The sequence below is a fragment of the Flavobacterium erciyesense genome (assembly GCF_018069925.1).
In the GTDB taxonomy this organism is placed as follows: Bacteria; Bacteroidota; Bacteroidia; order Flavobacteriales; family Flavobacteriaceae; genus Flavobacterium; species Flavobacterium erciyesense.
Window position 1 is genome coordinate 1 of the sequence record NZ_JAGPXB010000008.1, and the last position, 57,671, is coordinate 57,671.

45 protein-coding genes and 1 tRNA gene (1 of these 46 running past the window's edge) are annotated in these 57,671 nt (G+C 34.4%); 38 read left to right on the forward strand and 8 right to left on the reverse strand.

Features of this window, described 5'->3' with window-relative positions; translation table 11 throughout:
• Nucleotides 1-105: 105 nt before the first annotated feature.
• Nucleotides 106-912 carry a DUF3822 family protein gene (locus KBJ98_RS09645; protein WP_210790059.1) on the forward strand — a complete coding sequence of 269 codons (807 nt, stop codon included), beginning with the start codon at nucleotides 106-108 and terminating at the stop codon, nucleotides 910-912.
• On the forward strand, nucleotides 909-1,511 hold the full coding sequence (locus KBJ98_RS09650; protein WP_210790062.1) for an RsmD family RNA methyltransferase: 603 nt from the start codon (nucleotides 909-911) through the stop codon (nucleotides 1,509-1,511). The genes KBJ98_RS09645 and KBJ98_RS09650 overlap by 4 nt, the downstream gene beginning before the upstream one ends.
• 47 nt (nucleotides 1,512-1,558) lie before the next feature.
• Here the strand turns inward: KBJ98_RS09650 and KBJ98_RS09655 are convergent, their stop codons facing one another.
• Complete coding sequence (locus tag KBJ98_RS09655) at nucleotides 1,559-2,116, reverse strand: hypothetical protein (protein WP_210790066.1); 558 nt, start codon at nucleotides 2,114-2,116, stop codon at nucleotides 1,559-1,561.
• An 87-nt stretch (nucleotides 2,117-2,203) separates the two neighbouring features.
• Nucleotides 2,204-3,133, reverse strand: a complete 930-nt coding sequence (locus tag KBJ98_RS09660; protein ID WP_210790067.1) for a ketopantoate reductase family protein — start codon at nucleotides 3,131-3,133, stop codon at nucleotides 2,204-2,206.
• Nucleotides 3,134-3,319: 186 nt separating this feature from the next.
• On the opposite strand from KBJ98_RS09660, the gene KBJ98_RS09665 reads away from it, so the two are divergent.
• From KBJ98_RS09665 to KBJ98_RS09745, 17 genes are all read left to right on the forward strand, one after another.
• The gene (locus KBJ98_RS09665) at nucleotides 3,320-4,069 is read left to right on the forward strand and encodes a LytR/AlgR family response regulator transcription factor (RefSeq protein ID WP_210790070.1); all 750 of its coding nucleotides are present in this window, start codon (nucleotides 3,320-3,322) and stop codon (nucleotides 4,067-4,069) included.
• Entirely contained in the window at nucleotides 4,053-7,034 is a 2,982-nt protein-coding gene (locus tag KBJ98_RS09670) for a sensor histidine kinase (RefSeq protein WP_210790072.1), read from the forward strand. The genes KBJ98_RS09665 and KBJ98_RS09670 overlap by 17 nt, the downstream gene beginning before the upstream one ends.
• A 393-nt stretch (nucleotides 7,035-7,427) precedes the next feature.
• Nucleotides 7,428-8,000 (forward strand): hypothetical protein, encoded by a 573-nt coding sequence (locus KBJ98_RS09675; RefSeq protein ID WP_210790074.1) that lies wholly within the window; start codon nucleotides 7,428-7,430, stop codon nucleotides 7,998-8,000.
• Nucleotides 8,000-8,581, forward strand: a complete 582-nt coding sequence (locus tag KBJ98_RS09680; RefSeq protein WP_210790077.1) for a hypothetical protein — start codon at nucleotides 8,000-8,002, stop codon at nucleotides 8,579-8,581. Before KBJ98_RS09675 ends, KBJ98_RS09680 begins: the two co-directional genes overlap by 1 nt.
• Before the next feature lie 88 nt (nucleotides 8,582-8,669).
• On the forward strand, nucleotides 8,670-9,296 hold the full coding sequence (locus KBJ98_RS09685; RefSeq protein ID WP_210790080.1) for a hypothetical protein: 627 nt from the start codon (nucleotides 8,670-8,672) through the stop codon (nucleotides 9,294-9,296).
• Nucleotides 9,297-9,358: 62 nt separating this feature from the next.
• Nucleotides 9,359-9,640, forward strand: a complete 282-nt coding sequence (locus KBJ98_RS09690) for a hypothetical protein (protein WP_210790083.1) — start codon at nucleotides 9,359-9,361, stop codon at nucleotides 9,638-9,640.
• A 410-nt stretch (nucleotides 9,641-10,050) separates the two neighbouring features.
• Nucleotides 10,051-10,788 carry an outer membrane lipoprotein-sorting protein gene (locus KBJ98_RS09695; protein ID WP_210790086.1) on the forward strand — a complete coding sequence of 246 codons (738 nt, stop codon included), beginning with the start codon at nucleotides 10,051-10,053 and terminating at the stop codon, nucleotides 10,786-10,788.
• A 63-nt stretch (nucleotides 10,789-10,851) separates the two neighbouring features.
• On the forward strand, nucleotides 10,852-13,932 hold the full coding sequence (locus KBJ98_RS09700) for a WD40/YVTN/BNR-like repeat-containing protein (protein WP_210790089.1): 3,081 nt from the start codon (nucleotides 10,852-10,854) through the stop codon (nucleotides 13,930-13,932).
• A 136-nt stretch (nucleotides 13,933-14,068) separates the two neighbouring features.
• Entirely contained in the window at nucleotides 14,069-16,900 is a 2,832-nt protein-coding gene (gene uvrA, locus KBJ98_RS09705; RefSeq protein WP_210790091.1) for an excinuclease ABC subunit UvrA, read from the forward strand.
• Nucleotides 16,901-17,268: 368 nt separating this feature from the next.
• Complete coding sequence (locus KBJ98_RS09710; protein WP_210790093.1) at nucleotides 17,269-17,997, forward strand: LOG family protein; 729 nt, start codon at nucleotides 17,269-17,271, stop codon at nucleotides 17,995-17,997.
• 116 nt (nucleotides 17,998-18,113) lie between these two features.
• Nucleotides 18,114-20,939: a gluzincin family metallopeptidase gene (locus KBJ98_RS09715; protein WP_317192491.1), complete on the forward strand. Its 2,826-nt coding sequence runs from the start codon at nucleotides 18,114-18,116 to the stop codon at nucleotides 20,937-20,939.
• Nucleotides 20,940-21,125: 186 nt separating this feature from the next.
• Nucleotides 21,126-23,534: an alpha-ketoacid dehydrogenase subunit alpha/beta gene (locus KBJ98_RS09720; protein WP_210790095.1), complete on the forward strand. Its 2,409-nt coding sequence runs from the start codon at nucleotides 21,126-21,128 to the stop codon at nucleotides 23,532-23,534.
• A gap of 169 nt (nucleotides 23,535-23,703) precedes the next feature.
• Nucleotides 23,704-23,997 (forward strand): putative quinol monooxygenase, encoded by a 294-nt coding sequence (locus KBJ98_RS09725; RefSeq protein WP_210790097.1) that lies wholly within the window; start codon nucleotides 23,704-23,706, stop codon nucleotides 23,995-23,997.
• A gap of 143 nt (nucleotides 23,998-24,140) precedes the next feature.
• Nucleotides 24,141-24,818, forward strand: a complete 678-nt coding sequence (locus KBJ98_RS09730) for a peptidoglycan DD-metalloendopeptidase family protein (protein ID WP_210790099.1) — start codon at nucleotides 24,141-24,143, stop codon at nucleotides 24,816-24,818.
• A gap of 1 nt (nucleotide 24,819) precedes the next feature.
• On the forward strand, nucleotides 24,820-25,296 hold the full coding sequence (locus KBJ98_RS09735) for a hypothetical protein (protein WP_210790102.1): 477 nt from the start codon (nucleotides 24,820-24,822) through the stop codon (nucleotides 25,294-25,296).
• Nucleotides 25,297-25,980: 684 nt separating this feature from the next.
• The gene (locus KBJ98_RS09740; protein ID WP_210790105.1) at nucleotides 25,981-29,811 is read left to right on the forward strand and encodes a T9SS type A sorting domain-containing protein; all 3,831 of its coding nucleotides are present in this window, start codon (nucleotides 25,981-25,983) and stop codon (nucleotides 29,809-29,811) included.
• Between the two features lie 29 nt (nucleotides 29,812-29,840).
• Nucleotides 29,841-30,056 carry a hypothetical protein gene (locus tag KBJ98_RS09745; RefSeq protein WP_210790108.1) on the forward strand — a complete coding sequence of 72 codons (216 nt, stop codon included), beginning with the start codon at nucleotides 29,841-29,843 and terminating at the stop codon, nucleotides 30,054-30,056.
• A gap of 76 nt (nucleotides 30,057-30,132) precedes the next feature.
• Here the strand turns inward: KBJ98_RS09745 and KBJ98_RS09750 are convergent, their stop codons facing one another.
• Together KBJ98_RS09750 and KBJ98_RS09755 are read right to left on the reverse strand one after the other, a co-directional pair.
• Nucleotides 30,133-31,170, reverse strand: a complete 1,038-nt coding sequence (locus tag KBJ98_RS09750; protein ID WP_210790111.1) for a response regulator — start codon at nucleotides 31,168-31,170, stop codon at nucleotides 30,133-30,135.
• Nucleotides 31,158-32,354: a PAS domain-containing sensor histidine kinase gene (locus tag KBJ98_RS09755; RefSeq protein WP_210790113.1), complete on the reverse strand. Its 1,197-nt coding sequence runs from the start codon at nucleotides 32,352-32,354 to the stop codon at nucleotides 31,158-31,160. The genes KBJ98_RS09750 and KBJ98_RS09755 overlap by 13 nt, the downstream gene beginning before the upstream one ends.
• A gap of 419 nt (nucleotides 32,355-32,773) precedes the next feature.
• Here KBJ98_RS09755 and KBJ98_RS15295 point away from each other — a divergent pair, with 419 nt between their 5' ends.
• The 12 genes from KBJ98_RS15295 (at nucleotide 32,774) to KBJ98_RS09810 (ending at nucleotide 44,444) form a co-directional block, all read left to right on the forward strand.
• A complete protein-coding gene (locus tag KBJ98_RS15295; RefSeq protein ID WP_262897782.1) occupies nucleotides 32,774-32,905 on the forward strand; it encodes a hypothetical protein in 132 nt (43 codons plus the stop codon).
• 459 nt (nucleotides 32,906-33,364) lie between these two features.
• On the forward strand, nucleotides 33,365-34,411 hold the full coding sequence (locus tag KBJ98_RS09760) for a glycoside hydrolase family 130 protein (RefSeq protein WP_210790115.1): 1,047 nt from the start codon (nucleotides 33,365-33,367) through the stop codon (nucleotides 34,409-34,411).
• Nucleotides 34,401-36,764: a glycosyltransferase gene (locus KBJ98_RS09765; RefSeq protein ID WP_210790118.1), complete on the forward strand. Its 2,364-nt coding sequence runs from the start codon at nucleotides 34,401-34,403 to the stop codon at nucleotides 36,762-36,764. The genes KBJ98_RS09760 and KBJ98_RS09765 overlap by 11 nt, the downstream gene beginning before the upstream one ends.
• A gap of 124 nt (nucleotides 36,765-36,888) precedes the next feature.
• Nucleotides 36,889-37,128: a hypothetical protein gene (locus tag KBJ98_RS09770; protein ID WP_210790120.1), complete on the forward strand. Its 240-nt coding sequence runs from the start codon at nucleotides 36,889-36,891 to the stop codon at nucleotides 37,126-37,128.
• 189 nt (nucleotides 37,129-37,317) lie between these two features.
• The gene (locus tag KBJ98_RS09775; RefSeq protein WP_210790124.1) at nucleotides 37,318-37,995 is read left to right on the forward strand and encodes a DUF6629 family protein; all 678 of its coding nucleotides are present in this window, start codon (nucleotides 37,318-37,320) and stop codon (nucleotides 37,993-37,995) included.
• Between the two features lie 18 nt (nucleotides 37,996-38,013).
• Complete coding sequence (locus KBJ98_RS09780) at nucleotides 38,014-39,024, forward strand: 2-hydroxyacid dehydrogenase (protein WP_210790127.1); 1,011 nt, start codon at nucleotides 38,014-38,016, stop codon at nucleotides 39,022-39,024.
• A 115-nt stretch (nucleotides 39,025-39,139) separates the two neighbouring features.
• Nucleotides 39,140-39,385: a hypothetical protein gene (locus KBJ98_RS09785; RefSeq protein ID WP_210790131.1), complete on the forward strand. Its 246-nt coding sequence runs from the start codon at nucleotides 39,140-39,142 to the stop codon at nucleotides 39,383-39,385.
• A gap of 38 nt (nucleotides 39,386-39,423) precedes the next feature.
• Nucleotides 39,424-39,744, forward strand: coding sequence for a hypothetical protein (locus tag KBJ98_RS09790; RefSeq protein WP_210790135.1), 321 nt, complete (start codon nucleotides 39,424-39,426; stop codon nucleotides 39,742-39,744).
• Nucleotides 39,745-40,218, forward strand: coding sequence for a hypothetical protein (locus KBJ98_RS09795; protein ID WP_210790138.1), 474 nt, complete (start codon nucleotides 39,745-39,747; stop codon nucleotides 40,216-40,218).
• Between the two features lie 92 nt (nucleotides 40,219-40,310).
• Nucleotides 40,311-42,812, forward strand: coding sequence for a cation-translocating P-type ATPase (locus KBJ98_RS09800; protein WP_210790141.1), 2,502 nt, complete (start codon nucleotides 40,311-40,313; stop codon nucleotides 42,810-42,812).
• 74 nt (nucleotides 42,813-42,886) lie between these two features.
• Nucleotides 42,887-43,996 (forward strand): DNA alkylation repair protein, encoded by a 1,110-nt coding sequence (locus tag KBJ98_RS09805; protein WP_210790145.1) that lies wholly within the window; start codon nucleotides 42,887-42,889, stop codon nucleotides 43,994-43,996.
• Nucleotides 43,997-44,267: 271 nt separating this feature from the next.
• Complete coding sequence (locus KBJ98_RS09810; protein ID WP_166134531.1) at nucleotides 44,268-44,444, forward strand: histone H1; 177 nt, start codon at nucleotides 44,268-44,270, stop codon at nucleotides 44,442-44,444.
• A 159-nt stretch (nucleotides 44,445-44,603) separates the two neighbouring features.
• On the opposite strand, the gene KBJ98_RS09815 is transcribed toward KBJ98_RS09810, so the two are convergent.
• Nucleotides 44,604-44,678: transfer RNA gene (locus KBJ98_RS09815), tRNA-Val, on the reverse strand.
• Between the two features lie 211 nt (nucleotides 44,679-44,889).
• On the opposite strand from KBJ98_RS09815, the gene KBJ98_RS09820 reads away from it, so the two are divergent.
• Nucleotides 44,890-46,677, forward strand: coding sequence for an ABC transporter ATP-binding protein (locus KBJ98_RS09820; RefSeq protein WP_210790149.1), 1,788 nt, complete (start codon nucleotides 44,890-44,892; stop codon nucleotides 46,675-46,677).
• A gap of 97 nt (nucleotides 46,678-46,774) precedes the next feature.
• Here KBJ98_RS09820 and KBJ98_RS09825 read toward each other — a convergent pair whose 3' ends face one another.
• On the reverse strand, nucleotides 46,775-47,944 hold the full coding sequence (locus tag KBJ98_RS09825) for a proline dehydrogenase family protein (protein ID WP_210790153.1): 1,170 nt from the start codon (nucleotides 47,942-47,944) through the stop codon (nucleotides 46,775-46,777).
• Between the two features lie 183 nt (nucleotides 47,945-48,127).
• Here KBJ98_RS09825 and aroB point away from each other — a divergent pair, with 183 nt between their 5' ends.
• The 6 genes from aroB to KBJ98_RS09855 all read left to right on the forward strand — a co-directional run bounded on the left by aroB (nucleotide 48,128) and on the right by KBJ98_RS09855 (nucleotide 55,031).
• A complete protein-coding gene (gene aroB / locus KBJ98_RS09830) occupies nucleotides 48,128-49,195 on the forward strand; it encodes a 3-dehydroquinate synthase (protein ID WP_210790156.1) in 1,068 nt (355 codons plus the stop codon).
• A 291-nt stretch (nucleotides 49,196-49,486) separates the two neighbouring features.
• Nucleotides 49,487-50,887: a type III PLP-dependent enzyme domain-containing protein gene (locus KBJ98_RS09835; protein WP_210790158.1), complete on the forward strand. Its 1,401-nt coding sequence runs from the start codon at nucleotides 49,487-49,489 to the stop codon at nucleotides 50,885-50,887.
• Between the two features lie 88 nt (nucleotides 50,888-50,975).
• Complete coding sequence (locus KBJ98_RS09840; RefSeq protein WP_210790161.1) at nucleotides 50,976-51,947, forward strand: deoxyhypusine synthase family protein; 972 nt, start codon at nucleotides 50,976-50,978, stop codon at nucleotides 51,945-51,947.
• Nucleotides 51,948-51,954: 7 nt separating this feature from the next.
• Nucleotides 51,955-52,353, forward strand: a complete 399-nt coding sequence (locus tag KBJ98_RS09845; protein ID WP_210790164.1) for a DNA primase — start codon at nucleotides 51,955-51,957, stop codon at nucleotides 52,351-52,353.
• Between the two features lie 88 nt (nucleotides 52,354-52,441).
• Nucleotides 52,442-54,556 (forward strand): DNA helicase RecQ, encoded by a 2,115-nt coding sequence (gene recQ / locus KBJ98_RS09850; protein WP_210790167.1) that lies wholly within the window; start codon nucleotides 52,442-52,444, stop codon nucleotides 54,554-54,556.
• Nucleotide 54,557: 1 nt separating this feature from the next.
• Nucleotides 54,558-55,031 (forward strand): DNA-deoxyinosine glycosylase, encoded by a 474-nt coding sequence (locus KBJ98_RS09855; RefSeq protein ID WP_210790171.1) that lies wholly within the window; start codon nucleotides 54,558-54,560, stop codon nucleotides 55,029-55,031.
• A gap of 4 nt (nucleotides 55,032-55,035) precedes the next feature.
• Here the strand turns inward: KBJ98_RS09855 and KBJ98_RS09860 are convergent, their stop codons facing one another.
• Together KBJ98_RS09860 and KBJ98_RS09865 are read right to left on the reverse strand one after the other, a co-directional pair.
• Complete coding sequence (locus KBJ98_RS09860) at nucleotides 55,036-55,551, reverse strand: DinB family protein (RefSeq protein ID WP_210790174.1); 516 nt, start codon at nucleotides 55,549-55,551, stop codon at nucleotides 55,036-55,038.
• 13 nt (nucleotides 55,552-55,564) lie between these two features.
• On the reverse strand, nucleotides 55,565-57,671 hold the 3' portion of the coding sequence (locus KBJ98_RS09865; protein ID WP_210790179.1) for a phosphoenolpyruvate carboxylase. The gene runs 479 nt beyond the window's last position; the window shows 2,107 of its 2,586 coding nt (coding positions 480-2,586); the start codon falls outside the window, past its right edge; the stop codon is at nucleotides 55,565-55,567.

The window sequence follows — 57,671 nt, forward strand, 5'->3', positions numbered from 1 at the left end:
TAGCAATTTGCCGCAATTAGAAACACTTTTGATTTCGCTGCTTCACAATCTGTTTCTTTGTTTTAAAATTTGTAAGTTTGCCTTCTCGAAAAAAGGCTTTGCAGTATGATTATTACCGATAAAAAACATAAAAAACTTTCTATTCAAGTTTCATTAACGGGGCTTTCCTTTTGTTGTTTCGATACTTTAAATAATACAGTTTCGTCTTTTAACGAAATTCATTTTGATGTTTTCCCTAAAACATCAAAAATCGAAGATTTGTTTGCCGACGCTTTTACTAAACATCCTGAATTACGTGATTCTTACGACGAAGTACTTGTGATTCACAATAATAATTTGGCAACCTTTGTTCCTGAACCTTTGTTTGATGAGCAATATTTAGGTAGTTATTTGCAATACAATACCAAAGTATTCGAAACTGATTTTTTTGCTTTTGATGCTATTCCTGCTTACGAAATGAATACTGTTTTTATTCCATACGTAAACATTAATAATTTTTTTATTGATCAATTTGGAGCTTTTAATTACAAGCACGCAAGTACTATTTTAGTGCAAACATTGCTTAATGCTTCGAAAAACCAGAGGGATAAAAAAATGTTTGTCCACGTAAGTGTAAGTCATTTTGAAATAGTAGTTGTACAAAATCAAAAATTACTTTTTTTCAATTCTTTTGAATATCAAACTCCAGAAGATTTTATTTACTACATCCTATTTACTGCAGAACAGTTGCAGCTAAACCCCGAATATTTCACTTTAGACTTAATTGGAGCCATTACCAAAGAGGATCCGCTTTTTCAAATTGCGTATAAATACATTCGAAATGTATCGTTGATTGATGTGGAAGATTTGCGTTGGAATAATTACTTTACCGAAGCTGAAAACCGAAACCATTTTATACTATTCCATTCATGAGAATTATTTCAGGAAAATACAAAGGACGACGCATTTTTCCTCCAAAAGGACTACCTGTTCGCCCTACAACAGATATGTCTAAAGAGGCATTATTCAATGTTTTAAACAATCATTTTAATTTTGATAGTCTAAAAGTACTGGATCTCTTTGCAGGAACGGGCAATATAAGTTATGAGTTTGCATCACGCGGAAGCACACCTATCACTTCTGTTGATGGCGATTTTGGTTGCGTAAAATTCATCAAACAAGTAGCTGCCGAATACGATTTTAATATTGCTGCCACCAAAAGTGATGTTTTTGCTTACCTAGAAAAATGTAAAACTTCTTACGATATTATTTTTGCTGATCCGCCGTACAACTTGGATCAAAAAACATTTGAGCGCATTGTGGCTTTAGTTTTTGAGAGGCAATTGCTAAATGAGGATGGAATGATGGTTATTGAACATTCAAAATACACCAAACTCGATCATATGATGCATTTTTCTTTCCAAAAAAGTTATGGAGGATCAATCTTTAGTTTTTTCGAAATTGAAAGTGATGACGATGATGACGAAGATGATGTTAAAGTAATTCCTTTAGATCAAGGAGAAGAAGAATAAAATTATCATAAAAAAAAAGCGCTCACTGAGCGCTTTTTTTGTTTTCATTATTTACCAATAACCCAACCAAGTGTAAAATTGATAACTGGTATGACATTGGAGTCGGAGCCTTGAAAGTTATACCCTATTCCGGCGCTTAGATCGAGATTAAAATTCTTGTTATAAGTACGTTGAAAACCCCAAGCTGGTGCAAGTGTAAAAGACGATTGTGAGGGTAGAAAGTTTTTGTTACTATTGATCGATTTGAAATTGTAAACGCCCATTAATGCAACAAAACTTCCTGTGTTATGCGCTGTAGTTTTATTATTAGCAGCACGTTTATCAAGATTATAATAATGACGGAACTGCGTGTCCAAGTACGGATAAAAACTCCATGTATTCCCAAACATATTTGAAGTATATCCGTACCCCGAACTTATTTCGGTGTACAAAGTGTTTTTAGAACTTAAACCATATTCATACACCAAACCTGGTAATAGTACATTAATTTTAAATTGACTTTTAGCTACGGAGGGTATGTTCTGAGCAAAAGAGTTAGGAATTGTCAAAGCCATAAAGGCCGCTAAAATAAAAGTTTTGCTATTTTTAAAATTTTTTAATGGCATTTCAAATTCTTTTTTAATTATTTTTTTAATGGATAATTTCAGTTTTCAAACCTACTAAATTAAAGTTCAAAAAATCAGAATTTTATACTATTTCTTATTATTAGTTAGTTCGTTTAAAATTAATTGATAGTTCGGAGTTGGAATTCCATATTTAAACCCTTCAACAACCACATATCCTGTTAATGATTTCACTTCTGTAATATTTCCAGCTAGAAAATCTCGATGCATCGATGATGTGTTATTATGTGGTGTTTTTTCGAGTTTTGTTATGGTTTGAGTAATTATATCGTTCGGTAATTTTACCCCTTTTGCTAAAGCAACATTAGAAATTTCATTTAATAAAGAAATATAAAGTTCTTTGTTGCTAGGGTTATTTAAAATCCCTCCTATATTTTCATTTAAATACGATGTTGCTGAGGCTAAAGCCGAAATAAAAATAAATTTTTCCCATACTGTTTCTTCAATGTTTTCAACGAGGTAGCTTTCGATTTTTGCATGTGTAAAAATAGATTGCAATACTTCTAATTTAGAAATAGGTACAGTTGAAGAACCTAAAAACAATTTCTCATAAGCCCCAATTTTCTTAATAACCCCAGGCGATTCAATCATTGAAACAATATAAACACAAGCTTGTAAAATTGTATTTTTAGGAAATAATGTTTTAATCCGTTCCGTTGCATCAACGCCATTGTACAAAGGAAAAATGATAGTTTCTGAATTGATACATTCTTTTATTGAGGCGAGACTGTTTTCAATATCGTAGGTTTTTGTAGCGCAAATAAGTACATCTAGAGTTCCAATCTCTGCTGGATTATTGGAGACTAATGCAGGAAACACAATGCTTTCAGTAGTATCTGTAGTTATTTTTAAGCCATTTTGTGCTATGCTGTTTTTAGTTGCACCACGGGCTATAAATATAATTTCAATCGTATCTGAATTTATATAAGCCTGTGCTAGCAATCCACCAAAATAGCCGCCTACGCCACCAATTCCTAAAACACCAATTCTTGTTTTCATTAAATCAACTTTACTTTTAGATATGTCTTGTACAACTATCAAATATATCTCAAAATTTGTAATAAACTTCTATTTTTTTAGGATGTAAGAACCAATCAAAATGATAACTTTGCCGTATTACCAAAAAAAATATTACAATTTCAGATTCATTTTAATTTCAACTAATATCTACAACTTTTCTGTTTTATGGCACTAAACGCAATCATTGTTGATGATCAAAAAAATTCGAGAGAGCTTATTAAAAGCTTCTGTGAGTTGTATAGTAATGGGGTTATTCAAATTGTCGCCCTATGTCCTTCAGTTGATACCGCATTAGAGGCCATTAAAGCCCATAAGCCGGATCTAGTGTTTTTAGATATTGATATGCCCGAAAAAAATGGTTTTGAATTAATCAATAGTTTTGATGTACTGCCTTTTGAAGTGGTATTTGTTACGGGACATGCCAACCAATATACAAAAGCTATTGAAATAAGTGCCATGAATTATTTAATGAAACCCATTAATCCATTGAACATAAAGGCCATTGTTGAACAATTCGAAAATAAAAACGCAATGGTTAACACTGTAAATAGAAACGAGATCCTAAAGAATAATTTGAAGGGAAATCAAACTACCATTTTATTCCCGTCTAATGATGGCTTTACGGTAGTTGATACAAGTGAAATTATAAGTTGCCAATCACAAAATGGAACTGGAAAATGTACAATTGTAACAACAAATGACAACATTGTAATTCATAAATATTTAAAAGATGTCCTGTTAGTATTACCCGAAAGCATTTTCATTAAAATAAGTAGTAGCGCCATCATCAATAAGAAAAAAATCGTTTCTTTTAACAGTAAAACGTATACCGTAAAGATGTCAGATGGTTCTAACATTAAAGTTTCAGATGCTTATTATAACAAAACTAAACTTATAGATGCACTTGCTAACTAAAGTATTACTTTTTCTTCTTTGTTTCTATGGTTTTTATTGTTCAGCTCAATACAAGCCTTCGATCAATTATACTACTTCAAATGGATTACCTAATAATGCGGTACGAGCATTGTTTTTGGATAAAAATGAAGAATTATGGATTGGTACCGAAAATGGAATTTCGAAATTGGAAAATGGAGCCTTTTCAAATCTCATTTTACCAAAAATAATAAACAATAACAGTTGCTGGGACATAGCTCAAGATCGCAATGGCAACTTATGGTTTGCTAGTTACGGTGGTGGTGTTTACAAATATGACGGTTTACAATTTACTGTTTTTGATAAACAAAAAGGCTTACCATCGTTACGAGCTCGAAAAGTGTTGCCTCACAACGACAAAATTTATGTAGGTACAGAACTAGGAATTGCAATTATCGACACTAAAACCAATGCTATTGTAGTCCCGAAAGGAATTGTCCCACATTTTGGAGTGTTTATAGTGACCGATTTCGTGGTTTACAAGAATGAGGTCTATTTTTCAACCTCAAATGAGGGAATTTTTAAAATTGTAACCAATAAAAAAAAGCCTGAAATTGTAGCCGTACATCAGTTTAATTATACCTACAGTTTAGGTTTATTTGAAGGAACTTTACTAAGTGCCAATAAAGGATTTCTGCAATCCTTTCCAATGGAAAAGTTAATACAACATCGGCAAACTTCAAAATCTCTTGGACAATCTACCTTTTGGGATTTTGCTGCAGATAGTGATCATAATCTGTACGCGGCTGCTTGGGGTGTGTTTGACAATAGCGGTGGTTTGTATGCAATTGCAAATAACCAGACGAAAAACATTTCGGAATTGTACGGAATTGATTCTAAAAATTTATTGAATGTGGTCCACGCTCGTAAAAAAAACATTCTTTTCGTAGGTTCAAAGGACAAAGGAATATACGAAATTCAGCTCGATAAAACCATTAACTACAACCCATTTGAAAATAAATCAATAGTGGATTTCACCTCCATGGGAGCAAAAAAAGTGATATTGCATCAGGATGGAGTTTCCTTTCTAGAAAAAGACAACAACATTGCCACATCAGTTTCATTAAATGATTTTAAAAATGCCGAACTAGCTTTTATCCAAAATTCAAAACAAAAACTGCCTTCACATGCTGACGGTTATTATGAATTAAATTATAAAATACCCACAAACCAAATCGAATTTTATGAAATCATAAAACATCAAAAATCGTTCTGGATTAGCAGTAATATCGGTGTATTTGAGATGAGCTTTAATGGTGAATTAATCAATTACGTACCCATTCACAGTTATAAAATTGGATTTACCTATGATCAGCAATTTATAGAAACGATTCCCTATGCAGGAGTTCGTGTATATGATGATCTTACTGGTTTAAAAGCCAAACATTTCTCAGAATTTAACACAAATACCCCTTTGGACGTAGTTGGAATTTTAAATTCAAATGATAAAACCTATTTCATCTCAGTGTTTCAAGGATTGTTTGTTTATGAAAATAAAACTTTTAAATCGCTGCTAAAGAAAGGTATTTGGAACGAAAGCAAACTCAAATTTATTACTCAAAACAAGCAAGGAAACTTAATTATTGCATCTGAATTTGGTGCTATTTATGTAATTGATAACACCAAATCTTTTAAAATACTAAAAACAATTCCAAAAAATCAGTTGATAGGTACTACAATCACGTTTCTAGAAAGTTTCCAAGACTATATTTTTATAGGTACCGAAAAAGGAATAAACTGCTATCATAAAGGAGTGATGCAGTTATTCGATAAGGAACAAGGGCTGAAAGATGCCGCCATAACTAGTTCGTATATTTTTGAAAATCAATTGTGGCTTGGCACAAAGAAAGGGTTTTTTACAATCGATTTAAACAAAATTACTGCAACTAAAAATTCGGTTACGGATATCAAAATCAGTTCAATTGCCATTAATTCCGTTCCGATTGCTCCGAAAAACTACCGTTGGTTTTCGTATCAATCCAATCAATTAATTACAGATTATGAACACAATACAATCGCATTAGACTTTGTACCAAAAGGACATTCGTTCCCAAACAAATTAAAGTTTAGATACCGCTTAAAAAAAACAAATCGATGGAGTCCTTATACAGAAAAGCCATTCGTTTATTTGTCTTACTTACCAAATGACACCTACAATCTAGAAATTGAAGTTTTAGACTTACATGCCGGAAAAACAACGCGTTTTAGTGTTTTAAAGATTATCATTCAACCTCCATTTTGGAAAACAGGACTCTTTTATAGTGTAATTGGAATTCTTGTAATTCTAGGAGCAGCGCTATTGATTTTCAGAATAAAGAAACGAGCCCAACAAAAAGCAGCAACCGAAAATCAACTTGCTAAGGCAAAACTAGAAGCCTTATTAAGTCAGATGAATCCGCATTTTACGTTTAATGCTTTATACACCATTCAACAATTTGTTTTTAATAATGACAAACTAAATTCTACAATTTATATTAGCGAAGTTGCTAGTTTGATGCGTCAAACATTAGACAATTCTACCTACCAAACCATAACAATTGCTGATGAAATTAAATATTTAGAGACCTACATTGCTATTGAAAATAAACGATTTGACAACCGTATTCAATTTACAATTGAAGTAGATGAAAGCATCGATAAACACCAAATAGAAATACCTACAATGTTATTACAGCCCTTTGTAGAAAATATTTTCAAGCATGCTTTTGATGAGGAATCTCCTCACCCTTCTTTTACAATTGATTTTACAATTACGGTTGATCAGCTGCTTCAAATTCAAATTTCAGACAATGGAAAAGGCAATACTAAAAATATAAATACGCACGATTCAAAAGGGATAAGTATTGCCAAAAAGCGCCTTCAAATTATGCAACCTAATAATATTAATCCTATTCAAATCACTTTTTCAGAGACAGGAACTACAGTAATTATCCGATTAATTATGTAGCTGGAAAAAAAATTATAACACAGATTACCCATTTTATAGCCTAGAAACCCCGATTTATAATTTCGGGGTTTTTTGTTGTTTTAAGTTTTTTAGTTTTGGCTGATAACCATAAATCAACACCAAAATATGTCAAATTTTTATTGTGCCAATTGCGGATCGAAAAGTTCTAGTATTTCGAGTTTAACCGCTAACTCCTGTCCGCGTCACCCTTTAGGACCAAGTAAGGGGAAGCATATGCTTTACGAAGGTTCCGAAAAATCAAAATACAGCTGCAAGTACTGCGGATCATCATCAAGTAGTATATCAAGTTTAACCGCTAATTCCTGTCCAAGACATCCAAACGGATCAAGTAAAGGAAAGCATTCACCGGCATTGTAAATAAAAACAAATAATATGGAAATAATTATTACTTCAATAACGGGCACTTTAGTCCTAACGACATTAGTTTGGATAATTTTTTTTAAGAATATTCAGACTAAACTACTCCATGATAAAGAAAAATTATCGATTGAATTAGGTAATATGAAATCCAACATTGATTACGAGGTCAATAGAAAACTCGAAGAAAAAGTGTCTGTTTTGAATGAACAGATTTTTGATCTAAAAAATAAATGTATAATCGTAGAGAGAGAGTCATATGATAAGGGAAAAAAGGAAGCTGCTTTAGAATTTGAAAAAGATTATTTTGTAAACGTTAGCCCATATAAATATAGTTATGAAGAAGGCAATGATTTTGTGATATTTAATACTAAAAAGAAATTCATAGAAGTTGGTTATAAACGTCAATTATTCGTAAAAGGCATTCCTGTTTTTGACCCCGTATTTACTCCTCTAGAAAGTCATGAAAATAAAGACTTTAAACTTAACGAAGAAGCAATAAATAGAGTTGTTAATAATGCAATAAAGGCTATTGCTCCACAAGCAGGAGGATTTATAAAAGTAGCCGAAAATGTAATCGAAAAATAATGAAGAACCATTTAACTAAAACATTGATAATTCTCTCTTTTCTATTTATTTCTTGCTCTAATGAGAGTAAAGTAAAAAATGAAATTGATGAATACGTAGAAAAAAACTTTAACGACCCTGACAGCTACGAACTGGTAGATTTAAAATTATTCGATACCATTAATGAGCAAAAAGTATCGAATTACTTAACAGTTCAAAGGGAAGTTAAAATAAATAAAATCAAGAACTACGTCAAAGAAAAAAGGGAGGAACATTCAAAAATTGCAGCAAATGCTTTGTTTAGTGGAAATCATTACTACTTAATATCAGCGATGAAAAAATTAGATAAGCAAAAAATAATTTTAAACCGATTAGAAAAAGATTCAGTAAAAATTGTTCAAAATGAAATTAACCAACTAAAAAATTATGTTAATTCTAAAAATATTTCTCATTATCGATACGTACATGAATTTAGAGCTAAAAATGATGTAGGAGCATTAGTAAAATGTATAGATACTTTAAGAATTAATAAAGACCTCACATTAATTGAAGACTTCCAAGAGTTCTTGCTAAATAAGTATGGTGTTGGACTTCTAGAATAGAAATCTTTTACAAGCTAAAAAGTTACTTTTTTAAAATCGCCTTGTTCAATTTCATCAAACATCTTTCGACTTAACATCTTCTTATTTTATGAAAAACACAAAAAATCAAATATTAGTTTTACTAACATTACTAACTTTTCTATCCTGCAACAATGACAATAAAAGAAACTCAAATAAAAGCAATGCTCCTGTTACAGTAGAGGAAAATACAAATCTTAATCTTCAAAAAGATGATACAAAACTATATGATACTTCATTAGCAAACAAAAAAGTTATTGATTTCGCTCATATTAGTGGAATGCTAGACTCTGAACCTACCCTTTCTGGCGAGTTTATGTCTAAACTTGATTTAAACAAATTTCAGATTTTTACAATCAAAGTAACTAATAAAAATGGCATCGAAGATGATGAAAAGATTAGAATTATTGACATTCTAGGGTATGAAAATCTTAAAGGTTGTCACGCAAATGAACCTAATTACAATAAAAGATTATCAAATGAACCCGATATTTTAGAGAGCAAAAACCGTTTTGAATTTATGGATTCATCAGGTTTTTGTGTTAAAACAATTGATTTTTATGATAACATATTTGATAAACAACCTGAATGTACCTATCAAATATTATCTGTCAGAAAATTTATTTATGAAAAAGAAAAAGAAAATATTCCTTTTCAGCTTGTATATCCTGAAAGACTTTTACGGTTGTGCAAATAAAATTGTGCCGAATTATCCATTCAAAAGAGTGTAACACCAAAAAACAAAAAAATGATAAAAAAATGTTCTTAATAACTTTGCTAATAATCTTGAACTTTGTCAATTGTAAATCTATTAATGATAGTTCTGTAAATGGCAAAATTTGTAATTCTTTTGGATTTTGCGGTCAAATTGATACCGAAGAGCTAATCATTACTAATGAAGGAGGAAAAAAGTTCAATCTTACTAAAACTGCTGATAATTTATATATGGTAAATAATGATCCCAACAACACCGTAGAAATAATTAATCAAAAAGAAGTCTATTGGAGCAAATATGGAAAACTAATTCTAGATCTACAGTAATTATTATTTAAAAAATATATCAACACACCAAAAAAACGCTAACTTAAATTAGCGTTTTTTTTATGTCCCCTTTTAAAACAAACTTCGAAACTTTTGCTTCAAAAGAACTAATCAAAATGATAATATAACTGTTCCAAAAAATTATCCTTGACTAAGGTAAGATTATTAAATTTCAATGGGTACCAAGTAAAAATTCATCAAAAATGAAACGACCATGAAAGCTCAGAATATCATCATTGAAATAATAACCGTACCTGAGGCTTTCCTATATTAACTCAATACCCGTGATGCCTATTTTTACAATTCAAAACCAATTATTCACATAAATAAAGATTTTTGTAACAAAATAAACATAATGTATACTTACATAAAACAAATCATCTAACTGAAAATAACTAAATTAAAAAACCATGAAAACATTCAAAATCAGCGCACTAGTACTTTTTCTTTGTACAAGCAGTGCTTCATTATTTGCACAAACAGCAGATGAAATTATTTCAAAATACATTACAACCATTGGTGGCGCAGAAAAATTAAAAGCCCTGAAAAGTGTAAAGATGGAAATGGTTACTAACGCTCAAGGAATGGAAATTCCGGTAGAAATTTTCCAAGAAAAAGGTGGTAAAATGGCTGTAAAGCTTAACTTCCAAGGAAAAGAAATTACACAAATGGCGTCAGACGGCGAAACCATGTGGAGCACCAACTTTATGACGATGAAAGCTGAAAAAATGGATGCAGAAACTACCGCAAATGCTAAATTGAGTAGTGAAGATTTTCCAGAACCATTTTTAGACTACAAATCCAAAGGATATAGTGCAGAATTTATGGGTAAAGAAACAAAAGAAGGAACAGAATGCTACAAAATAAAATTTACCAAAAAACCAATCATGGTTAATGGTGTAAAATCTGATGATGTTTCTTATTACTTTTTCGAAACCGAAAATAATTTACCAATTGCAGCTGAAACTGAGATAAAGCAAGGACCTGCAAAAGGACAAAAATCAACTTCAACTATGAGTGATTACCAAGAAGTGGACGGAATCTTTTTCCCATTTTCAATGAATCAAGGTGGCCAAGAAATGAAAGTTAAAAAAATTACTTTAAACCCTACTTTAGATTCAAAAATTTACGCTTTTCCAGCTCAATAATATCTGTATAATCAACTCAAAGTCCTTATTGCGAAGTAAGGACTTTTTTTAACAAACATTTCTATGAAAAAAAGAATAATGTGGGTTGCTTGTATAGGCATACTATCTGCAACAAATGCTTTGGCACAAGATAAAATCGTTCTGAAAGGTAAAGAGCTTTTTGGTGATATTCAAGCCAGACACCTGGGTCCTGCTTTAATGAGTGGTAGAATTACCGATCTTGAAGTGCATCCTACAAACAATAAAATCATTTACACAGGTACAGCTGGCGGCGGTGTCTGGAAAAGTAACGATGGAGGAGCTTCATTTAATCCAATATTTGATGAACATATTCAATCTATCGGCTGCGTAACTATAGATCCTTCAAAACCAGACCAAAACATTTGGGTTGGTACCGGAGAAACGTGGACTAGAAATAGTGTTTCCATGGGTGATGGAATTTACAAATCGACAGATGGTGGTCAAAACTGGAAAAACATGGGATTGCCTAAATCTGACCGAATTAGTTCTATTGTTGTTGATCCTAAAAATAGTGATATTGTTTGGGTTGGTGTTCTTGGAGCCTTGTGGGGAGATAGTGACGAAAGAGGTATTTACAAAACAACAGATGGCGGAAACACTTGGAACAAAGTTCTTTTTGTAGATAACAAAACAGGTTGTTCAGATTTGATTATCGACCCTAAAAATAGCGCCATCATGTATGCCTCTTTTTGGGAATTCAGAAGAACGGGTTGGTCATTCAGTTCGGGTGGAACTAAATCGGCTTTGTATAAATCTGTAGACGGTGGAAAAACTTGGAACAAGATCCACACTGGTTTTCCTGCAGGTCAATTGGGAAGAATAGCCATTGCAGTAGCTCCTTCGAACTCAAACATTTTGTATTCGGTACTTGAAACAGAAAAACCAGAGTTGAATGGTTTGTACCGCTCTGATGATGCAGGTGCCAATTGGAAACATCTGAATAACGATTTTGGTTTAGTGGTAAGACCTTTCTATTTTTCGAGAATAACTGTTGATCCAAAAAATCCTGAAATTGTTGTCAAAGGTGGTTTGAGCGGATCAATAAGTAGAGATGGTGGAAAAACATTCAAAAACCTTGGAAACATGCACTCAGACATCCATGATATTGTTTTTGATATTAATGATAGTAACAGAATGTATTGTGGGACAGATGGTGGTGTTTACAGAAGTTGGGACGGTGCCAATACGATGGAAATGGTCAGCAACATTCCTGTTTCTCAGTTTTATCACGTAAGTATCGATGATAAAGAACCATTTAATGTTTATGGAGGCTTACAAGATAACGGTTCTTGGTATGGCCCATCAAAAAGTCCGGGCGGAATTGAATCAAGAGACTGGACTAGAATTGGTCAAGGTGATGGTTTTAGAGTAATCAAGCATCCAACCAAAAATATCATTTACAGTGAAATGCAAGGTGCCGAAAATGTTTGGCGCTACAATACAGATACGCAAGAGTTAATCACAATTCAGCCATTAGCAGTAAAAGGCGATCCAAAATTACGTTTCAACTGGAATGCTCCAATGGAAATAAGTAAAAAACAAGCCGATCGTTTCTACATGGGAAGTCAGTTCGTACACAAATCAGAGGATATGGGTCGTACATGGACCAAAATTTCACCAGATTTAACTACGAATGATGCTTCAAAATACAATACAGAAAAGTCGGGTGGATTGTCTGTTGACAATTCTGGAGCGGAGAAACACTGTACTATTTTTACAATTGCCGAGTCTCCATTAAACGAAAAAGTGATTTGGGCCGGTACTGACGACGGTAATGTACAAGTTACCAAAGATGGTGGAAAAACGTGGACTAATGTGGTTGCTAACATTGCTGGACTTCCAAAAAATACTTGGTGTTATCACATTGAAGCAAGTACTTTTGGAGAAGGAACAGCCTATGCCGTTTTTGAGGGTCATGCAAAAAATGATTATACTCCATACACCTACAAAACGACCGATTTTGGAAAAACATGGAAATCTATTATTACATCTGATGTGGATGGTTTTGTTCGTAATATTCAAGAAGATTTTACCAATGAAAACTTATTGTTCTTGGGTACCGAAAAAGGTTTATACATTACTATAGATGGTGGCGCAAACTGGTCTCATTTTACCAATAAAATGCCATCGGTTGCTGTGCATTACATGGAATTAAGTACTAAAACCAATTCGTTGGTTATGGCAACTCATGGTCGTGGGGTTATCATCCTAGATGATATTACGCCCTTGCGTCAAATCAGTCAAGACGTTCTTGCTAAAGATGTTCATTTCTTTGATTTGAAGCCAGCTGTAATTGAAGAACAATCAAGTTTTGGAACTACTGCCACAGAATTGGAGTTTGTGGGAAATAATCCATCATCAAGTGCTCAAATTATCTATTACCTGAAAAAAAGACATACTTTAGGTAAGATGGATCTTGAAATACAAGACGAACAAGGCAATAAAATTGTGTCGTTACCTGCAGGCAAACAAAAAGGAATCAACGTAGTTGCCTGGGACTATAACATGAAAAACCCAAAAATTGCGTCTGGAAAAACAGTATCATTTGCTGGTTTTACTTCGCCACGTGTGCAAGAGGGCAATTATAAAGTAGTAATGACCAAAGGAAAAGATACTTACACACACACCTTTAAAGTTCTAAATGATCCAAAAAGTAGTATTTCTGCCGCTGATAGAGGGAAACAAAAAGAGACTACACGAGAGTTGTTCAACAAAAACGAAGAACTAGCTTATGCAGTGTATGAAATTGACGAAACTGTAAAATTATTAGATCAATTAATTGCTAAAAATAAAGGTTTTGCCAAAAATGGCACAAAAATCAAAACTGATTTTGAAAATGTAAAAGCAAAAATGGTAGTTACTACTGGTGACGCCTACGTAGCTTCAGCAGAGCCTCAGTTAAGAGAAAAACTTGGAGAATTATACGCTTCTATTGCTAGCAACTTTACAGCTCCTTCTCCTTCACAATTAGAAAATAAGGAATCGATTATGCAGCGCTTTGATAGCGAAATGAAAGATTTCAAAACGGTTAAAACAAAAAATGAAGCTACTTATTTAAAACAAGCAAAAGAACAAAACATCCCGTTTGTTTTGAAAACATTTGCAGAGTTTATTTCAGAATAAGAACATTTAAAACAAATTGTATCAAAAACGCTAACTTCGGTTGGCGTTTTTTTATACCTCATTTTAACACAAACTTCTAAACTGTTGCATCAAAAGAACAATTCAAAATGGTAACTTTGCTTTTTTGCAAAAAATTATGCTAGACAAAGACAATACCATTGAAGTTCAAGGCGCTCGCGTCCACAACTTAAAAAATATAGATGTTTCCATTCCAAGAGAAAAACTGGTTGTCATTACCGGTCTTTCGGGATCTGGAAAATCCTCCTTAGCTTTTGATACCATTTATGCCGAAGGGCAACGCCGTTATGTAGAAACTTTTTCTGCCTATGCACGTCAGTTTTTGGGTGGATTAGAACGTCCTGATGTTGATAAAATCGATGGCCTTTCACCTGTGATTGCTATTGAACAAAAAACGACCAGTAAAAGTCCACGTTCTACGGTAGGAACTATAACTGAAATTTATGATTTCTTGCGTTTGCTCTATGCTCGTGGTGCCGATGCTTACAGTTACAACAGTGGCGAAAAAATGGTTTCTTACTCCGATGAACAAATCAAAGATTTAATTCTTCATGATTTTGCAGGAAAACGAATCAATATTTTGGCGCCTGTAATTAGAGCTCGAAAAGGACATTACGCAGAGCTTTTTCAACAAATTGCCAAGCAAGGCTTTTTGAAAGTTCGTGTGAATGGCGACGTACTCGATATTACTTTAGGGATGAAACTCGACCGTTACAAAACCCACGACATCGAAATTGTTGTAGATCGAATGGTAATTGAAGACACACCAGATAACGCCAAACGTTTGATGGAAAGTATCAATACCGCCATGAATCAAGGTGAAAATGTATTGATGGTTTTAGACCAAGATTCGAATGAGGTGCGCTATTTTAGTCGGAACTTGATGTGTCCTAGCACTGGAATATCTTATCAAAATCCAGAGCCTAATTTGTTTTCTTTCAATTCTCCGAAAGGAGCTTGTGATCATTGCAACGGACTCGGAACTGTGAATGAAGTCAACAGTAAAAAGATTGTTCCAAACCCAAAATTATCTATTAAAGCGGGTGGTTTTGCCCCTTTGGGCGAATACAAAAGCTCTTGGATTTTTAAGCAATTGGAAACCATTGGTGAAAAATTCAGTTTTAAATTGACTGATGCCATTGAAACCATACCAGCTGAGGCGATGGAAATGATTTTGAATGGTGGCAAAGAAAAATTTAGCATCGAATCGAAAACAGCTGGAGTTACTAAAGAATATAAAATTGATTTTGAAGGAATTTCGCATTTCATAAAAAACCAATACGATGAAAGTGGATCGGCGACAATTAAGCGCTGGGCAAAGGAATTCATGGATGAAATAAAATGTCCGGTTTGTGAAGGTTCCCGATTAAAAAAAGAAGCCCAATTCTTTAAAATCAACACAAAAAACATCACCGAATTGTGCGATATGGACATTTCGGATTTGACTGCTTGGTTCAAAGATTTAGACAACCATTTATCTGATAAACAAAAGCGTATCGCCACCGAAGTAATCAAAGAGATAAAGGACCGTTTGCACTTCTTGATGAATGTAGGTTTGGATTATTTGGCTTTAAGCCGAAGTTCGAAATCACTTTCAGGAGGTGAAGCACAGCGTATTCGTTTGGCCACACAAATTGGTTCACAATTGGTTGGTGTCTTGTATATTTTGGATGAACCGAGTATTGGATTGCACCAGCGAGACAATGAAAAACTGATTCAATCACTAGAGCAGTTAAGAGACATTGGGAATTCGGTAGTTGTCGTTGAACATGACAAAGACATGATAGAACGCGCTGATTATGTAATTGACATTGGACCCAAAGCCGGAAAATACGGTGGTGAAATCATTAGTAAAGGAACGCCTGCCGAAATCTTGAAACACCATACTATTACAGCGATGTACATGAATGGCGAGATGAAAATTGAAGTTCCTAAAAAACGACGAGACGGCAACGGAAAATTCCTAAAATTAACTGGAGCAACCGGAAATAACTTGAAAAACGTTTCGATTGAATTGCCATTGGGTAAAATGATTTGTGTAACTGGAGTTTCGGGAAGTGGAAAATCAACTTTGATCAACGAGACGCTCTACCCTATTTTGAATGCGTATTATTTTAATGGTGTTAAAAAACCGCAACCGTACAAAAAAATTGAAGGTTTAGAACATATAGATAAAGTGATTGATATTGACCAAAGCCCGATTGGTAGAACACCACGCTCGAATCCAGCAACCTACACCGAGGTATTTACAGAAATCAGAAACCTATTTACGATGACTTCTGAAAGTATGATTCGCGGATACAAAGCAGGTCGTTTTAGTTTTAATGTAAAAGGAGGACGCTGTGAAACCTGCGAAGGATCAGGTGTTCGAACAATAGAAATGAACTTTTTACCTGATGTGTACGTAGAATGCGAAACCTGTCAAGGAAAACGTTTTAATAGAGAAACATTAGAAATTCGATACAAAGGAAAATCCATTTCAGATGTATTGAATATGACTATTGACGAGGCCGTTCCTTTCTTTGAAATGATTCCGAAGATATATAGAAAAGTTAAAACCTTACAAGATGTAGGTTTGGGTTATATCACTTTAGGCCAACAAAGTACCACTCTTTCAGGAGGTGAAGCACAACGCATCAAGTTAGCGGGAGAATTGTCTAAAAAAGATACTGGAAATACGTTTTACATCTTAGACGAACCTACAACAGGACTCCATTTTGAAGATATAAGAGTGCTGATGGAAGTAATTAATAAACTAGTTGATAAAGGAAATACGATCTTAATTATTGAACACAATATGGATGTGATTAAACTGGCTGATTACATTATTGATATTGGTCCTGAAGGCGGAAAAGGCGGCGGTCAGTTGATTGCCAAGGGAACGCCTGAAGAAGTTTCAAAAAGCAAAAAAAGCTATACCGCACAGTTTTTAAAGAAAGAGTTGGTTTAATTCCACTCCTTTGGAGGGATGCCCTGATTGTCATTACGTTAAGAGTTTATTTGTCATTCCGACGAAGGAGGAATCTCTGTATGTTGCTCACGTTTGTTGAGATTCCTCCTTCGTCGGAATGACAAAATCATAGGGATTATTATTTAAATTAATGACATTGGGCGGTGACCCCTCCAAAGGAGGGGAATAAAAAACTACAAAAGCAGTACGCTTCAGTTTTAAAAAAAGAATTACTTTAGCAGGCTCGATTTTTAGCCCTGATGGAAGTGGCATCCTTTTTATTTTTTTTCTTTAAAAAATAAAAAGATAGAACGTACAGCAGGATAAAGCTCCTGAAAAAAATAGAAAAGATAATTAAAATATAGAATATGAGATTAGAAGATTTTGATAATGACGAGGATAAAGTAATCCAAGACCGATTGAAGCAGAAAGATTGGAATGAAATACGTACTAACGATAGCTGGGCGATTTTTAAAATCATGTCAGAGTTTGTAAATGGGTACGAAAGTATGGGGCGTATAGGTCCTTGTGTGTCTATTTTTGGATCGGCGAGAACCAAGCCAGAGGATCCAAATTACTTACTGGCAGAAAAAATTGCTTACAAAATTAGTAAAGCGGGTTACGGCGTAATTACTGGCGGTGGTCCTGGAATTATGGAAGCTGGCAATAAAGGAGCGCATTTAGGCGGTGGAACATCTGTAGGTTTGAATATTGAGTTGCCTTTTGAGCAGCATTTTAACCCATATATTGACAATGATAAAAACCTAAACTTTGATTATTTCTTTGTTAGAAAGGTAATGTTTGTGAAATATTCGCAAGGATTTGTGGTTATGCCTGGAGGTTTTGGAACATTAGACGAACTTTTTGAGGCAATCACGTTAATTCAAACCAAAAAAATTGGAAAATTCCCTATTATTTTGGTGGGAAGCACTTTCTGGTCTGGGTTGTTAGACTGGGTTAAAACGGTGCTTGTAGAAAAAGAAAAGACAGTAAGTCCTGGGGATTTAGACTTAATTAAAATTGTAGATACCGAAGATGAAGTGGTTGCTGTAATTGATGCCTTTTATAAAAAATACGATTTATCTCCTAATTTTTAATACGATAAAGAAGCGCTAACAACAGCTTCTTTTTTTTTTAGGTAAAATTTGACTCATAGCAAGCATTTGTATTCCATTATAAGTATATTTATTTTTTAATACAGCCCTACCCGATTTTGAAGAAATTATTTTTAACCACACTTTGCCTCCTTGCTTTAATGCTACCCGCCCGAATGTTGGGACAACAGGAATCTAAAATAAAGCTCAATTGGCTTCCGGAACTCAAAAGTTTTGAAGTTAGTCAACAAATTAACTTTACAAATGAAACTAAAGACACTTTAAAATCGATTGTTTTAAACGATTGGAATCATGCGTATTCTAGTAAAACTACTCCGTTGGCCAAACGCTTTTCGGATGAATTTTACAGAGGATTTCATTTGGCAAAAGAAGAGGAACGCGGCAGTACTCAAAACCTAAACATTACCAACGCACAACATTTGTCACTTATTTGGCAGCGACCAGAGATCCATCCCGACTTAATCGAAGTTACGCTACTTCAGCCTTTGTTACCAGGAGAAAAAACAACACTATTACTGCGTTACAACAGTAAAATTCCGTATGATAAGTTCACCAAAGTAGGTTATAATGATACAGGTGGTGTTTATTTAAAAAACACTTTTTTGTATGTGGCACGCTATGAAAATCATGATTTTGTACGTTATAGCAATTACAATCTTGATGATACAGCCAATGCCATTACTGACTTAGAAGTTGTTATTGCTACGCCTAACAATTGGATAATTACTACCGATTTGAATGCTAATAAAGCAGCACAAGACCAAAACTCTATTTATCAAGGAACAGGTAAAAACAGAACTGATTTCACGCTCAGCCTTCAACCCAAAGCGAACTTTTACAGTTATAACAATGCTTTGGTTAATGTATGGACGGACTTAAAACAAAATAAAGTTGATGACATTCAGAAAGCCATAAGCGTAGACCGCATTGTTCAATTTACGCATTCTTTTTTAGGGAATTATCCGCAGCAAAATATAATGGTTGCTCAGGCCGATTACGATAAGAATCCGTTTTACGGATTAAATCAGTTGCCTTCGTTTTTAAGTCCGTTTCCAAATGAATTTTTATTTGAAATAAAATTTTTAAAAACCTATTTGAACAGTTTTTTAAAAAATAGTCTGCATCTTGATCCTAGAAAAGACAATTGGCTCTATGATGGTTTACAAGTATATTTAATGATGCAATACATTGAAAACTATTATACGGACAGTAAACTGATTGGTAGCTTAGCAAAGTTAAAATTATTGAAACCTTTTAGTCTAGCAGACGTAAATTTTAATGAGCAGTACAGTTATTTTTACATGCTTATGGCTCGCAAAAATTTAGATCAAGCACTTGGCGAACCTAAAAGTTCCTTGATAAAATTTAATGAGCAAATTGCTAACAAATACAAAGCTGGTTTGAGTATGAAATATTTAGACTCATACCTGCAAAACGATGTATTACGCAGCACAATACTTGAATTTTACCAAAATAATCAAACAAAAAATAGTACCAGAATTGATTTTGAAACCATTCTAAAAAGTAAAACTGCAAGTAATTTGGACTGGTTTTTTAATACCATTATCAACTCCAGATCGATTGTTGATTACAAGTTTAAAAACGTTTCATCAACCAAAGACAATATCACATTTTCGGTTAAAAATAAAACAGGAACACAAGTACCTGTGCCCATTTTTGGTTTAGCAAAAGGGAAAATTGTATATCAAAAATGGTTCGATATCAAAGCCTGTGACACTACAATGACAATCCCGAGGCAAGCTATTGACAAAATGGTCATTAATTTAAAAAATGAAGTTCCTGAATATAATTTACGGAACAATTGGTTTAAACTAAATGGTTTTTTCCCGAACAACAGACCTTTGAAATTTGCCTTTTTTAAAGATTTAGAGGATCCTTACTTTAATCAAATTTTGTTTTTACCTTCTATTTACTATAACTTCTATGACGGTTTAACTCCTGGTTTACGCTTGCATAACAAGACTATTTTAGACAAGCCGTTTACGTTTGATGTTAATCCGTCCTACTCAACAAAGTCGCAAAATTTGTCCGGTGCTGCTGCATTCGTGGTCAACCAAAATATGAGAAATAGTAATTTGTTTAATATAAAATATGGTCTAAGTGCCAACTACTTCAACTATGCACCAGATGCTAGTTATTTGCGCCTCAATACTTCGGTACAAATGCGTATTCGTGAACCAAATTTTAGAGACAACCGCAAACAATTTATCTTGCTACGTCAAATTAATGTAGATCGCGAAACGAGTGCTTTTGTTAACGATAATTCACCAAACAATTATTCAGTTCTTGATTTACGCTATAGCAACAACAAAACAGAGGTCACCAATCACATTAATTTTACTGCGGTAACCCAATTTTCAGGGAAATTTGGTAAAGCCACCGCGGAAGTTGAATTCAGAAAATTATATGAAAACAACCGCCAACTGAATTTGCGTTTGTATGCAGGACACTTTTTGTACAACAAAACCGATTCGGATTATTTTAGTTTCGCGCTAGATCGCCCGACTGATTATTTGTTTGATTACAATTATTTAGGACGATCTGAAAATAGTGGCTTATTCAGTCAACAATACATTATTGCCGAGGGCGGATTTAAGTCTAAATTAAACACGCCATTTGCCAACACTTTTTTAAGTAGTTTAAATGCTAGTGTGAGTATTTGGAATTGGATCGAAGTATATGGTGATGTCGGAATTTTAAAGAATCGAAGCCAAAAAGAACGCTTTGTTTTTGATAGCGGCATAAGATTAAACTTAGTTACAGACTATTTTGAACTCTATTTTCCGGTGTATTCAAGCAATGGTTGGGAGATCTCTTCAAATAATTATAGCGAAAAAGTACGTTTTATCGTAACATTTTCGCCTAAAACATTAATCAATCTTTTTAGCCGAAAATGGTTTTAATCGAAATTAATGAGTGCTTTTTATTGCGTAATTATCATTTTAAAAGCAATAAAATTACACATATAAAAAAAATAAGTTTCATTTTCTTAGAATAAATTGAAAAAATTAAAATCTATTTTCATCAAACTATTATGAAAAGAACTTGCTTTTCAGTAAATTTGCAGCTTAAAGTGATGCTTTTCAATTATGATAAAAGAAAAAACCAATAGTACGTTGACATTTGAAGATTTCAAAATCGAAGTTTTAAAGGACTACACCACCGCTATTATTAGCCGCGAATGCAGTTTATTAGGACGAAAAGAAGTATTGACAGGAAAAGCCAAATTTGGAATTTTTGGTGATGGAAAAGAAGTGCCGCAATTGGCTATGGCCAAAGCATTTCAAAACGGCGATTTTAGATCAGGTTACTATCGCGACCAAACTTTTATGATGGCTATTGGCGAATTGACCATGCAACAATTTTTTGCAGGTTTATATGGTCATACTGATATTGAACAAGATCCGATGTCAGCGGGTAGACAAATGGGCGGGCACTTTGCAACGCACAGTTTGAATGCTGATGGTTCTTGGAAAGACTTAACCAAACAAAAAAATTCAAGCTCAGATATATCTCCTACTGCGGGTCAAATGCCACGTTTGTTAGGTTTGGCGCAAGCATCTAAAATTTATAGAAATGTAAAAGGTATTCCAAACGCTGCTAATTTTTCGAATCAAGGAAATGAAATTGCTTGGGGAACCATAGGAAACGCAAGTACTTCTGAAGGATTATTTTTTGAAACGATCAACGCTGCCGGTGTTTTACAAGTACCCATGGTAATGAGTGTTTGGGATGATGAATACGGAATTTCGGTACATGCAAGACATCAGACCACCAAAGAAAATATTTCTGAAATATTAAAAGGATATCAGAAAGAAGAAGATACCAACGGCTACGAGATTCTTCGTGTAAAAGGATGGGATTATGCTGAGTTGATTACTACGTATCAAAAAGCGGCACAGATCGCAAGAGAAAACCATATTCCGGTATTAATTCACGTAAATGAACTAACACAACCTCAAGGACATTCTAGTTCAGGATCACACGAGCGTTACAAAAACAGCGATCGTTTGGCTTGGGAAAGAGAATTTGATTGTATCCGTCAAATGAGATTGTGGATGATTGCGATTAATATTGCTTCGCCAGAAGAAATTGATGCAATCGATGCTCAAGCTAAAAAAGACGTAATGGAAGCTAAAAAAGCAGCATGGAACGCCTTTTTAGAACCAATCATTGCCGATCAAAAAGCTTTAGTTTCACTATTGAATGAAATTGCGGCAACGAGCGCACATAAAGAAGCTATCACTAATTATGTAAATGAGTTAAACGCTATTAAATCTCCTTTGAAAAAAGAGATTTTAGTAACTGCTCGTAAAGTATTGCGTTTAATTACTGCTGAAAGTGGAAAAGCCGTTTTAGCAAATTGGATTACTGAATATACTCAAAAAGAACAAAAGAATTTTAGTAGCAATTTATTTTCAGAAACTGAAAAAAACGTTTTCTCAGCTCAAAAAGTATTGCCTGTTTATGCAGACGATGCCAAAGAAGATACTGATGGACGTATGATTTTGCGTGATAATTTTGATGCTATTTTTACAAAATATCCAGAAACTTTAATTTTTGGAGAAGATGCTGGAGCCATTGGTGACGTTAACCAAGGATTAGAAGGTATGCAAGAGAAATACGGTGAACTACGTGTTGCCGATGTTGGAATTCGCGAAGCAACCATTTTGGGTCAAGGTATTGGAATGGCTTTGCGTGGTTTACGCCCTATAGCTGAAATTCAGTATTTAGATTATTTATTGTACGCTATTCAAATCATGAGTGATGATTTGGCAACCCTGCAATACCGTACAGTTGGTAAACAAAAAGCACCACTAATTATTCGTACTCGTGGTCACCGTTTGGAAGGAATTTGGCATTCAGGTTCACCAATGGGCATGATCATTAATGCTGTTCGTGGAATTCATGTTTTGGTTCCGCGTAACATGACACAAGCTGCCGGTTTTTACAACAGTTTGTTAGAATGTGATGAGCCTGCATTGGTAATTGAGTGTTTGAATGGCTACCGATTGAAAGAAAAAATGCCTTCAAATTACGGTGAGTTTAAAACTCCAATTGGAGTAATCGAAACTTTAAAAACTGGAAATGACATTACACTTGTTTCTTACGGTTCTACTTTACGATTAGTGCAACAAGCTGCGAAAGAACTTAGTGAAGTAGGTATTGATTGTGAAATTATCGATTTACAATCTTTATTACCTTTTGATGTTAATCAAGACATAGTAAAGAGTATTCAAAAAACAAATCGTTTGTTAGTAATTGACGAAGATGTACCAGGTGGAGCTTCAGCTTTTATTTTACAACAAATTATAGAACAACAAGACGCTTACGCTTACCTAGACAGCAAGCCTCAAACACTTACTGCAAAAGCGCACCGTCCGGCTTACGGAACTGACGGTGATTATTTTTCGAAACCATCTGCCGAGGATATTTTTGAAAAAGTTTACGAAATGATGCACGAAAGCAATCCTGCACTTTATCCAAGTTTATACTAAGAATAATAAACTAATACCACAAAGTCCCAATTTGCTTGCTGTAGATTGGGACTTTTTTTTGATATCATTTAAAGTAAAACTATTTTTTAAAGCTAATAGTTACTTGAACAACAGTTAAATAAATAGGAGTTTCGAATTAAAGCTGTAATTTTAAAGAAAAACAAATCACATGGAAAAATTTGCATTATTAGCACGATTAGAAGCCAAACCTGGCAAAGAAGATGAAGTTGCAGCTTTCTTAAAAAGCGCCTTACCGTTAGTTCTTGATGAACCTGAAACCGTAAATTGGTACGGATGGCAAATTGGCTCTTCTACCTTTGGAATTTTTGATACTTTTGAAACCGAAGAAGGAAGAAAAGCGCATTTAGCTGGAAAAATCGCTGAGGCTTTAATGGCAAATGCTGGTACATTATTAGCACAAGATCCAGTTATCGAATTTGTAGATTTATTAGCTGTAAAATAGAAATACACTTGCTTTATTAGAGTAAATAGTTCAACTAAAACTAAAATCTGCAACAATAAAATCTAAATTAAATGTTATAATGCCAACGTAAATTTTTATGTTGGCATTTTTTATTTAAATTTAAACATTATAAAAAATAACGCATGAAAACCTTAGAATCCCTTTTTCAAGAATTAGATAACATCAAAGTAATCGACGCTTCAATTGATTACCAATATTACACTCCGCTAGACTTATCCCCTTCTAATACCGATTTAGAACACATTAAAGATAGTAACTCAACCGATTTTGAAATTTATATAGAAAACCTTTTGCAAAAGCGCAATGCCAAAGTAGCTTATGGTGGTTACAATGAAAAACGCAATTTGTACAAGCGAAGTGAAAAATTCAATGATGAAACTACTGATGAGCGCAACATACACCTTGGTTTAGATTTATGGATAAAAGCGGGAACTCCTGTTTTAGCGCCTTTAGACGGACACATTCATAGTTTCAATTACAATACCGGTTTAGGAGATTACGGGCCTACCATAATTTTAGAGCATCAAATTGAGGAACATAAATTTTATACGCTCTACGGGCATTTATCGTTAGAAAGTATTAATCATATTGCCATTGGCGATGCAGTTCAACAAGGAAATCAAATCGCTACTTTGGGCGATGCTAGTGTTAATGGTGATTATGCTCCGCACTTACATTTCCAAATTATTAAAGAAATCCCGAATGCATCAGGAGATTATCCAGGAGTATGCAATAGTAAAGATCTTCAGCATTTTTTAGAAAACTGTCCAGATCCTAATCTTTTACTTAAAATTTATTAAGATGAAAAAAATACTTGTATTGTGCGCTATTGTGCTCTTCATTGGTTGTAAAACAAAGCAAACAGCAGTTGTTCCAGAACTTAAAGAGGGCAAAAATGTCAAAATTGCAACCGCAGCATTAAATGACAATCAAAAAAATAAATCGTATGATTTGGGGAAGCGCGTTTTGATGACTTGTAACACCTCAAAATTCAAACCTTTCACTACTTCAGAAGCTACTGCCTCGGTAATTAAAAATACAACCGAAGCACGTTTAACAAAAACATGTACTCGGTTTAGGCAATATTATGGTTCTTTTATTGATTTGCAATTTGTTGAAGCTTACGTTAACAAAGCAGATCAAATTACTATTTACAGATACAAGGCTCATTATACCAAAAAAGTAGCCAATAAAGAACTACGCGTTAGTATGAATGCAGATAACAAAGTAACAGCCATAAAATCGCTAGATTGGGTAGATTATTTCCCAATTAATTAAAACTAATTTTAGATTATAAAATTACTTAAAAGAGAGGTCATAGACCTCTCTTTTTTTTTAATGCAACCTTACTATTTATTTGATTTTCTTTTTTGTTGTATGCCATTTCTAATTTTATTCCCAGCATCGAACTTAAGTCTTTACTGCCTTTTCTATACTCTAAATAAAAGTAGTAGAATTCATCGTATTACTTCATTAAAACTTATATAGTATTACAACTTATCAAGCGAATATATCTTTTTTGAGTATATTCTAGAAAATAACTTTTTGGCTGCTCACACCTCTATAAAATCGATGAAAAGACATTTTTTATCGTTTAAATGCGTTTTTTACAAGATTAAGTAAGAAATAAATGCTTTAAAATTTGGTTAGTAATAAAAGATAAATCATTTTTGTATTGTTTATATGCTACAATAAACAATACGCTGAAATATAATTCATTAGCAACATTTAATACAATAAATTTACTATTAACAACATTAAACAACAAAAACTATGAAAATTAAAAAACTACTTTATTGTTACATATCGTTTTTGGGCGATAGGTCAATTGCAAATCCCAAACGATTAACACCACGGCATTCACTAACCTGAAAAGAGGATATTCCCTTACTTTCTGCAAAGGAACATTGTCAACCTCACTTAAGATCCAATTAATAATCATTTATGTAAAAAACAACTAACATGAAATTTTTAAGATATTTATTAATTACTGTTGTACTCTGTAGTACTCATTTTGTGACTGGTCAAGGAATTAATTGGCAAAGTATCAGTCAAGGTACTGATTTAAGTTACCAATCTGTAACATATGGTAACGGTCTTTACGTGGCTGTAGCTACTAATGGATTAGGTAAGCGCGTAGCTACTAGTCCTGATGGCGCTACCTGGACAATGCGCAATAGCGCAGCTGATAATGGTTGGACATCGGTAACCTTCGGAAATGGAGTTTTTGTGGCAGTGGCTAATTCTGGAACTGCAGGAAGCCGTGCAATGACTAGCCCTGATGGGATTAACTGGACCTTGAGAAATACTCCGGCCGATAATCAATGGAATTCGGTTACTTATGGCAATGGACTATTTGTGGCAGTAGCAAGTTCAGGAACAGGCAATAGAGTCATGACCAGTCCTGACGGTATTACTTGGACTACAAGAAACTCTGCAGTAGACAATAACTGGAGGTCTGTCACTTATGGTAACGAGTTATTTGTAGCAGTTGCAAACTTTGGTGATAGTAACCGAGTTATGACCAGTACTGATGGGATTACCTGGACCAGCAGTATAGCAGCAGCTAATAATGAATGGCAATCTGTTACCTACGGCAATGGGCTTTTTGTAGCAGTTGCAACCTTTGGCACTACTAACCGAGTAATGACTAGTTCAGATGGTATCACTTGGACTTTACAGACGCCAACAACTAATTCTTCGTGGAGTTCAGTTACTTACGGAAACGGCTTATTTGTGGCTGTAGCATATAATGGTACAAGCGATGGCGTTATGACCAGCCCTGACGGAATCACCTGGACCTCAAGAACGGCATTACCATTAAATTATTGGCGTTCAATTACCTATAGTAACGGCCGATTTGTAGCAGTTGCAGAGTTTGGTTCTGGTAATCGCATAATGAGTAGTACCGATGGGATTAACTGGACTGCAATCAATACTGCAGCAGTTAATCAATGGCGTTCAATAACTTATGGCAACGGACTGTTTGTAGCAGTAGCCTCGAGTGGAACTGGAAATCGTGTCATGACTAGCCCTGATGGAATCACTTGGACTCCTAGAGTATCTGCAGTAGATAATAATTGGCACTCTGTGACATATGGTAACGGAATGTTTGTAGCAGTAGCTAATACTGGAATTAATAATTTTGTAATAACTAGTCCCGATGGTATTAACTGGACACCAAGAGACGCAGCAGCAAATAATCTATGGACTTCTGTAACCTATGGAAATGAAATGTTTGTTGCAGTTTCAAGTAATGGCGCAAGCAATCAAGTTATGACTAGTACCGATGGCATTACATGGACCAGTAGAACCACTCCTGGAAATAATAGATGGCAATCTGTTACTTATGGCAATGGTCTTTTTGTAGCTGTTGCAATCAGTGGAATAAATAATCGTGTGATGACTAGTAATGATGGTATCAACTGGACAATTAGAACCTCTGCAACAAATAGTTCATGGCAATCTATAACCTATGGTAACGGATTATTTGTGGCGGTTACAAATAGTGGTGGCAACAATGTAATGACAAGCCCCAATGGAATCGATTGGACCTCAAGAAATGGTGCTTCAACTAATTCATGGCGATCGGTATGTTATGGTAACGGCCTTTTTGTTGCAGTCGCATCAGCATCTGCCACAAATGATCGAATAATGACAAGCCCTGATGGTATTAACTGGACATCCAGAACTTCTCCAGCAAGTAACGGTTGGTATGGTGTAACCTACGGCAATGACAGGTTTGTTGCGGTGTCAATTACTGGTGAAAATAATAGTGTAATGGTTTCTGGCTGTGCACAACCTGCTGTACCAACGGCAGCTACTCAATCCTTTTGTAGCAGTGCAAATCCTACTGTAGCTAATTTAGTAGCTACAGGCCAAGATATAAAATGGTACGCAACAGAGACTGGTACAACGGTGTTAACATCAAGCACTGCTCTTAGCTCGGGTACTTATTATGCCACACAAACGATCGACAATTGCGAAAGTCCTCGTACAGCAGTTGTAGTAACCGTCGCCAATTGCGCCGCCACTTGGACTGGTGCAGTAAATAACTCGTGGTCTACAGCAGGTAATTGGTCAAACAACCTTGTTCCAGACGGTAGTTTAGATATTGAAATTCCTTCAGGTAATCTTGTTTTAGATGTAGCGTATACCGTACCTGCAACAAAATCAGTAACAGTTTCGGGAACGGGAACCTTAACAATAGCTCCAACTGCAAGTATAACCGTTGAAGGTACATTAGCTTTAAACGATCGTCCAGTTACTTTAAAATCAGATGCGACAGGATCTGCTGTTATAGGTCAGGTAACTGGTTTAGTAACAGGGGCTACGAATGTTACCGTAGAACGCTACATTCCACAAGGCAAAAGAGCATTCCGTTTTTTAAGTCCTGGCGTAACAACTACCAATTTTATCAGCAACAACTGGCAATTGGGTACACATATTACAGGTTCTTCAACTGGAGCCAATGGTTTTGATGCCACCACAACAGGAAGTGCATCGCTGTTTACCTATAATAACAATCAAGCCACCGGAAGTGGTTGGAGCGCTGCAACCTCTACCAATGCGACTAATTTGCAAGCTGGACAAGGCTATCGCATTTTGGTACGTGGAGACCGTAATGTAAATATCAACACCAACTCTGCTCCAACTATGAATGCAGCAGTAACACTTAGAGCAACAGGTACTTTAACTACGGGACCTGTAATTTTTGGTAGTGCATCGGCAATTGCTTTAAATGCTACTAGCAATTTGGTAACAAACGGTTATAGCTTAGTAGGTAACCCTTATGTAAATACCGTAGATTGGAATGCGTTGACTAAAGTAGGATTAACAGATTCTTATTACGTATGGGATCCTAATATGGGAACTGCTACACAAAGAGGACGCTATGTAGTTTACAATACTTTGAGTGGTTCAAGTAATAACGCCTCAGGGGTTAACCAATACATCCAGCCTGGTCAAGCCTTTTTTGTACAAAACAGTATAGTAGGAGTTGCTGGAACCCTTACTTTTCAAGAAATCAACAAAGTGGGTGCAGCTAACTTAACTCCTGTTTTTAGAACGAAACAAAACCCAATAGCAAAACTGAACTTGAGCGTATACGAAACAAGTGAATTGACAGCAGGTGGATTCCCAATCGATGCAACTGTTGCTGTTTTCGATGCTGCTTTTAACAGTGCAATTGATAATGCAGATGTTACCAAACTAAGCACTGGAATTGAGAATATTTCAATTGCTAATAATAGTAAAATGTGGGCTATTGACGCTCGTGGACCTGTTAGCGAGAAAGACGAAGTAATTTTGAATTTACAAGATTTTCAAGCGAATAAAAACTACAGTTTCCGCACACAGTTTTCAAATTTTGATCCAGCAGTAAGTCCGTTTTTGGTAGATACTTTTTTAGGAACTACAACTCCTTTAACAACTAACGCAACTACTGATATTAGTTTTGTTACTACTGCAAGTACAGCTTCATACAAAAGTGATCGTTTTAAAATCACATTCCAAAACAAAACATTGGGCAATGATGATTTTATAGCAGAGCAAGTTGTATTGTATCCAAACCCAGTTACAAACAATCAATTTAGCTTAACGCTACCTACAATGATGCAAGGCGCGTTACAAGTACAATTAATCAACGTAACAGGACAATTGGTATACAAACTAGAAACAGAGGCCAAACCTATGCTGAATGTAATGCTTAACAAAGAGCTACCTCAAGGAGTTTATTTTGTAAAAATTAGCAATCAAGGAATGAACTTAACTAAAAAAATTACTATCAAATAAGGATTCACTTATTTAAATTAAGACCCATCATGAAACTAAAAAGTCGTTTACATACATTAGCAACTGCGGCGTTATTAATATGTCCTGCCTACACCCTACTTGCACAAGAAGAATTTCCTGAGGATGTACAAGACGTACCCGCTGCACCCATAGACAACTTGATTGTAATGGCGCTAGTTCTTGCAGTTTGTTTTGCTTTTTATTTTATAAAAAAAACCAATCAAACCAAGGCTAAAATTAATTAATTAGATTGCTAACATATTTATCTAAACGGCCCAAAATCATCTGATTTTGGGCCGTTATAGTTTTATGAATCAACAATTAATTGCGCATTTTACTGATTTTATCCATATTGACAATTTTTAAGACGCTTCCTTTTTTTTCAATCAAACCTTCGTTTTTAAACTCGGTTAAGGTACGGCTTACTGTTTCGGTAGCAGTGGCAGTTAGTGCTGCTAGGTCATCTCTACTGATGCGAATGGTAGTATCGTGTTTAAACAAGTCAACAATAGCTTCTGCAATTCGTTTTCTTACAGATTGATAGGCCAATTGTAGTAATGAGGAATCTTTGGTAAGGATTTCATTGGATAAAATATTGAGAAACTTTTTTGACACATCAGGATACAATTGTAACAATTCATCAAACTGCTGCTTCGAAAAGAAACACAAATGACTCTCCTCTAAGGCCGTTGCAGTATCGTTGTACAAGTGATTTGAAAGTAACGAATTAGCACCTAAAAAATCATCCTGCCGATAAATAGCCGTTATTAACTCGCGACCGTCTTCGGTCATTTTTGTGGTTTTTATTTTTCCAGAAAGTACCAAATAGATGCCCAAAGGACTATCGCCTTCGTAATGAACCACTTGATTTTTTTTAAAAATTCTGCTTTGGCTTTTATGAATTAATTTACTTAATTCGGCTAAACCTACTTTTTTAGGAATATCTGAAATATCCTGTTCTAATGATTGCGAATAAAATTGTTGCTCTTTGAGTTTTTTGTTCAATCTAATTTCAATAGCATTTAATAATTCCAAGCGTCCGAATGGTTTTACCAAATAATCATCGGCTCCCATTTCCATTCCCTTGCGTAAATCAGCTCTTTCAGACTTGGCCGTTATAAAAATAAAAGGTATTGAAGAAGTCGTAGCATTTTTTGCGAGCAAATATAAAACGCCATACCCATCTAAATTAGGCATCATGATGTCGCATAAAATCAAATCAGGTACTTCAGCAATTGCCAATGCTACTCCTTCGATGCCATTTTTTGCTAAAAGCACTTTATAATTAGCCAATTCTAATATTTCAACGATACTTTCTCGTATGTCGTTATTGTCTTCTATTACTACTATTTTTCGCATAATTTCGAAAATGTTAGTGTGAATATTGATCCTTTTTCAGTTGAACTGGAACAACTTACTTGGCCACGCATTAAGGCGATGTAACGCGCTACAATGTTTAAGCCAAGGCCAGTTCCAGGAATAGTTCCTGTATTATGAGCTCTAAAAAAAGGTTCAAACAAATGAGGTTGATCGTCAATAGGAATTCCTATTCCGTCATCTTTCACTTTGATAATACATTGTTGGTCATCGATCTCGGTTGTTAATGCAATACACCCCGTATCATTGGAATATTTTATTGCGTTTGAAATAAGGTTAATTAAACAATTTTTAAGTAAGTTTTTATCCAAATTAATTTCTTGTACCTCACCTGAATGTGAATATATTATTTTTTGTTTTGGCTTGGCTAATAATTGCATTTCTTCAGTGATTTCAGACGCTAATAGTACCAAATCGAAGCAAGTTTCTCGGGGTACAACTTTACCTATTTCTAGCTGTTCGATGTATAAAAAATCGTTTAATACCGTTGTTAAATTAGTTACAGAATTGACTATTTTACCCACATGTTTCGTAATGTTGGCATTACCGTAGGCCTCAGCATATTTTTCTATGAGCGAAGCTGACAAATGCACCGTGCTCAATGGAGTTCTAAATTCGTGCGAAGCCATCGATAAAAATCTGTTTTTTAAGTGACTTAGCGTTTTTTCTTTTTCTAAGGTTTGACGTACTTTTTCCCGTGATTTCTCAAGTGCTTTGATGGTTTTATTGAGTGTTTTTGTACGTTCTTCCACCAATTCCTTTAAATGCGAAGCGTATTCTTTTAAACGTGCTTCGTCTATTTTTTGCTGTGTCAAATCGTGAATAAAACCTATAAAAATTTTCTTGTTGGCATACTCGACCTCGCTCACTCCTAGTTTAAATGGAAATAGCGTTCCGTTTTTAGCTTTCCCAATCAATTCCCTTCCAATTCCTATAATATGGGCGTTACCAGTTGCTTTATATTGTTTTAAATAAAAGTCATGTTTTTCTTTTTCAGGCATTGGCATCAACAGAGAAACATTGTTTCCCAGCACCTCAGCCTCTTTATAACCAAACAACCTACAAGCTGTTGGATTAATAGATGCTACAATTCCATGATCATCTATGGTGATGATTCCGTCAATGGCGTTATGTACAAGAGCGTGCATTAGCGAAGCTTTTTTCATAACAGTTGGGTAACCAAAAAGTATCGGTTAATAGTAAAGGTACGCCAATTAGTACGTTTTTGGTTCAAAAAGTGATGCATGTCACAATTAGTACCGCGAGCCATCATGTGGTGCTAAATTTTATTTATGGAATTTATAAATTCTTTATTACTAGATGAAAAAGCAACATGAAGGTTAAAAAACCCAACCTCAACAGTTAATGATACTTTGAAACCAATGCAAAAACTAGATGCTTATGTAGATCATTCTACCTTGAGATTAGTACTCTGACATTTTTTATTTGAAAGTGTTAGGTATCACTTATTACAACGGATTACGTCATTTTGTAATCATAAAAAGAGCCTCAACTTTGCTTAAAGTACCATTCTAAAATTTATTAAGGCAGGTGGTTTTTAGAAACGAAATAAAATATCTTTTAAATGAAATCAAAAGAAAAATTACAAAAAAAAGTTCAAACTGAAATCAAGAAAAAAGATGTTGAAAAAGCCCTTGAGCGTCATTGGTCTATTTACGTCCAAAATGTTCATGTACTGCCTAGAGAAGGAAAGTAACCTTATATGGTAATGTTACCTCCTTAAACCAAAAAGAAGAATCAGAAAAAATTGCTTGGAAAACACTAGGAGTTTGACCTGTTGACAATAAACTTGAGGTAGAATACGACTATTCTTATATTTACTAAACCAAAAATATCGGGGAGTTTAATGCTTCCCGATTCTTAACTACTAATTTAAAACATACTGCTATGAAAGTACTTTTTTATGCCATCATATTGACCTCAATGACAACCACAATTTTGATGAACACGTTGGGAAAAAAAATTAAAAAACTAAAAGTTGCTGATAATCACTGTTCGTGTCAAGACAAAAATTGTGAATGCAATTAATAAATCATCATTGTTTAAAAAACTAGTAAACAAAAGTCTGTTAGTTGTTTAAACATGAAACCTTAAGTTCCATTTTCAACGAAAATAATCAATTATCATCGGGGAAGTACCCTCTTTTACAAAGCAAATGATACAAGTCAAAAAAGAAGGGATTATATTAAACAAAACCTCATTGCCTTTTGAAAATGAAGGTGTGATGAATCCCGCAGCCATTAGAGAAGGTAATTTTGTACATATTTTATATCGCGCCGTAAGAATTGGCAATCATTCTACCATTGGATATTGTCAATTAGAAGGCCCTTTATCAATGGTAAAAAGGAACAAAACTGCCTTGTTAATTCCTGAATTTGACTATGAAAGTCATGGTTTAGAAGATCCTCGAATTGTAAAAATTGAAGACATTTATTATCTTACCTACACCGGTTTTGATGGTGTAAATGCATTAGGTTGTCTAGCGGTTTCTAAAGATTTAATTCATTTTGAAAAAAAAGGAGTCATTGTTCCGCAGATAACCTATGCCGAATTCGATCTTTTAGCAGAAAATACGAGTCCAATTAATACCAAATATTTTCGTTACAACGAGCATATCGGTATTTTAGAATCAGACAAGGAGAAATCACTAGTTTGGGACAAAAACGTTATTTTTTTTCCTAGAAAAATTGAAGGCAAATTTTATTTCTTACACCGCATCAAACCTGATATACAAATTGTAGTTGGTGTTGATAATTTAGAGGACTTAACCGCTACCTTTTATCAAGAATATTTAAAACATTTTAATGACTGTGTGGTGCTCAGTTCCAAATTTGATCACGAAGTTAGTTACGTAGGTGGTGGCTGTCCTCCTATTGAAACTCCTCAGGGTTGGCTGCTCATTTACCACGGCGTAAAAGATGGAATCAACGGATATATCTATTCGGCCTGTGCCGCATTACTTGATTTAGAGAATCCTAAAATCGAGCTTGCTCGCCTGCCTTACCCTTTATTCTTTCCTCAGGTAGAATGGGAACTCAAAGGTGAAGTAAATAATGTTTGTTTCCCAACAGGAGCAGCTGTTTTTGACAATATTTTGTACATCTATTACGGAGCTGCAGATGAGCGTATTGCCTGCGCATCAGTATCATTATCAGGATTAATCAACGAACTATTACTTTATACTATTCAAGATGATAAATAAAATCAAAACCAATAGAAACAATATCTATTCAGACAATAATAGAAAATCTTTTGGTTTACAAGCAAAACCAATTCTTGAAAAAAAGAAAATGCCAAAGATTTTATTTATCACCACTTATCCGCCTCGCGAATGCGGTATAGCTACCTATTCCCAAGATTTAATCGGATCGATAAACAACAAATTCAAAAACACTTTCGATATTCAAATTGCAGCGCTTGAAACACAACATCAAAAACACGAATATCCTGCGGAGGTCAACTATGTTTTAGATACCACTAATCCGATTTCTTACCAAAAACTGGCTCAAAATGTAAACGACAGCAAAACTATAGAAGTAGTTATTGTGCAACATGAGTTTGGCTTGTTTAAAAACAATGAAGCCGATTTCATTCTGTTTTTGAAAACAATTCGCAAACCCATCATTTTAGTTTTTCATACCGTACTCCCTAATCCCGATGTGTTTTTGAAACAAAACATAGCCGAAATGGAGTCGCTAGTGCAATTTTTTATTGTAATGACCAATGCTTCGGCTAAATTATTAGAAAACAGTTACGGAATTGCGAAAAACAAAATTACGGTTATCCCACACGGTACACACTTGGTAAAACATGCTGACAAAGATATTTTGAAAGACAAATACAACTTGACAGGCAGAAAAATAATTTCAACATTCGGCTTGTTGAGTTCGGGAAAATCAATTGAAACGACTTTAAATGCAATGCCATTTTTGGTAGAAAAAAATCCGACGCTACTTTTTCTTATCATAGGCAAAACACATCCCACGGTCGTAAAAGAAGAAGGTGAAGCGTATCGCAATAGTTTAGAACAAAAAATTGAAGATTTAGGAATACAAGCAAATGTAAAATTCATCAACAGCTACCTGTCTCTTGCCGAATTATTAGATTATTTGCAACTGACTGATATTTATTTATTTACTTCAAAAGATCCTAATCAAGCAGTGAGTGGCACCTTTTCGTATGCTATTAGTTGCGGCTGTCCTGTTATCTCCACACCAATCCCGCATGCATTTGAACTGCTTCAAGATGGAGGCGGCATCATTATCAATTTTGAAAACTCAGCACAACTGCAAAAGCAGGCAGCTATTTTATTAGGTAATCCGGCACTACGAAACGAAATTTCAAGCGCAGGCATTCACAAAATGGCACCAACTGCTTGGGAAAATGCTGCAATTGCGCATACTTTGTTGATTTCAAGATTGATTAATACCAAATCACGATTGCATTACAAAATTCCAGCAATCAAATTGGATCACCTGAAAAATATGACTACGCCTTTTGCCATGATTCAATTTTCAGTAATTAACAAACCTGATTTAAATAGTGGTTACACCTTAGATGACAATGCCAGAGCGTTAGTGGCTTTTTGCCAGCATTATCGATTAACAAAGGATAAAGCCGACTTAAAGTACATCAGTCAATATTACCAATTCATAGCTTTTTGCCAAATAAAAGACGGTACTTTTTTGAATTACGTAAATGAAAACAAAGAATTCACTACTCAAAACGATGAAAATTTAGAAGATTCAAACGGAAGAGCTATCTGGGCTTTGGGCTTTTTGATTTCAATGCAGGATTTGATACCAAATGTATTAATTATGGAGTCCAAGAAAACTATGCAAAATGCTCTTGACGTTGCTACAAAAATACACTCTACACGAGCAATGGCGTTCATCATTAAAGGCATTTATTACAGCACTAAAAATGAGATGAATTTTAAAAATACAGCTATTTTAAAAGTGCTAGCCAACCGATTGGTTCAAATGTACAAACACGAATCAAAAGAAAATTGGTCTTGGTTCGAAAGCTACTTAACTTATGGCAACAGTATACTTCCTGAAGCATTACTTTGCGCCTACCTAGCGACTGGAGAATTAGTTTATAAAGATATAGCCAAAAAATCTTTCGACTTTTTACTATCAAAAACAATAACTAAAAATAGTATCAAAGTAATTTCTAATAAAGGTTGGCTGCACAGCCACAAAGCAGAAAATACGGCTATTGGTGGCGAACAACCTATTGATGTGGCCTATACAATTTTAGCACTTGCTAAATTTTACGAAACATTTAAAAGTAGTGACTATTTACAAAAAATGGAAACTGCTTTTAGTTGGTTCTTGGGAAACAATCATTTACACCAAATTATGTACAATCCGTGTACAGGCGGATGTTATGATGGTTTAGAAGAAGATTACATTAATTTGAATCAAGGTGCCGAATCAACTGTGAGTTACTTAATGGCACGACTTACCATAGCAACCTACAAAGAAGAAATCGAGAATAAAAAATCTCTTTTCAACCTGAATAAAAGTAAAATTTTAAAAATTATTCATTAGCATCAAATTTTTATAAAGTCATAGCACTTAGGTAAAAGCAAACCAATAAATGAAAGATGAACTAATGCAAACGTGAAAAAAATTACTTACAAAAAACAACAATCATGAAAACAAACTCAAAAAAATGACAGCCGAAATCACATCGGCTTTGGCAGCAGCAACATTTGTAAATACTACTGCCAAAAAAATGATGAAAAAGATCGATGCTACTGCTAAAAAAATGGCTAAAACAATCACCAAAAAAATGGATGCTACTGCAAAAAAATCACAAAAGGACATTGTAAAAAAAGAAAAAAAGCAAACAACAACAGCTAAAAAAGCAGCACCTAAAAAACAAATAGAACCTGCCGTTCCTAGCAATTAACTAAAGATGGCACAACGTAGAAAAAAACAGTTCTGATTAAAAAATTAGAGGGTATAAGAATGTATTCCGCAAGAAATACTCATCTCTAATTGATTAGTAGCTGTGCTGACTTCCCGAAAATTTCTGGAATTTTTTCGGGGAGTTTTTTTAAGCATAACATCAACGGAAACTAAACAATAAATTGAGTCTATGTATTTATACGCGTTTGTGAGTTTCGGATTAAGCTTAATAATGCTTCTTTTTGGTGTTTTTTCATTAAAAAAAGTACAACATCAATCGCAAGTATTATTTGCTACAATTCCTTTAATATTATGCATTCAGCAATTCTGCGAAGGAGTTCTTTGGTTGGCACTACCCCTTTCTAATTTACACTTACTTCAAAAAAGCACTGTTTTTTTTCACCTCAATTTTACACAAGTTGTATGGCCACTGTATATTCCGATAGCTATTTTATTTTTAGAAAAACATAAAATTCGGAAAATAATTTTAGGAATTCTTGTGGGAATCGGTTTGGTAGTATCCTGCTTTTTAGCACACTGTCTCTGTAATTACAGTGTTCATGCAAAAATATACGAATCGACTATCCTATATATTCAACCTTATCCCGAACAGTTCAGGCTTTTAGGATCAATTTTATACGGAACCGCTACAATTGTTCCTTGCTTTATTTCACACATTAAACAGATGCGAGTTTTAGGTTTGATGATCTTCTTTTCATATTGCATTGGTATGTTTTTTTATCAAAACTATCTTATCTCTGTATGGTGTTTTTTTACAATTCCCATAAGCTATTCGGTTTGGCTTATATTGAAAAATGCTGCCCTCATGAATGCAAAAGACGCAGCCGTTTTACCTATCACAATTTAATACCTAAACAAAAACAAAATGAAAATAGCGATCTACAGTACTAAATATTACGAACGTGAATATTTAGATTTTTACAATAAAACTGCCAAACACCAAATGACCTATTTCGAAATACCGCTAAATACAGAAACGGTTGCAACTGTGAAGGATTTTGAAGCGGTGTGTATTCAATTAACAGATAAACTAGATACCAACGTAATTCATCAAATTGCGAAGGCTGGCGTAAAATATATCGCACTTCGAAGCGCAGGTTATGACAATGTAGATATAGAAACGGCAGCAAAACACAAAATGAAAGTATTGCGCATACCTGCCTATTCGCCCGAAGCCATTGCAGAACATGCTGTTGCACTAATTTTAACATTAAATAGAAAAACGCACAAAGCCTACAACAGAGTGCGCGAAAACAACTTCTTGCTTCAAAACTTAATGGGTTTCAATTTATTTGGTAAAACAATTGGCGTCGTAGGAACAGGCAAAATAGGAACTGCCTTTTGCAACATAATGTTGGGCTTTGGCTGTAAAATTATTGCTACTGATCTCATGGAGTCTAAAGAGTTAAAGGACAAAGGTGTTCAATATGTTTCGTTCGATACCCTTTTGGAGCAATCGGATATCATTTCGGTTCATTGCCCGTTGAATAGTAAAACAAAGTACTTGTTTAATACGGCTGCCTTTTCAAAAGTAAAAAAAGGAATGATGCTTATAAATACAAGTCGTGGCGCAATACTAAATACTGCCGATGTCATACAAGCCTTGAAGAAAGCACAACTCGGATATTTAGGTATTGATGTTTACGAGGGCGAAGAGCAACTTTTTTTTAAAGATTTATCGAATGTTGTGGTACTTGACGATCAAATAGAGCGACTAATGTCTTTTAATAATGTTCTAATTACACCACATCAAGCATTTTTTACCAAAGAAGCCTTACATGCCATAGCGCGTATCACAATTGAAAATTTCAATTCATTTGAAGATTCAGAGGTTACCAAAAATCAGGTTGTTTTTGTATTACCGAAATCACTTTGAAACAAATATTAAACGTAATATAAATCATAGTTTTAAGTGTTTAAAGTCATTACAAGTGTAACCCAATTGCAGCACATTTGTTCTTTCAATAAATCATTAAAGTCAGTGATCAAAAATGGAAACAGCTAGAAACAAAACAGTAGCGAATCGAGAAATTGTTATTCATGAATTAGCAACCATTCTAGAAGAAGAAAAAGCACTGTACCATCAACAAACTGATGTACACAATTTAGATCCTTACAATTTTGCACAGTGCAAACTGTTTGAAATACAACTCGAAGAACAAAACACTATTATTGATCGCATTGCAGCCCGGATTCAAACCTACCAATTTTACAATGACACGCGGACTATTTGGTAAATAAGTATAACAAAAAAGTCTTCATTAAAAACAGTATTATGGAAAAAGTAAATATGGATAGTCTCGTGACTGTATTAGTTAAAGTAGAAGCATTAGGTTTTCGATCCCAATTTGAGGTAACTGGTAACAACTTAGTTTCGTTAAAAACTAACACCCATTTTTTGCCTGAGGAAGTTACAATTAAACATTTTTATCGTTTTGAAGGCGAATCAAATCCTGATGACAGTTCTATTTTGTATGCCATTGAGGGCATAACTGGTGAAAAAGGGACACTCGTTGATGGTTATGGCACATCGGCGGATACAGATACAGCGAATTTTATGTTGCACGTTACCACATCAAAAGCAAAAAATATTTAAATGAAAAACTCTCGTGTATTGTTGTATATCGTTTTTGCTTTTTCAAGCTCAATCGTATTGCTCAATCGATTTACAAATCTTCACATCACAGATTACCGGGTACACTACTTTTTTGATCTTATTGCAGCTACATCATTCGTTTTTATCGTAGCTCATTTTTTTAACAAATTACAAACTAGCTGGTCTAAAATACTTACCTTTATAGTAATAGGAATTGTAATTGCAACCAAAGCTTTTTTAACTTGGAGCGCCGACTGGAAAACACAAACCATTTTATATCAAAATAAAAGTGATCAAAACAAAACCATCAATTTACAATTTCGTGCCGATCGTTTTTCGTTTAGTCATACAAAACGGGTTATACAAATACACTCTATTTTCCCATGCATAGAATGGACAACTGATATTGACACTCTAACCTTAGATAAAGCAAAATGGTATAAATTAAATAAAACCAATGATGAAACTTTATAAATCAGCTGTTGACTTCAATAATTGTGAAATACAATTGCAGGTGTTCTAAAAAAATAGATTGTCAATTCTGCAACTACAGTAAATTTTACCATATGCCAGCCAATAAATACAATAACATTGCAGGTTTAGCTTCAGCACAAGTACACGCTGCAAGAGAAAAGTACGGTCAGAACAAAACAACCTTTAAAAAAGATAATCCTTTCTTAAAAGGCTTAATCCAAATTGTTAAAGATCCGATGACGATCTTGCTAATGACTGCCTCAAGTATTTATTTTATTAGCGGAAAAATTTCAGATGGTATCTTTTTAGCATCAGCTATTGTTTTAATTGCTGTTATTTCATCTTATCAAAAAGCGAGAAGCCACAACGCTTTAGAAAAATTGAAAGATTTTACCAAACCCAAATGCAAAGTCATTAGAAACAATAACGTCACCGAAATTAAAACAGAAGAACTAGTTATAGGTGACAGTTTGCTAATTGAAGAAGGAAACGCTATTGCAGCCGATGGAATAATCGAATATGCTGCTGATTTTTCTGTAAACGAATCGATCCTTACGGGGGAATCAATGGCAGTTAACAAAGACAATTCGACCAAAGACAAAACCGTTTATCAAGGAACAACAGTAGCTAGCGGACTAGCAATAGCAACCATTACGGCTATAGGCAGTGAAACCAAATTAGGCAAAATAGGCAAAAGTTTAGAGCAAATTGAAGAAGAAAAAACACCCTTAGAAATTCAAATTGGCAATTTTGTAAAAAAAATGGCTATCGCAGGCGCTGTTATTTTTGTGATTGTCTGGATGATTAATTTTTACAATTCTCATAATATCTTAGACAGTTTACTCAAAGCATTAACACTTGCAATGAGTGTTTTACCCGAAGAAATCCCCATTGCGTTTACCACATTTATGGCGCTAGGTGCATGGAGAATGATGGAACACGGAATTATCGTTAAACAAATGAAAACCGTTGAAACCTTGGGTAGCGCGACAGTAATTTGTATTGACAAAACAGGAACGATTACCGAGAATAAAATGAGTCTAGCTAAAATTTTTACGTTAAAATCTCAAAAGATTTCTGATGTACAAAATGAATTATCCGATGATGAAAAAGAGTTAATTTCGATCTCAATGTGGGCAAGTGAACCCGTTCCTTTTGATCCCATGGAAATAGCACTGCACGAAAATTATTCTAAAGTTGCTCCTAAAGATGAAAGACCTGATTTTAAATTAATTCACGAGTATCCGTTGTCAGGCAAACCTCCTATGATGACTCATATATTTGAAAACAAAAGCGGAGAAAGAATTATTGCTGCCAAAGGTGCTTCGGAGGCAATTATAGCGGTTTCAAAACTTTCAAAAGATGAAAAAGCGGCAAACTTAGATGCAATAAAGGAATTATCAATTGAAGGGTATCGGATTTTAGGCGTTGGTAGAGCAATTTTTACAGGAAAAAATTATCCAAAAACTCAACAAGAATTTGAATTTGAGTTCGTGGGATTAGTAGCTTTTTATGATCCGCCCAAGAAAAATAGCCATCTGGTTTTACAACATTTTTATAAAGCAGGAATTCAAGTAAAAATTATTACCGGTGATAATGCTGAGACTACCACATCGATCGCCAAACAAATTGGTTTTATCGGATATGAAAAAAGTATTTCGGGCGACGAGTTAATGCAATTGTCCACAAAAGAGCTCAAAGAACAAGTTTCCGAAATCAATTTGTTCACTCGAATGTTTCCCGAAGCCAAACTAAAAATCATCAACGCTCTTAAATCAAATAAAGAAATTGTAGCCATGACAGGTGACGGTGTCAACGACGGACCCGCATTAAAAGCAGCTCATATCGGTATTGCAATGGGTAAAAAAGGTACCGAAATTGCCAAACAAGCCGCTTCACTTATTTTAATAAACGATGACTTAGCAAAAATGGTAGCTGCGATTGCAATGGGCAGAAAGATATTTGCTAATCTAAAAAAAGCAATACAGTTTATCATCTCCATTCATATTCCCATAATTCTAACTGTATTTATCCCTTTGGCATTCGGCTGGGTGTACCCTAATATTTTCTCTCCTATTCATATCATTTTTTTTGAATTAGTAATGGGACCAACTTGCTCTATTGTGTATGAAAACGAGCCCATGGAAAAGAATACAATGTCACAAAAACCCAGACCATTTACAACTACCTTTTTTAGCTGGAAAGAACTTTCTACCAGCATCGTCCAAGGATTAGTTATCACTGTAGGATCGTTATCAGTATATCAATTTTCGGTTTACCAATCGTATGATGAAAACGTAACTCGAACAATGGTTTTCTTAGTTTTGATTACTTCAAATATATTTTTAACTTTAATTAATCGCTCGTTTTATTATTCCATTTTTACGACCTTACGATACAAGAACAATTTAGTTTTCATTATTGTTGGTCTTACCATTTTGCTTACCGCCTTGATTCTTTATTTAAGGCCTCTTACTCTATTTTTTCAATTAGAACATCTAAATTTGATACAATTATCCATTGCTATTGGAGTTGGAGCTGTTTCTGTTTTATGGTATGAATTGGTCAAAGTTTGGAAGCGACAATCAAATTGACCCATGGAATTCCGAACAACTTAATTTTATTTAATGCTATCTTTGAAGTTACTAATTTTTACAAATAGCAGTATATGGCAGCCGAATTGAAAGAAATGTTTAATCTAAAATTCTATCAACTTTTAGCAACCCAAATTAAAACGGTTCGTTCACAATTTAATGAAAAACAATTTTTAGCTGAAGTGACTGAGGGCATCGAAAATAGATCTCTAAATCAACGCTTACGGCATACAACACGAGTCCTAAAAGGTCATCTCCCTTCTGAATTTAGAGAAGCTATAAGAATTTTAAATGAAGTAATCCCGAACATGCCTACTGGATATACCACGCTAATTTTTCCAGATTATGTGGGACAATTTGGTCTGAATGATTTTGAAATTGCAATGGAAGCCTTGTCCTATTACACTCAGTTTGGATCGTCAGAATTTGCAATTCGTGAATTTTTAAATAATGATTTTGACAAAACTATCGCAATAATGCAGCAATGGTCGCAGTCATCAAACCATCATGTTAGGCGGTTGGCTTCTGAAGGTTGTAGACCTAGACTACCTTGGGCAACTGCATTGCCAAAACTCAAGAAAAATCCTGAACCAATTTTACCAATTCTACATCAATTAAAAACAGATCCATCTGAATATGTCAGAAGAAGTGTTGCCAACAATCTAAATGATATTGCAAAAGATAATCCTGAAATTTGTATAGAAATTGCAAAAAACTGGAAAGGAATTTCAAAAGAAACCGATGGAATAATTAAACATGGTTGCCGAACACTTTTAAAGCAAGGAAATCAAGCCGTTTTAAAGCTCTTTGGTCTTGATGCATCACAAATATCAGTATCTGAATTTCGTATTCATAACCCAATAGTTGCAATTGGAAATTATTTAGAATTTTCATTTTCGGTTTGTAACCATAGTAATGAGGCTCAAACAGTACGTTTAGAATACGCTATTTATTATTTGAGACAAAACCAGCAACTTTCAAAAAAGGTTTTTAAAATTACCGAACGTATCATTGAGCCAAATCAAATAATGACAATTGTTCGAAAACAAAGTTTTAAAATTATAACCACTCGAAAATTTTATTCGGGAACGCAAAAACTTTCGGTACAAATAAATGGTGAAGAAAAAATGACAAGTACATTTGAACTTATAACTGAGGAAAGGACTCTATTGAGCACAATGTAAAACTGTTTAATTGAGTATAAACTGCTCAGCAAACAGCTAGTATTTCTATTTATTTGTTCTTTAAAGGCCATAAAAGCATATAAAAAATAATAATTCCTATTCGATTCTAAGCGATACATGCAAGATCAAGAATTTTTTAAATCACTAGTTTAAAAATGGTTATCAATTTTTAGTCACAAAATCTGATTTGTAAGAGTAACTTTAACAACATTTTATTTCTGACTATCGACTAAAATTCTATTTTTGCGACCTAATTTAATATAGTATTATTATGAAAGATTTAGTTGCAAAAATCAATGCTGAGTTCGAAACATTCAAAACAGAATCTGAATCACTAATTGAAAAAGGTATTAAAGCTGCGGGACCAAGAGCTCGTAAATCTACTTTAGAGCTAGAAAAACTTTTAAAAGAGTTTAGAAAAGTTTCTGTTGAAGAATCAAAAAAATAGTTTTTACTTCCTAAAAACAAACCTCGCTGTCTTTGATTAGCGAGGTTTTTTTTTACCTAAACTTGTCGAAACTTATTTTTTTATTAGAATAATTTTGAAGAGAAAATTTTCCAAAAAAAAAAACCTCCAAAATCAATTGACTTTGAAGGTGTAATTTTGTGGGCGATGAGGGGTTCGAACCCCCGACCCCCTCGGTGTAAACGAGGTGCTCTGAACCAGCTGAGCTAATCGCCCTATTTTACTAGGTTGCTATCATTACCTGATTGCGTGTGCAAATATACGCCTAGATTCTGTATTTGCAAGCGTTTTTATAAAATAAATTCATAAAAAATCACACCTTTACTGTACCTCATTCAATACGAACACTTTACCATTACTGGGATTTTAAACTATTTTTTTGAATTGCATTCTTATAGTCATACATTTGTAACATAAACAAAAAATAATGGCTCGATTCAAAGAAAACGATTTACCAAAATCAAAAATTACAGCTACTTCACTCCAAAAAGCAACCGTTATATTTCAATTTGCAGGCAATCATCGTTGGAAATTTTACTTTGGCCTTGTATTTCTACTTTTTACAGGTGCCACTGCCCTGGCCTTTCCAAAATTGATGGGAATGTTAATAGATTGCGTAAAAAATAAAGACAATTCGCAAGCTAACTATATTGCAGGCGGTTTGGTGTTAATTCTTTTTTTACAATCGATCTGTTCTTTTTTCAGATTGTATCTTTTCGTGAATTTTACAGAGAACACGTTGGCCAATCTCCGACTTTCATTGTATTCTAATTTGGTGAAATTACCAATGTCGTTTTTCTCGCAAAAACGAGTTGGAGAGTTGAACAGTCGCATCAGCTCAGACATCACTCAAATTCAAGATACACTAACATCAACCATTGCAGAATTTTTAAGACAATTCATTTTAATTATCGGGGGCGTTTTACTTTTGGCAAATGAAAGTATCAAACTCACCTTATTGATGCTATCTGTCGTGCCTTTAGTAGCAGTTGCCGCTGTTATTTTTGGTCGTTTTATTCGAAAATATTCTAAAAGCGTACAAGATAAAGTAGCCGAGAGCCAAGTAGTGGTTGAGGAAACCATGCAAGGAATTTCGATAGTTAAAGCTTTTGCAAACGAATGGTACGAAATAGCACGTTACAACGGCAAAATTAAGGAAGTTGTGAGCATTGCCATCAAAGGCGGAAAATACCGCGGTTACTTTGCCTCATTTATCATTTTTTGTTTGTTTGGAGCGATCGTAGCGGTGGTTTGGTACGGAGTACAATTGAGTATTAGTGGCGAAATGAGCGTGGGTCAATTAATATCGTTTGTATTGTATTCTACATTTGTTGGTGCTTCATTTGGCGGAATTGCCGAGTTGTATGCCCAAATTCAAAAGGCAATTGGCGCTACCGAACGAGTTTTTGAATTACTTGATGAAACACCCGAGAAAATTAATGCTAATGGCACAACTTCGCCACTTGAAAAAATACAGGGCAATGTAAGTTTCAAGAATGTTGCTTTTAGTTACCCATCCAGAAAAGAGATTCAAGTTTTAAAAGATGTCAGTTTCACGGCTGGTTTTGGTCAAAAAATTGCAATTGTTGGGCCAAGTGGTACTGGAAAATCAACAATTGCATCGCTGCTACTTCGTTTTTACAATATTGATGCAGGCGAAATTCAAATTGATGGTAAAAATATTTACGACTTTGATTTAGAAAATCTCCGAGGAAATATGAGTATCGTTCCTCAAGATGTCATTCTTTTTGGCGGCACAATTAAAGAAAATATTGCCTACGGTAAACCAAATGCTACAGATGAAGAAATTCTACTCGCAGCCAAACAAGCTAATGCCTATCACTTTATCGAAAGTTTCCCTGAAAAATTCGAAACCGTAGTTGGAGAACGTGGTATTAAATTATCAGGCGGACAGAGACAACGTATTGCTATTGCACGTGCTTTGCTTAAAAATCCTAGTATTTTAATTTTAGACGAAGCCACATCTTCATTAGATAGTGAAAGTGAAAAATTAGTACAAGAAGCGCTAGAAATTTTAATGGAAGGTCGCACCAGCATTATCATTGCACACCGTTTATCAACCATTCGAAGTGCTGATCAAATTTTGGTTTTAGACAACGGTAGAATTGCCGAACAAGGAACGCACCAAGATTTGATTGAATTAGAAAATGGGATTTATAAAAACCTAAGTAATTTACAGTTTAGCAACTCCTAAGTCAAGCTAAAAAATAGCTACAAGAGAAAAACAAAAAAGCTCCAATAAAAATCTATTGGAGCTTTTTTTATAATATTTCAATCAACTTGGAATAAAATTATTTTCCTTTTCTACGGTTTCTTTCCGCTTTTATCATAGATAGTTCACGACTAGTTTGACCTGCTACTGAAGTGTTTTCTTCAGCACGGCGAATCAAATACGGCATCACATCTTTCACTGGTCCAAATGGCAAATATTTAGACACATTATAACCTTCATTTGCCAAATTGTAACTAATATTATCACTCATTCCGTACAATTGCCCGAACCAAATGCGATTATCAGTAGTAGCCATACCGTTTTTTTGCATTAAATCCATCAAAGTATAAGTACTTAATTCATTGTGAGTTCCAGCAAAAATAGCCATCGTATCAATATGCGCTACCATATACGCAACAGCTGCATCGTAATTAATATCGGTAGCTTCTTTTGATGCACAAATCGGACTCGGATATCCTTTTTCTTCGGCACGTGTATTTTCTTTTTCCATATAAGCACCACGAACAATTTTCATTCCGATATAAAATCCTTCTGCTTTGGCTTGCTCATGTAATTTTTTCAAGTAGTCCAATCGATCCCAACGATACATTTGTAGCGTATTAAAAACGATAGCTTTCTCCTTATTGTATTTTCGCATCATAGAAGCAACCAAATCATCAGCCGCATCTTGCATCCAACTCTCTTCACCGTCAATAAGTAAGGCCACATTTTTTTGATGCGCTTCTTTACAAACAATATCAAAACGTTCCACTACTCGATCCCATTCTACTTGTTCGGCAGCAGTCAAAATTTGTTTTTCTCCTAGTTTTTCATACAATTCGAAACGTCCAAAACCAGTTGGCTTAAAAACAGCAAAAGGAATTGCCATACGTTCTTTAGCAAACTCGATAGTTTTTAAGGTCATTTGCAAAGCAGCATCAAATTGATCTTCTTCTTCTTTTCCTTCCACAGAATAATCCAAGACCGAAGAAACTCCTTTGGTATACATTTTATCTACTACAGACAAACAATCATCCTCATTGACACCACCACAAAAATGATCAAAAACAGTAGCTCGTATTAGTCCTTCTACCGGTAGATTCGCTTTTAAAGCAAAATTTGTCACCGCAGTACCAATGCGTACTAAAGGCTGATTAGCTATCATTTTAAAAAGAAAATAAGCGCGATCAAGTTCGGTATCGCTTTTTAAAGCAAAAGCAACTTGTGTGTTATCAAATATTTTTTTCATTATCTGTTTAAATTTTATACAAATATAAATAGACTTTGAATATTTAACTAAATACAATGGTTAAAAAAAAGAAAAATGCAATGAATGTGAATTTTATAGCTGTTTGACCGCATAAGAATTGATTAATTAATACATTTGACATCGGATTAAACCAAGATCAACACATCAAATACAAGTATTACAATGCAGACCATACAAGCCAACAACTACCCCATACATTTTAACGAAGAAGCGTACCAAGCGCTGAACACTCACCTACAAAACACCAGTTATTCTTCTATTTTCATTATCGTTGATAACAATACAAATGAATTTTGCTTGCCTAATTTTTTACCTTTATTGGAAACAGATGTTGCTATTGAAATTATAGAATTTGAAGACGGCGAAGAAAATAAAAACATTGAAACCTGTGTACAAATTTGGAATGTACTTACTGAACTTGGAGCCGATAGGAAAAGTTTAGTTATCAATTTGGGCGGCGGTGTTGTAACTGATTTGGGCGGATTTGTTGCTAGTACTTTCAAACGGGGAATCGATTTTATTCATATTCCAACAACCTTGTTATCTATGGTTGACGCCTCTGTGGGTGGTAAAAACGGTGTTGATTTAGGTAATTTAAAAAACCAGATTGGAGTGATCAACGTTCCACTGATGGTTCTAATTGACACGCAATATCTTGAAACAGTGCCGCAAACTGAGATGCGTTCAGGTTTGGCAGAAATGCTAAAACATGGTTTAATTTATGACAGAACGTACTGGAATCAATTTTTAGACCTAGCCGCAATAGATTATACCGATTTTGATGCACTTATTTACAGATCGGTAGAAATAAAAAATGAAATTGTAACTCAAGATCCAACCGAAAAAAACATTCGAAAAGCACTTAATTTTGGACATACACTTGGACACGCTATTGAAAGTTACTTTTTAGAAAGCACCGAAAAAACTACACTTTTACACGGCGAAGCTATTGCTGTTGGTATGATTTTAGAAAGTTTCATTGCCATGAAAAAAGGACTTCTAACTGAGGAGGACTACATCGAAATTAAAAATTGCATTCAATCTATTTATGATGCTATTGTTTTTGATGAAAAAGATATCGATCCAATCTTGGCTTTGCTAATTCATGACAAAAAAAATGAATACGGAACCATTCAGTTTGCCCTAATTGAAGGCATTGGAGCAATAAAAATAAATCAAGAAGTTGAAAATGAATTAATTCTTGAAGCGTTTAAAGATTACAAATCTTAATATTTTTTTTCTAAAAAAGCATTGCATTGCGTAGATAATATTTTTTACATTTGCACCGATGAAAAAAACACACAGTAAGTCACGCCTAGGATCTAATAAAACCCGCAAAACCATGTCCTTTTTAAGGATATTGAAGCGGTTTTATTCTATTAAAGGCAACTTTACTTTTGATGTTTTTCAATACCTAAAAGCCGATAACGAAAAGCTACAGATTGTATATGCTAATATTCGGGTTTGAATGATAGATTCATCTATGTTGTAAACACTATTTAATCTATTAAACCTGCATCAATGAATACAAAATATTCGGACTTAATCAATCAGACATACTATTTTCCGCAAGAAGAATTTAAGCTAAACAAAGACCATTTACTTTTTCATAATATTGATTTAATGAAATTGGTTGAGCAATACGGTACACCTTTAAAGTTTACTTATTTGCCACAAATTTCAAATAACATCAACAGAGCAAAAAGTTGGTTTCGTAAATCGATGGAGAAAAACAAATACGAAGCCAAATACTACTATTGCTATTGTACCAAAAGCTCTCATTTTGAGTACATTATGAATGAAGCTTTCAAGAATAACATTCATATCGAAACCTCTTCGGCTTTTGACATAAATATTGTTGAAAATCTTTTAGCAAATGGTAAAATAAACAAGAGCACTTATGTTATTTGTAATGGTTTCAAACGCGATCAATACATTGAAAATATTGCGCGTTTAATCAATAACGGACACAAGAACACCATTCCGATTATTGATAATTATGAAGAATTAGATTTGTTACAAGGTCAAATCAAAAACAAATTCAAAATTGGAATTCGTATTGCAGCTGAAGAGGAGCCAAAATTTGAATTCTATACCTCAAGATTAGGAATTGGTTACAAGAATATTGTTTCATTTTATAAAAAACAAATTCAGGAAAATGATAAATTAGAGCTTAAAATGTTACACTTTTTTATCAATACCGGTATCAATGATACAGCCTATTATTGGAACGAATTGGTAAAGTGTATTAAAGTATACATCGCACTAAAAAAAGAATGTCCTACACTTGACGGCTTGAATATTGGTGGTGGTTTCCCTATCAAAAATTCATTGGCTTTTGAATACGACTACCAATACATGATTGATGAAATTATCAATCAAATTAAAATCGCTTGTGACGAGGCTGAAGTGGATGTTCCAAACATTTTTACAGAATTCGGATCGTATACTGTAGGTGAAAGTGGCGGTGCTATTTATCAAATTTTGTATCAAAAACAACAAAATGATAGAGAGAAATGGAACATGATTGACTCTTCTTTCATTACAACTTTACCAGATACTTGGGCTATCAACAAGCGTTTTATCATGTTGGCTGTAAACCGTTGGAACGATACTTACGAACGTGTTTTATTAGGAGGAATGACGTGCGACAGCGATGATTACTACAACTCAGAGCAGAACATGAACGCCATTTACTTACCTAAATACAATAAAGAAAAACCTTTGTATATCGGTTTCTTTAACACAGGTGCATACCAAGAAACTATTGGAGGCTACGGCGGATTACACCACTGTTTGATTCCACAGCCAAAACATATTTTGATCGATCGTGATGAAAATGGAATTTTGGCAACCGAAGTATTTTCAGAGCAACAAACCTCTGAAGACGTTTTGAAAATTTTAGGTTACGACCGCAAATAATAATCGCATTTATTTCTTTGAATTTAAAAAATCGTTACATTTGAATTAGTCGTGACGACAATAACAGCAGCTAAAAATTAAAATAAAAATGAGTAAAGGACCAATCAGTCAGTTTATAGAAAAGCATTATTTGCATTTCAATTCTGCAGCTTTAGTTGACGCAGCTAAAGCATACGAAGAACAATTAGCAAAAGGCGCAAAAATGATGGTGAGTATGGCAGGTGCTATGAGTACTGCCGAGATTGGAAAAATATTTTCTGACATTATTCGTCAAGACAAAGTACATATAATATCATGTACTGGAGCTAACCTTGAGGAAGATATTATGAACTTGGTGGCTCACTCTCATTACGAAAGAGTGCCTAACTACCGTGATTTGACTCCTCAAGACGAATGGGATTTATTGGAGCGTGGTTTAAACCGTGTAACTGATACCTGTATTCCGGAGCATGAAGCTTTCCGTCGTTTACAAAAACATATTTTCAAAATTTGGAAAGATGCAGATGATAAAGGAGAACGCTATTTTCCGCATGAATTCATGTACAAAATGTTATTATCAGGTGTTCTTGAAGAATACTACGAAATTGATTTAAAAGACAGTTGGATGTACGCTGCGGCGGAGAAAAATTTACCAATTGTTGTTCCAGGTTGGGAAGACAGCACCATGGGTAATATTTTTGCTTCTTACGTAATCAAAGGAGAATTGAAAGCTTCTACCATGAAATCTGGTATTGAATATATGACTTTCCTTGCTGATTGGTATCCAAAAAACTGCAGTAACGGTATTGGATTTTTCCAAATTGGTGGTGGTATCGCTGGGGATTTCCCGATCTGTGTGGTACCAATGTTGTACCAAGATATGGAAATGCATGATGTTCCATTTTGGAGCTATTTCTGTCAAATATCTGACTCAACAACAAGTTATGGTTCGTATTCTGGAGCTGTTCCAAATGAAAAAATCACTTGGGGTAAACTAGATATGAATACACCTAAATTTATCATAGAATCTGATGCTACCATTGTAGCGCCATTAATTTTCGCTTATTTATTAGATTTATAGAATATTTATGAAAAGAGTAATAGTTGACTACGCAAAACTTACCAATGAAATTTTAAACCTTTTGGTGGATAAATTTCCAGATGGTTATGATGATTCAAACATTATTAGTTTTAGAAACGCTAAAAACGAATTGGTAGAAGCAGTAGAAGTGCGTACTGAAGATACTATCTATTTAGTAAAAGTGAGTACAAAACTTGCAGACAGAATCGAAAATTACGACGAAGATGACGAAATGATGATTGATGATGTAGTAGAACCAATCAAAGGATTAGATCTTGATGACGATATTGATGATGATGACGAAGACGAAGTCATTGACAAGCCAGATACTGACGGCGAGGATGATGACGATGATATCGACACAAAAGATTACGCTGACGAAGAAGATGATGAAGACGAAGACTAATTAGGTCTCGATTTTTATAAAATTGTATTAAAGGAACTCTTATTTGGAGTTCCTTTTTTTTATCTAAAGTGTGCTCACAAATTCACAAATGACCCATCCCCTTTTACACACGACTCTTAAAGAAAATTTTGGTTTTGACAAATTCAGACCGCACCAAGCTGAAATCATTAGTGATGTGCTCGCAGGGCTTGATACACTTGCAATAATGGCAACAGGTGGAGGGAAATCAATTTGCTTTCAATTACCTGCCCTTTTATTACCCGGAATTACAATTATATTATCGCCTTTGATCGCTTTAATGAAAGATCAAGTTGACAGCTTAAAGGCAAACGGTATTGCTGCTTGCTATCTAAATAGTAGTCAAACAGATGAAGAACGAGCAATTTTAATAGATAAAATTCAAGCGCAAACTATTAAATTAGTTTACGTTGCGCCAGAGAGTTTAACTATCCTAGATCCTTTATTCAGCTCCTTAAATGTAAGTCTTATTGCAATTGATGAAGCGCATTGCATTTCGTCATGGGGACATGATTTTAGACCTGCCTACACTAATTTGGGCTATCTCAAAAATAGATTACCAAGCGTTCCTATTCTCGCATTAACTGCAACAGCAGACAAAGCAACCCGCAGGGATATTGCCAAACAACTCAATCTCAAACAACCTAAAATATATATTTCTTCTTTTGATCGTAAAAATTTAAGTCTTGAGGTGCGACCTGCTTTAGATCGGGTAAAACAAATTATTGAATTTATAAAAGACAAACCTAACGCGTCTGGAATTATTTATTGCTTAAGTCGTAAAACAACTGAAGAGCTAGCCGAAAAATTACAACAACTTGGCATTGCTGCAAAAGCTTACCATGCAGGCTTAGATGCTGATGTGCGCTCTCAAACCCAAGATGAATTTATCAACGATGAATGCCAAATTGTGTGCGCCACGATAGCTTTTGGAATGGGAATTGACAAATCGAATGTGCGTTGGGTTATTCATTATAATTTGCCCAAAAATATTGAGGGCTATTATCAAGAAATCGGACGCGCAGGTCGCGACGGACTTCCATCAGAAACTATTTTGTTCGAAAGCTATGGTGATTTAATACAACTGCAAAAATTTGCATCCCAAGGATTGAATGCCGAATTGCAGTTGGCTAAATTGGATCGGATGAAACAATATGCTGATGCTTTGAGTTGTAGGCGAAAGATTTTATTATCCTACTTTGGTGAATTAGTTACCTCCAATTGTGGCAACTGCGATATTTGTAAAAATCCACCCTCGTTTTTTGATGGAACTATAATTGCTCAAAAAGCACTTTCAGCTATAAAAAGACTAAAAGAAAGTGAACCGCTACCGGTAATCATTGATTTTTTACGAGGTTCTAAAAACGCTTATATTTTTGAAAAAGAATATCAAAATTTAAAGACTTACGGTGTAGGCACGTCTATTTCGTGGTACGATTGGAATCAGTACCTAATTCAATTGATCAACTTAGGCTATTGTGAAATCGCTTTTCATCAACAAAACAAAATAAGACTCACTAGTTTAGCTACTAAGGTTTTATTTGAGAACGAAAAAGTTCAACTAACCGCTGTTCAAAGACCAAAAACTGAATCAGCTCCCGCGGTTAGCAAGAAAAGTAAAGCAAGCAAAGTAAATGGACTTTTTGAAGCCTTGCGAAACCTACGTTATCAGATTGCAAAAGAGGAAGAAGTTCCTGCTTATGTTATTTTTAGTGATGCAGCTTTACGCCAAATGGAAACTGAAAGACCAATGAGCGAAAACGAATTACTCGCTATTGATGGTGTGGGACGAACGAAACTCGAAAAATATGGAACTGCCTTTATTGAAGTTATTATCGCGCATCACAAAGAAAAAACCGTTCGCAAAAAGAAAGAAGCAACAACTTATAAAGAAACACTTAAACTCTATCAAGAAGGATTAAGCATAGGCGAAATTGCTGCTAAACGAAAAATTGGCGAAAGTACCGTTTTTTCGCACTTGGCAAAATTGTTTACCGATGGTGAAGAAATTGATTTAGAATCGTTTGTTTCAGAAAATGATATCCTTAAAGTAGCCGAAGCCAAAGAGCAATTAAAAGCTCCGCAAGCCTTAAAACCTTATTTTGATTATTTAGAAGAACAAATTGATTATGGTAAAATTAGACTCGCCTTAGCCATACTTGAGAAAGAAAATGCCGAAATTTAAAATGATACATTCTTTTTCACCGATAGTAAACTCGACAACCAAACTGTTGATTCTTGGTTCGATACCAGGCAATATTTCTTTGCAACAGCAGGAATATTACGGAAATGCACGCAATCAGTTCTGGAAAATCATGCAAGAAACCCTTGGTCATAGTGACATACTGCCTGATTATCAAAGTAAAATTCAATTACTACAGCACCATCATATCGGCCTTTGGGATGTTGTAGCTGCCTGTGAGCGTGAAGGAAGTCTCGATTTGAATATCAAAAATCCTGTGATAAATGATTTTAATTCTTTTTTAAAACAACATCCAACTATTAACACAATTGTTTTTAATGGTAAAGCTAGTTTTTCATTGTTTTTTAAAAAATTCGGACAAATAAAAGGCATCACCTATTATGTGATGCCTTCTACAAGTCCTGCAAATACCATGTCGTTTGATAATAAACTTACAATTTGGTCGACAGGTTTTTAAAATATTATAAATACCTTTCTTCGAAAACTTTTTGATGGTGTTTTTGATGACCAATCATAATAAAACCGATTGCTCTAACTGATATTGCTGCATTGGATGCTATTCCGATTCTTTGAAATTGATCCGAACTTAAGCTTTTAAAAAACAATAAATTGGAATGACGAACAGCAGATAATTCTGTAAGTAATTCTTGAATACTTCTTTTGTTAGCCTCAGTATTGTCAACGTAGGCATTTTCATCAAAACCCGGTAAAGGCGTTTGATCGTTTCTAGAAATTCGTAAGGCTCTGTAGGCAAAAATGCGTTCCGTATCAATTACATGCTGAATAATTTCCTTGATATCCCATTTCCCTTCAGCATACCTGTAGTCAAACTTATCCATCGGAATGTTTTGCACAAATTTAATAAAGGCATGTAATGAAATTTCTAATTCTTCAATAAGATCTACCTCTCCTAAGGCTTGTATATATGGAGCATAAAAAGCTGCATATTCATTAACGGGTAACTGAGTTGATTTCATATTTGTATTTGTTTTAAGCCGAGTTTCTACTTGCATTAGTGTTTCCGAACAGCGAACGAGTCACAATTTTTTCATAGATCTTGATTAAAGCCTCGTCTGGGTTTTCTCCTTTATTCAATTCATTTATTCGCAACAAAGCATATTGTTGTATTGTTAACAAAGGCAATACAATACGCTCTCTTATTTGAATAGAAGCTTTACCATCAGGATAATTCTCCATTAATTCAGTATGACCTGCAATTTTCAATAACAAACGTTTGGTTTCTAAAAATTCGTCGTAAATAATTTGCCAAAAATCACCAAACTTAGGATCCTTACGCATGTAGGCTGTTAAAGGAAAAAATGATTTTGCTAACGACATCATACTATTTTCCAACAAGGTTTTAAAGAACAAAGAATGATTGTACAAGTCTTGAACTTTATCCCACTCTCCTATAGTTTCAAAATGTTTTAAGGCCGTTCCTACTCCAAAAAAACCAGGAACATTTTGCTTCAATTGACTCCATGAACCAACAAAAGGAATGGCTCTTAAATCAGCAAAATCCAATTGCTCCGACTTACTTCTTTTTGATGGTCGGCTACCAATATTGGTTTTTGCATAATATTTCAGCGTACTCATTTGTTCGAGGTAAGGTATAAATTGCGGATGATTTTTAAAATTTAAATATTTATCATACCCCAAGTTAGCTAACTGATCTAAAATTTCTTGCTCAGTAGCTGATAATGCATTGCTTCCTTTACCAAAAACTTGATTGGTTACACCCGCACTCAATAAATTTTCCAAATTATAACGGCAAGAATCTAGAGTTCCAAAATTGGAGCTTATCGTTTGTCCTTGAACAGTTACTTGAATTTCATTATTTTCAATATTAGGCCCTAATGAAGCGTAAAATTTATGCGTTTTTCCACCACCACGTGCTGGAGGTCCACCTCGCCCATCAAAGAAAATAACTTTAATACCATATTTTCGAGACATTTCAGTCAAGGCTTCTTTAGCTTTGTAAATACTCCAGTTCGCCATCAAATAACCACCATCTTTTGTTCCGTCAGAGAAACCTAACATGATGGTTTGCTTGTTGTTTCTGCTTAGCAAATGCGCAGCGTAAGTCTCATTGGTATATAGTTTCTCCATAATTTCGTGCGCACTTTGCAAATCGTCAACCGATTCAAACAAAGGCACAATATCAACAGTAGGATTTTGCCAACCGCTTAAGCGAAATAAAGCATAGGTTTCCATCACATTTAACGCACTTTCATTATTACTGATAATGTATCTGTTGGCACCAAATTCGCCATTATTTTCTTGAATAGTTTTGATGGCTTGTACCGACTCGAGTGTAAGTCGTGTTATTTCATTCTCGAATACTGTAGGATCGATACTCCCTTTTACTTTTGAAAGCACTTCAAACTTTTCAGCTTCGGTTAATTCAAAATAATTTTTAGGAAAAACATTGGTATTTGAATTAGAAAATAAACTCACGACTTCTTTAAAAACAGCGTCGTGAATTTTACTATTCTGACGAATATCTAAAGTAGCAAAATGAAATCCGAACAAATTAACTTTAACAAGTAAGGCTTCTAATTCATCTAAATACAAGGATTGGTGCTTCTCAATCACAATTTGCTTAATTTTATTAAGTTGCGATTTGAATTCCTCCAAAGTGATAAAAATTTCACCTTTCGAATAAAAAACAGAGCGATATAATTTTTGCTCCAGCTCTGTAACCAAAACATCAACACCGTTAAAGGTAAGTTTTCGTTTTAAGTTTCGAATTTCAATGTAATAACACTTTAAAATTGAAGTACGCAAGCGATCGGCTACTTTCAGGGTGATTTCAGTTGTTACAAAAGGGTTTCCATCACGATCACCACCAGGCCAAAAACCAAGTTTTATCAATGGATTCTTGATTGAAGTAGCATTAAAAATATTTTTTTGAATGTACTGCACCATTTCGCCCGAAGTGTGGTAAAATACATTTTCGAGGTACCAAATTAAACTTACAGCTTCGTCAAAAGGATTTGGTTTTTCTTGCTGAATAAAAGGAGTTTTACCCAACTGAGCCAATAATTGCTTGATATCAAGTAAATTATTATTCCTTATCGCCTCAGTTAAATCATTG

Coding starts and splice junctions, on each gene's coding strand:
- KBJ98_RS09805 (WP_210790145.1), top strand. CDS start 42,887: ATGGCAGCCGAATTGAAAGAAATGTTTAATCTAAAATTCTATCAACTT.
- KBJ98_RS09745 (WP_210790108.1), top strand. CDS start 29,841: ATGAAACTAAAAAGTCGTTTACATACATTAGCAACTGCGGCGTTATTA.
- KBJ98_RS09750 (WP_210790111.1), bottom strand. CDS start 31,170: ATGCGAAAAATAGTAGTAATAGAAGACAATAACGACATACGAGAAAGT.
- KBJ98_RS09790 (WP_210790135.1), top strand. CDS start 39,424: ATGGAAAAAGTAAATATGGATAGTCTCGTGACTGTATTAGTTAAAGTA.
- recQ (WP_210790167.1), top strand. CDS start 52,442: ATGACCCATCCCCTTTTACACACGACTCTTAAAGAAAATTTTGGTTTT.
- KBJ98_RS09785 (WP_210790131.1), top strand. CDS start 39,140: ATGGAAACAGCTAGAAACAAAACAGTAGCGAATCGAGAAATTGTTATT.
- KBJ98_RS09665 (WP_210790070.1), top strand. CDS start 3,320: ATGGCACTAAACGCAATCATTGTTGATGATCAAAAAAATTCGAGAGAG.
- KBJ98_RS09825 (WP_210790153.1), bottom strand. CDS start 47,944: ATGAAAAAAATATTTGATAACACACAAGTTGCTTTTGCTTTAAAAAGC.
- KBJ98_RS09690 (WP_210790083.1), top strand. CDS start 9,359: ATGTTCTTAATAACTTTGCTAATAATCTTGAACTTTGTCAATTGTAAA.
- KBJ98_RS09700 (WP_210790089.1), top strand. CDS start 10,852: ATGAAAAAAAGAATAATGTGGGTTGCTTGTATAGGCATACTATCTGCA.
- KBJ98_RS09720 (WP_210790095.1), top strand. CDS start 21,126: ATGATAAAAGAAAAAACCAATAGTACGTTGACATTTGAAGATTTCAAA.
- KBJ98_RS09810 (WP_166134531.1), top strand. CDS start 44,268: ATGAAAGATTTAGTTGCAAAAATCAATGCTGAGTTCGAAACATTCAAA.
- KBJ98_RS09845 (WP_210790164.1), top strand. CDS start 51,955: ATGAAAAGAGTAATAGTTGACTACGCAAAACTTACCAATGAAATTTTA.
- KBJ98_RS09650 (WP_210790062.1), top strand. CDS start 909: ATGAGAATTATTTCAGGAAAATACAAAGGACGACGCATTTTTCCTCCA.
- KBJ98_RS09675 (WP_210790074.1), top strand. CDS start 7,428: ATGGAAATAATTATTACTTCAATAACGGGCACTTTAGTCCTAACGACA.
- KBJ98_RS09855 (WP_210790171.1), top strand. CDS start 54,558: ATGATACATTCTTTTTCACCGATAGTAAACTCGACAACCAAACTGTTG.
- KBJ98_RS09770 (WP_210790120.1), top strand. CDS start 36,889: ATGACAGCCGAAATCACATCGGCTTTGGCAGCAGCAACATTTGTAAAT.
- KBJ98_RS09765 (WP_210790118.1), top strand. CDS start 34,401: ATGATAAATAAAATCAAAACCAATAGAAACAATATCTATTCAGACAAT.
- KBJ98_RS09725 (WP_210790097.1), top strand. CDS start 23,704: ATGGAAAAATTTGCATTATTAGCACGATTAGAAGCCAAACCTGGCAAA.
- KBJ98_RS09670 (WP_210790072.1), top strand. CDS start 4,053: ATGCACTTGCTAACTAAAGTATTACTTTTTCTTCTTTGTTTCTATGGT.
- KBJ98_RS09755 (WP_210790113.1), bottom strand. CDS start 32,354: ATGAAAAAAGCTTCGCTAATGCACGCTCTTGTACATAACGCCATTGAC.
- KBJ98_RS09730 (WP_210790099.1), top strand. CDS start 24,141: ATGAAAACCTTAGAATCCCTTTTTCAAGAATTAGATAACATCAAAGTA.
- KBJ98_RS09795 (WP_210790138.1), top strand. CDS start 39,745: ATGAAAAACTCTCGTGTATTGTTGTATATCGTTTTTGCTTTTTCAAGC.
- KBJ98_RS09695 (WP_210790086.1), top strand. CDS start 10,051: ATGAAAACATTCAAAATCAGCGCACTAGTACTTTTTCTTTGTACAAGC.
- aroB (WP_210790156.1), top strand. CDS start 48,128: ATGCAGACCATACAAGCCAACAACTACCCCATACATTTTAACGAAGAA.
- KBJ98_RS09735 (WP_210790102.1), top strand. CDS start 24,820: ATGAAAAAAATACTTGTATTGTGCGCTATTGTGCTCTTCATTGGTTGT.
- KBJ98_RS09840 (WP_210790161.1), top strand. CDS start 50,976: ATGAGTAAAGGACCAATCAGTCAGTTTATAGAAAAGCATTATTTGCAT.
- KBJ98_RS09680 (WP_210790077.1), top strand. CDS start 8,000: ATGAAGAACCATTTAACTAAAACATTGATAATTCTCTCTTTTCTATTT.
- KBJ98_RS09780 (WP_210790127.1), top strand. CDS start 38,014: ATGAAAATAGCGATCTACAGTACTAAATATTACGAACGTGAATATTTA.
- KBJ98_RS09860 (WP_210790174.1), bottom strand. CDS start 55,551: ATGAAATCAACTCAGTTACCCGTTAATGAATATGCAGCTTTTTATGCT.
- KBJ98_RS09645 (WP_210790059.1), top strand. CDS start 106: ATGATTATTACCGATAAAAAACATAAAAAACTTTCTATTCAAGTTTCA.
- KBJ98_RS09660 (WP_210790067.1), bottom strand. CDS start 3,133: ATGAAAACAAGAATTGGTGTTTTAGGAATTGGTGGCGTAGGCGGCTAT.
- KBJ98_RS09760 (WP_210790115.1), top strand. CDS start 33,365: ATGATACAAGTCAAAAAAGAAGGGATTATATTAAACAAAACCTCATTG.
- KBJ98_RS09800 (WP_210790141.1), top strand. CDS start 40,311: ATGCCAGCCAATAAATACAATAACATTGCAGGTTTAGCTTCAGCACAA.
- KBJ98_RS09775 (WP_210790124.1), top strand. CDS start 37,318: ATGTATTTATACGCGTTTGTGAGTTTCGGATTAAGCTTAATAATGCTT.
- KBJ98_RS09835 (WP_210790158.1), top strand. CDS start 49,487: ATGAATACAAAATATTCGGACTTAATCAATCAGACATACTATTTTCCG.
- KBJ98_RS09740 (WP_210790105.1), top strand. CDS start 25,981: ATGAAATTTTTAAGATATTTATTAATTACTGTTGTACTCTGTAGTACT.
- KBJ98_RS09820 (WP_210790149.1), top strand. CDS start 44,890: ATGGCTCGATTCAAAGAAAACGATTTACCAAAATCAAAAATTACAGCT.
- KBJ98_RS09685 (WP_210790080.1), top strand. CDS start 8,670: ATGAAAAACACAAAAAATCAAATATTAGTTTTACTAACATTACTAACT.
- uvrA (WP_210790091.1), top strand. CDS start 14,069: ATGCTAGACAAAGACAATACCATTGAAGTTCAAGGCGCTCGCGTCCAC.
- KBJ98_RS09655 (WP_210790066.1), bottom strand. CDS start 2,116: ATGCCATTAAAAAATTTTAAAAATAGCAAAACTTTTATTTTAGCGGCC.
- KBJ98_RS15295 (WP_262897782.1), top strand. CDS start 32,774: ATGAAATCAAAAGAAAAATTACAAAAAAAAGTTCAAACTGAAATCAAG.
- KBJ98_RS09710 (WP_210790093.1), top strand. CDS start 17,269: ATGAGATTAGAAGATTTTGATAATGACGAGGATAAAGTAATCCAAGAC.